Here is a 57671-nt window from a genome sequence, read left to right as displayed (position 1 = left end):
GCACCTGCGCCGTAAGTTCCTGCACGCCAAGGTGGCCGTCTCCGGCACCAACATGGGGGTGGCCGAGACCGGCACCGTCTCCATCTTCGAGTCCGAGGGCAACGGCCGCATGTGCCTGACCCTGCCGGACACGCTGATCACGCTGATGGGTATTGAGAAGCTGGTCCCCCGTTTCCAGGACGTGGAGATCTTCAGCCAGCTGCTGCCCCGCTCCGCCACCGGCGAGCGCATGAACCCCTACACCTCCATGTGGACCGGCGTCACCCCCGGCGACGGGCCGCAGGAGTTCCACCTGATCCTCATGGACAACGGCCGCACCAAGGTGCTCACCGACCCGATCGGACGGCAGGCGCTGGCCTGCATCCGCTGCGGCTCGTGCATGAACATCTGCCCCGTCTACCAGCACACCGGCGGGCACGCCTACGGTTCGGTCTACCCCGGTCCGATCGGCTCGATTCTCACCCCCCAGCTCACGCAGGGACTCGCCGACGACGATCCGGTCCACACCCTGCCCTTCGCCTCCTCCCTGTGCGGGGCCTGCGCGGAGGTCTGCCCGGTCAAGATCGACATCCCCACCATCCTGATTCACCTGCGGGCCCGCAGCGTGGACGTCAAGCGCCGCCTGGTGCCGGACATGTGGGACGTGGCCATGAACGCTACCGGGCCGGTCATGTCCAACGGTAAGGCTTGGCTGGCGGCCACCGAGGGGGTCAAGGCCACCCGGTTGCTCGGGCACGACGGGCGGATCGGTGCTCTGCCGTTCCCCGCCTCGCTGTGGACGCGCTCGCGCGACCTGCCCGTCGCCCCGAAGGAGTCGTTGCGGCACTGGTGGAAGCGCACCCACCCCGACGGCATCACCCCCGCGCGCCCGGCGCCCACCGCCGTTGACGACGCCGCCGCCCAGCCCGCCCCCGAGGAGAACCGCTGATGGATGCCAAGACCGCCATTCTCGCCCGTGCCCGCGAGGCCATCTCCCGCTCTCAGCAGGGCCGCCCGGTGCGGGAGATCCCCCGTGAATACATTCGCGTCGGCGCCGACGCCCCCGGCTCGGAGCCGGTGGTGGCGGACATGGTGGAGAAGCTCGAGGACTACTCCGCCAAGGTGGTGCAGGCCCCGAAGGACGCCGCCATCCTAGACGGCATCGATGAGCTGCTCGGAGACGCGAAGAGCGTCGTCGTCCCCGCCGGGCTGCCCGCCGCATACAAGGAGGCGGCCGCCCGCAACGGACGCAAGGTGGTCGAGGACTCCCGCGAGCAGCAGATCCCCACGCTCGAGCTCAACGACATCGACGCGGTGGTCACCTGCTCCCGGGTGGGCGTGTCCCTGTCCGGGACGATCTGCCTGGACGGCGAGCCCGACCAGGGGCGGCGCGCCATCACCCTGGTGCCGGACAAGCACGTGATCGTGCTGGAGCGCGAGATGATCATGCCGACGGTGCCGCAGGCCGTCGATGTGCTCGGCCAGCATCCCACGCGCCCGATGACCTGGATCGCCGGTCCTTCGGCAACATCCGACATCGAGCTGGTGCGCGTCAACGGCGTGCACGGCCCGCGCAACCTCGGCGTCGTCATTGCGCACTGAGTCCACTGTCCCGCGCCGCGGGACAGTACGGCAAGGGCGGTCATGACGGCCAGTACCCCGGATCCGCTCCCGGCGCGCGCGGATACCCGTGCGCGCCGGGAGGCGCTCATCCGCGAGCTGCGTGAACGCGGCGAGATGGAGGTATCCGAGCTTTCTGCGCGCTTCGGGGTGTCCGTAGAAACCATCCGCCGCGACCTGCGCCAGCTGGAGTCGAGCGGCCGCATCATCCGCTCCTATGGTCGGGTGGCGGCCGCGGAGTCGGCCGCCTACGAGACCAGTCAGGCCTTCCGCTCCAGCCACAATGCCGCGGAGAAGGACCGCATTGCCCGGGCGGCCGCCGCCTGCCTGGGGCACGCAGAAACGGTGTTCCTCGACGAGGGCAACCAGCCGCTGTTGGTCGGGCGATCGCTTCCCGTCGACCGCCCCCTCACCGTGGTGACCACCTCCCTGCCCACGGCGCTCGAGCTGGCCGAGCGACCGCGCTACACCGTGATCACCGTCGGCGGCCGGATCCGGCCCACCACCCTGGGCGCCGTCGATAGCTGGGCCACCGCCATGCTGGAGCGGATGGAGCCGGATCTCGCCTTCATCGGCGCCAACGGCGTCACCGACGCGGGCTGGCTGACCACCCCGGACCCGGCGGTGGCCGCGGTCAAGGAGACGGCGCTGGGCGTCTCCCGGCGGGCAATCTTCGTCGGCAACCACACGAAGTTCGGCCATTCCACCTTCGTGCGCTTCGGGCACGTGCGCGCCCTGGAGCGGATCATTACCGGCCGGGAGCTGCGTTCCACGACGGCGCGCAGACTCGGCGCCCTGGGCCCACAGGTCGACCGAGTCTGAACTGGAGCGGAGTGTCTGACTCAGGAGCGCGGTGGCCGACTGCCGCCGACACTCGACATGGCATCGACGACCGCTCGCAAGCCTGCCCCGCTCTGGTCGTGACTCGGGGTGAACATTGTCGGAAACGGTCACAAACGCTGGTTTCTCCTGATCGTCAGAATCGAGCAACCGCATGATTTCAACGTTTTGCAAGTAACGGATTGGCGCCGCGAGCGCGTTTGTAACCGTTTGCGACAATGCGGGACCGGTGGGGCTTCGGCAAGGCGGGACGGATGAGCCGGACAGGGGCACCGGCGCCGCCGGATAGCCGCCGTCAACGCTCTCCGGGGTAGCCGCGCGGGCTACCCCACGTCCTCAACCCGCCCAACTCACATCCCCAGCCAGGAAACGGTCACCAGCGCGTCCGGATTCGGTAAACTCCGGCCCTGTTCGGTCGCCTTGAGCCGCGTCATCCGGGCATTTCCGGAGTCGGACACCGGCAAACTGCACGCCCGCAACCAGTCACCGAGGCGGTCACCGCTCGGTCCCACACTTGATGCCACCGGCGAAGGACGCCGGCCCCTGAAACAGCGACCAAAGGTGATCGAGCAACGATGCCCTCCTCCAACAGGCTCATAGCAGCCATACAGAAGACTGGATTCCCCACCAACCTCGCCACCGGATTCCTGGCGGTCATCATCTTCGTGATCGGTGACGGCATCGAGGCGGTGTGGATCACCAACTACCTGTCCAGCAGTTCGGTCGGCTTCGCCGTCTCCCAGGCCTCAATGATCGTCACCTCCTACGGGGTGGTCGTCGCCATTGCGGCCTTCCTGTCCGGCGCCCTGTGCGATGCAATCGGCTGCCGGCGGGTAATGCTGATCGGCCTGGTGTCATTCCTGGTGTTCGACGCACTGTTCATCGCCGTCGGCCTGCCCAGCCACAATCTGCCGCTGCTACTCCTGTTCTATGGCATGCGCGGCTTCGGCTACCCCATGTTCGCGTACGGGTTCCTCACCTGGACCATGATGGTGACCCCGCCCGCCCGCCAGTCCTCGGTCTCCGGCTGGTTCTGGTTCGCCTTCAGCCTGGGCATGCAGCTGCTCGGCTCCTACCTCTCCAGCCTGCTGCTGCCGCACATCGGTCACATCGCCACCCTCTGGCTCGGTTGGGCGCTGGCCGCCGTGGGCGGCGTGATCGGCATGCTGTTCCTGCGGCTGCACCCCTCCTCGGCGCAGACCCGCGGCAAGTCCGTGGTGGAGTCCGTCGGCTCAGCCGTATCCGTGCTGTGGCGCTACCCCAGGGTGTCCATTGGCGGCATCGTAAAGGTCATCAACCTCTCCGGCCAGTACGGCATGCAGGCCTACTACGTGGTCTACCTGCACAAGGTCTACGGCATGCCCGAGTCCCAGGCGATCCTGGAGTTCTCCATCTTCGGCTTCGTGGCCATCCTCGGCGACGTCTTCTGGGGCGTGGTCGGCGACAAGCTCGGCTGGCGCAACACCCTGCAGTGGTTCGCCACCCCGATCACGGCCGCGGCGCTGGCGTACATCTACCTGATCCCGATCGTCGCCGGGCCGAACTTCTTCCTCATCGCCCTGGGCACCTCCGCCGTCGGCATCGGCCTGAGCGCCCACGTGCCGACCACACCGCTGATCACCGCCCACGCCCACGGGGAGACCGGCAACGCACTGGCCATCCTCAACCTCGGCGCCGGCCTTGGTGCCTTCGTGGGTCCGGCCATCGTCACCCTGCTCATGGGCGATGAGACCACCGCCGGCGGCTACCTGTGGGTGGCCATGGCGCTGGCCGGAATCTACGTCGTCTCCTTCTTCCTGTGTTTCGCCCTCAAGCTCCCCGGCAACGCCGCATCCTGGAGAACTTCACCGACGACGTCGATACCCGTAAGGAGCCGGTCAAGGCCTGACCCGCACGCAGCCCGCCACACCAAAGTCACCCTGCAAGCCCACGCACCGACAAGATACTGGTTCACCATCAAAGACAAGGATGTCCATCATGACCACCACACTCGCCGCCTCCCCGCTCGCCCCCACCTACGACCGCTCCGCCCTGACCACCGGGATCGTGCACATGGGCGTGGGCGGCTTCCATCGCGCCCACCAGGCCATGTACCTCGACCGCCTCATGCGGGCGGGCAAGGCCCTGGACTGGGGCATCTGCGGGGTGGGCCTGCTGCCCCAGGACGCGCGCATGCGGGACGCCCTGACCGGCCAGGACTTCCTGTACAGCCTGACCCTCAAGCACCCCGACGGCCACCACGAGCCGGCCATCATCGGCTCCATCTGCGACTACCGCTTCGCCCCCGAGGACCGCGCCGGGGTGCTGGAGGTGATGACGGCGCCGACCACCCGGATCGTCTCCCTGACCGTCACCGAGGGCGGCTACAACATCGACGACGCCACCGGCGCCTTCCGCGCCGAGGCGCCCGGGGCCGCTCACGACGCCGCCCACCCCCACGAGCCGGAGACCTCCTTCGGCTACATCGTTCAGGCGCTGCGCCTGCGCCGCGAGGCCGGCGTCGCCCCGTTCACGGTGATGAGCTGCGACAACCTCCCCGGCAACGGAGGATCGCCCGCACCGCCGTCGTCGCCCAGGCGCGCCTGTCCGACCCGGAGCTGGCCGACTGGATCGACGGCAACGTCGCCTTCCCCAACTGCATGGTCGACCGGATCACCCCGCAGACCACCCCCGCCGACATCGAGGAGGTGCGCGCCGAGCTGGGCGTCGAGGACGCCTGGCCGGTGGTGGCCGAGCCCTTCACCCAGTGGGTGCTGGAGGACGACTTCCCTGCGGGGCGGCCGCCGTACGAGGAGGTCGGGGTGCAAATGGTCGACGATGTCGTCCCCTACGAGCTGATGAAGCTGCGGTTGCTGAACGCCTCCCACCAGGGCCTGGCGCACTGGGGGCGGCTGCTGGGCATGGAGTTCGCCCACACGGCCGCCGCCGACGCGACATCGCCGCCTGGGTGCGCGCCTACCTGGAGCGGGAGGCGCGGCCGCGGCTGCTGCCGGTGCCGGGCATCGACCTGGACGAGTACATCGACACGCTCTTCGAGCGCTTCACCAATGAGGCGATCGCGGACACGCTGCTGCGACTGGCGCAGTTCGGGCCGTCAGGCATGCCGAAGTTCGTGCTGCCGACCGTGCGCGACAACCTGGCCGCGGGCGGGCCGGTGCGTCTGGGGGCCGCAATGTGCGCCGCCTGGTCGCTGGGGGTGCTCGGCACCGACGAGAACGGAGAGGCGATCCCGGTGGCCGACGACCTGCGGCCCTTCGCCGAGCAGCAGGAGGCGGGTGACGCGCTCGGCTTCATCGGCAACCGGGAGATCTTCGGCGACCTGGCCGACGACGAGCGCTTCCGCTCCGCCTACGCCGAGGAGCTGGCGGCATTGAAGCGCGACGGAGCGCGTGCCCGCATGCGCGCTCTGCTCGCCTGAGTGCTCGCCCGATCCTCTTCACCGAGACCGGCACAAGTAACACCACGAGACCGGCAGTAATGACGGGCCCGGCGACTTAAGAGTCGCCGGGCCCGTCGGGTGCGTCGAGTTCGGGCGGCCGCCGTCGGTCAGCCGGCCGTCGCCGTCGCCTTGTCCTTCTGTAGTGCCGCCCGCTCACCAGCGGGGAGCCATCCGGAGTTGACCAGCCGGACCTGATACCACCAGGCCGCCGCGAACAGAAGCCCGCCGAAGGCGAGTGCGGTCAGCGAACCGCCGACAGCTCCCAGACGGCTGAGCAACCCCACGATTGACCCGAACCAGCCGAAGTCGGCGTCACCGAAGGTGGAATTGGCCAGGCCGAGGGTGCCCATGACCGTCAACAGGGCCGCAGGCAGGAAGGTAATGAGCACACCATTGACGAATCCGCCCAGGATCGCGCCGCGGCGCCCGCCGGTGGAGTTGCCGAATACGCCGGCACCGCCGCCGTCGAAGAAGTGCGGAACCATGCCCGGCAGGATCAATGCCATGCCCCAGGCCGGCCCGAACCAGACGGCGATCAGTGCCAGGGATGCCAATCCGCCCACGAAGGAGGCGATGAAGCCGATCAGGGAGGCGTTGGGGCCAAAGGGGAAGACGATCGGAATATCGAGCGCGGGCTTGGCACCTGGTACTACCCGGTTGGCGATCCCCTGGAAGGCCGGCACCAACTCACCAAGAATGATGCGCACCCCGTACAGGATGATGCTGACGCCGATTCCGAACTGTAGTGCCTGGGCGAAGGCCGCCATGATGTAGGAGCCGTAGGTGGCGTTCGTCTGTGTGCCTTCGAAGACGGCCATGAGTTCGTCGCGGGGCACGGCGATGATGCCCCACACGGCGAATACCAGGTACAGGACCAGCATGAGCAGGGTGGTAGACACCATGGAGTCGCGCAGGAAGCGCAGTCCCTGCGGGAACTTCATGTCCTCGGTGGAGCGCGAGCGCTTGCCTACTGCGCTGCCCAGCGCACCCGCCAGCACGTAGCCGACCGTGTTGAAGTGCCCGACGGCCAGCTTGTCATCGCCGGTAACCCGGTTCATGTAGGGCTGGGCGAAGGCAGGCATCACCACCATGATGATGCCCATGAGCACCGAGCCGACCGCCACCACGAGAACGGAGTGCCCGGGGCCGAATCCCACCGACAGGACGACGGCCAGCAGCGTGGCCATGAACACCATGTGGTGCCCGGTCAGGAATACGTACTTCAGCGGCGTGAATCTGGCCAGCAGCAGCATGATCAGGAAGCTGAGCACAATGAGGTAGGCCGAGGTGGCGCCGTACTCGCTCGCCGCCTGGGCGGTGATGACCTCGTTGGTGGGAACAACGCCGTGGGCCCCGGTCACCATGAAGATGAGATCGCCGAACGGTGTCAGGGAATTGGTCACCACCGTGGCACCGGCGCCGAGAATCAGGTATCCCATTGCCGCCTTGAGGCCTCCCCCGATGACCTGTCCGGCAGACTTGCGCAGGGCGACGAGTCCGACGGCGGCGACGATGCCGATCAGGTAGGCGGGAACGTTGAGGATCTCCTGGCTGATGAAGTCGAGTACCGCGACCAGCGCGTTCATTGGATCTTCTCCCTCAAGGCGGTCTCGATCTCGGAGATGTCGGTGAAGTTGCGGACCACGGCGACCGGGGTGGACAGGCCCGTCAGCTCCTCGGCCAGCTCTGCGGAGGTGATGATCAGGTCGGCACTCTGCGCGGCTCCCTTTGCGGTACCGATGTCAGAAGTGCTGACGTCCGCATCAATGCCGAGTGAGGCCGCGGCCTGCTCGACGTTCATCTTCAGCAGCATCGAGGTGCCGATGCCCATGCCGCAGACGCAGGTGATGTTCATTGTTCTTCCAATCCGGTAGAGGTGGCGGTATCGGTAGAGGCGGGGTCGAGCAGCGCACGTAGCGCCGCAGGGGTGGGCACGCGGTCCAGCTCGGCACGCGAGGCGGGGTCAGACAGGGCGCGGGCAAGCGCGGCCATGACGTCCAGGTGCTCTCGCTCGTCCTTGGCTGCCAGGCCGACGACGTGACGCACCGGATCATTTGGGCTGCCGAATTCCACGGGATGCGCCAGCCGCACCCAACTCATGCCGGTGTGCAGCACCGCGGGCGAGGGGCGCGAGTGCGCCAGAGCGAGCCCGGGGGCAATGACGATGTAGGGACCGTGCTCCTCCACGGCCGCGATCATCTCCTCGGTGTACTCGGGCGTAGCCGCCCCCGAAGCGGTAAGTCCTTCCCCCGCAAGCCTAAGCGCTTCGCGCCAGTCGGCCGCGTCTGCATCAAGTCGGAAAGAGGCGTCCGGTAAAGCGGTGGACAGAGTGAGAACAGCCATCGTTGCCTCTTCTCGTCATGTGGGCCAGTGGGTTCCGGCGGGAACGACGATACCGGCCGTAGACCTGTTATGTAAAGAGCTTTACAAAACTGTCCTCATGCGGGTGCCTTGAGGCCACCCGGGCCAATAGTGCGTCCAAATGTGCGGGGGCTGTCAGCAGATCCTGAGCCAGCAGCGCCGAGCCGACCACACCAGCGTCAGCCCCCAGCCGCGCCAACGCAACGACGAGTTGCCGGGTCGTCTCCTGCGGCCCGGCGGCTTCCAAGGCGGCGCGCAGCGGTTCCAGGAACACCGCTCCGCCGTCGGCGAGGGCACCGGCCACCACCACGGCTGAGGGATTGAGCACCGCAACGACCGGGGCAAGTGCGCGGCCCACGAGTCGCGCCGAGCGTTCCAGCAGCTCGATGCTCAGCGAGTCCCCGCGCAAAGCGAGTCCGGACAGATCCTCACTGCTGTCCACGGTCCAGCCGGCCTCGCTCAGGCGCTCCCGCAGGGCCCAGCCGCCGGCAACCGACTCCAGGCAACCGAATCTCCCACAGCGGCACTGCCGCCCCTCTGGAATCTGCAGATGCCCGATCTCTCCGGCCGCTCCGGTGGCACCCGTGCGCACGACGCCGCTGATCACTGCGGCTGCGGCAATCCCCTCTCCCGCCTTGACCAGGATGATGCCGTCGGGGTTGGCCCAGTGCATCCGGTACTCGCCGAGTGCGGCCACCTGCACGTCACTGCCCACGGCCACCGGGATGCCGTCGAATTCTCCCGCCAGCTCCGCGGCGACGTCGACGCCGTGCCAGCCGGGCATGAGCGCCGGGTGGGCCAGGCGGCCCGAGAGCGGGTCGACCGGAGCAGGGACGCAGACTCCCCCACCCAGGACACTGTCCGTGGCACCGATCTCCTGGAGCATTGCCCTCAAACGGCGCCGCACCCAGGGGAGCACCGTGCCGGGACCGCCGGAGAGGTCCAGCAGCCGGTCGTCGCGCGCGAGAATCGTCCCGGCGAAGTCCGTCACCGCCAAGTTGGTGCGTGAACTACCGATATCGACGGCCAGCAGCACGCCACAGCCGGGGCGAATCCGGAATACCGTGCGCGGTCTGCCGCCGGTTGAGGCGTCCTGCCCCGCTTCATCCACAAGCCCCGAACGCAGCAACACATCGAGGCGCTTGCCGAGCGTAACCCGCGACAGTTGTAGACGATCCTGAAGCTCGGGCCTGGTGGTCGCCTCTCCGCGACGGATCAGCCCGAGGAGTTCACTCGCCTCAGCCTCTCGCACGTTACCCATGACGCCGCCTCATGCTTGCCCCTTTCAGCGATAGTACCCAATTCGCCGCTTTCGATGGCAGCCCCGGGCAGGCCAGGACACCCGCGCATCTCGCTCCACACCCTCCGCCTCGCTATTTGCAGCTCCCGACACCGCCGCCATGTCCGCCTACACCCGCCCGGCAGGATAGCCTTGGGATCCGTGAGCACCCGCGTCATCCTGCTTGCCGGCCCGTCCGGCTCCGGTAAGACGTCCCTGCTGCGCCGCTGCGGCGCACACCGTCTCAAACTCGACGACTTCTATCGCGACGGCGACGAGCCGGGCATGCCTCTACTGGACGGCACTTTCTCGGGCGCGGACGGCGTCACCCGGGCCAAGGCTCAGAGCGCCATCGACTGGGACAACCCCGCCTCCTGGGACGCAGACCGCGCCATGGCTGCGATTCTGGAATTGTGCGCGGAGGGCTCCACGACGGTGCCCGTTTACTCGATCCGGGACAACGCCACCGTCGACTACACCACCCTCGATGTTGACTCCCCGCCGGTGTACGTCGCGGAGGGCGTGTTCGCCGCGGAACTCGTCGACCGCTGCCGGGAGGCCGGTGTGTTGGCCGACGCGCTCGTACTGCGGCGTCCGCGCCTGCAGACCTGGTGGTTCCGGCTGCGCCGGGACCTGGCCGAGCACCGTAAGCCGGTACACGTGTTGCTGCGTCGCGGGCTGCGGCTCGCGCGGGAGGAGCCCGCCAAGATCGCCGGCTGGGTGGCGAAGGGCTGCCGTCCGGTCGATCGCGCCGAGTGCGAAGCCATCATCACTCGACACCTCAGCGCTGACATTCAGCGCTCCCGGGCCGACGACGCGGCCTGAGTCCTGTGTCCCGCGTTCCTCTTCCCCGCCCGCCCCGCGCCAAGTCAATCCGGCCGCGGGATCTTGCGCCCGTAGCCGCCGTCGCCCTGCGTGCGGGAGGATACGCCGATCTGGCGTGGTTCAGAGGCATCGACGTATCCGGGGTGGACCTGCGAGGTCTCGAGCTGGTCGAGTGCGTCATGGAGGACGTGCGGGCGGACCGCACCCGTCTGGAGGACTTCCGCCTGGCGGAGTCACGCGTGGACCGGTTGGCGGCATCGGAACTGCATGCACAGCGGTCGGTATGGCGTGAGGTCTCCTGGGAGTCCTCGCGGGTCGGGGCCTTCGAATGCCACGACGCACAGTGGCGCAGCGTACTGATTGAGGGCTGTCGCATCGGCTTTCTAGGGCTGGGGCGGTCCAATCTGCTGGATGTCCGCCTGCGCGACTGCACGCTGGACGCGCTCGATCTGACTGCTGCCACGCTCAACCGGGTAGCTTTCGACGACTGCCGCATTGGCGAGTTGCGGATCCGGGAAAGTCGGCTCCAAGACGTGGATCTGCGGGGCCTCACACTTAACCAGGTCGACGACGCCGCAAGCCTGCGCGGCGCCTGGGTGAGTGCCGATCAGCTTGTGGAACTCGCGCCCGCGCTCGCCGCACATGTGGGCCTACGGATCGTCTAGCTCCTACTCCTGTTACTCCTTGCTCTTCCCCTTCGTCGAGGCCGGTACCAGTGACGTGTGGGGCCGCCTGGCGTTTTACGACCTTGGGGTGCATTCCACGACCCCGGGGTGGTCGTGCAACGTACCCCAAGGTCGTAAAACGTCAACAGACCATCCCTCCGGCCCCACCAAGCAACCCCACCCGCCCCCCTCCGGGTTTTCCACAGGGGGCCGCGGGCCGGGTGGCGACGACGGCGAGGGTCACGGTACGGTTGCGGAACACCGGCACACCGCCCCCGTCCGGGTCCTCAACGAGGAGGCCACCCACAACATGCCCACACACACCAACACACGCCGCGGCCACCGCGCCGCCGCGCTGGCCGCCTGCCTGACAGGCCTCGCGCTGCTGGCCACCGGCTGCTCAAATGCCAGCAGCCGCGCCACCTACACCCCCACCTGGGCCCCAACACCCACCGCCGCTGCTTCCCCCACCCCGACGCTGTCCCCAGAGGACGCCGCCGCCCGGGCCACCGCCCTAGCCATGGAGCCCCCGGAGGCCTACGCCCCAGAATTCACCCCCGAAGGCGCCGCCGCCGCAGCCGCATACTTCCTAGAGCTAGTCCCCTACGTGTACGCCACCGGCGACCTGGAGGCCTGGCAGAACATGAGCGACGACAACTGCGAATTCTGCACTGGAGTAGGAAACGAAGCATCCGAGATGCACGACGCAGGAGGCTGGATCGACCGGTGGGAGCAGGAGATCATGCCTTTGGAAGGGTGGGTAGATGACACAGACCCCAACCGCTACGTCGTACGAGCCAAGTAACCTCAGACGGCTATACCGAGCATTCGACATCCTACGGCTCAGCGCAGCAGACCGAGGCTTACGATCATAGACTCCTAATTCAGATGCATTGGAGTGGCAATGACTGGACCGTTGAAGCCGTTCAGACCGACGATGACGGAGACGAAGAATGATGCGCGGTCGCATCACCTCCCGCATAGCGTCACTAATCGCCCTACTAACATTGTTCGCTCCTGCACATGCTGCGATGTTACCCGGTCAATCAACCGACAAATATGACGCTCATGCCTATGGCAGTTCGGTGACGGTTACTGGTAGCACGTCTCGTCAGGTGTTCTCGTTCGCGCCAGGCGGGCCGGCCGCGGCAACCACCAGCAACAACAGCCGGGCCGTGTACGACGAGGCCGCGATACGCAAGGCACAGGAACGCTACCGGCTATGCTTCCAATCGCTAGCCACGGCCGCATTAACCATCGGAGGCAACAGATCCATCTCGGAATGCACCACCGACACCACAACCACCCAGACCACCAACAACACCACCGACACCACCACAACCATCACCATCACCGCCACCGACGCCGCCACCCTCCTAGCCAACGGCTCCGGCATCACCCGCCAACCCCCAGGCCCAGAAATACTGCTAACCAAGGACTTCATCGTCTACACCAACCCCAACACCCAAACCCTCACCACCACCATCGCCGGCACCGAAGTCACCATCCACGCCACCCCCACCAACTACACCTGGGACTGGGGCGACGGCACCACCACAACCACCACCGACCCCGGAGCCCCCTGGCCCAACCAAACCATCACCCACCACTACACCCACACCGCCACAAACATCACCACCACCCTCACCACCACCTGGCAAGCCACCTACACCCCCAACGGCGGCACCACCCAACCCATCACCGGCACCATCACCACAACCAACACCACCACCCCCTACAACATCCTCCGCACCACCACCTACCTCACCGACCAAGCCGAAACCACCCAGCAACACTAAAACCACAATCCAACGCACACGCAGCGACTTCCGCCATAACTCAGCTGGAGGATCACCCTATGTCCGGGGCAGTCATCGTTTTCGATGTCGACGGGACACTCATGGACCACAGGAGAGCTGCAGACGAGGGCCTGGGCAGCTTTCTCCGCCTGATGGGGACCGATCCCACGCCGTCGCTGCGCGACGTCTGGTTTCAGGCAGAGCAAGAGCACTTCACGGCATGGCGACAGGGGCAGATTAGCTTCACCGAGCAGCGACGTCTCCGCATGGCGGACCTGCTCAAGACGCTAGGCAATACCGTCAGCGGTGATACCCAACTTGACCGGCTCTTCGACACCTACCTGACCGAGTACGAACGCGCCTGGCGGCCATACCCCGACGCGTCGCCATGCTTGGAGGAACTGCTCAATCATGGCTTTGAGCTGGCAGTGTTCAGCAACGGAGACAACAGGCAGCAAAACAAGAAACTCGAGCGGATCGGTGTCCGCAAATACTTCTCCTGCGTACTCACCTCGGATTCCTTGGGAGCCGCCAAACCTCACCGGGAGGCATTCGACCGGGCAGCCGAAGCACTCAATGCACCAGGCACGGAACTCACCTATATCGGCGACGACGTCGAAGTCGACGTGCTAGGTGCACGCGCCGCTGGTTGGCACGCCATCCTCCTGGACCGGTTCGACGCCAACCACATCCAAGGGCGTATCAAGTCGCTAAGTGAGCTGCCTGCACTCCTTAAGCGGTGACGCCAACGGAACTACCCCCCTCCCGGACAAGGCCCTGAACGGCTCCCGCTACCCCCTGCCGGACTTGACAATGGCTTTCTTTCCCCTAAACCATCACCGCCATCCTCGGGAAGGAGTTGACCGGGCATACTGAGGCCGTATTCACCCAGTCCGACAGTAGCTACGGGTACCCGAGGATGACCGTGCCCTTGAACCGGCTGGGCGTGTCGAGAGGACACGGTCAGGTAGATCATGCGCCAACTGCGCCTGCACTAGTTATCCCACCACGATCCGCGACTTTCGCGGGCAGCACCTGGATGAGGCACCGAGCCCCTTCCGCGAACACCAGGCTTGAGTCTCGTCAATTCCTCGACGCGACAACGGTAGCGAGATACGCCGGCCATCCTGCATACGTTGGCAGCCCTACTGTGCTCCCGCTATCTGAGTAACACGCTCCGACGCGTGCGAGGCGATGATCGACATGGACTGGACACTCAACATCGCCAGTGTTACCGATCTTGCACATGTGGCCCGGATTGATCTCCTGGAAATAGGTGCCAGGCCTGGCGATATTAAGCACGAGCCGTCCGCCTTGGGCTAGCGTCGTGCAAGGAGACTCCAGTTAACGCGACGAGGGCTGCGGGGCGTGAGTCTCCACCGCCCCCCGCCCCCAGTCTCCCGGCCGCCTCACGATGTTGCGTGCCACCGGCACAGACCCACTGATGCGCATCTCGAAGGTCGACGGGCCCAGCAGGGCCGCTCCGGATCGCATCAACGACATCTACACACCACAGGTATACATCGTGTGTATAGTTCCGCACATGGACACACGCCTCACCCTCCTCGGGCTCCTCGGCACCGGTCCCGGCTACGGCTACGACCTCAAGACGCACTGGGACCGCTGGTTCGCCGACACCAAGCCGCTCGCCTTCGGCCAGGTCTACGCCACGCTCGCCCGCCTGCTACGCGACGGCCTGATTGTCCAGACCGGGGCCGAAGCGGGCGCCGGCCCGGACCGCAAGCGCTACGAGATCACCGCGCGCGGGCGCAGTGCCGTCGAGGAGTGGATCCGCAGCCCCGAGGTCCCCTCCGACTCCATCCAGGCTGACCTGTTCGCCAAGACCATCATCGCCCTCCTGCTCGACGACGACGCCGAGCGCCTCCTGGACCTGCAGCGCGCCGCCCATACCTCCCGCATGCGCGAGATCACCCGCCGCAAGGAGGGGGCCGACCTACATACGATCCTCATCGCCGACCATGCCCTGTACCACCTGGAGGCCGACCTGCGCTGGATCGACCTGACCGCCGCCCGCCTCAACGAATTGCGCCGGGAGGTCCGGGCATGAGCACCGCATTAACCACCACCTCCCCGGGCTCAATATCCGCACCCGACGTAGTCCTGCGGGCACGCGGCCTGGAACTCGCCTTCGGCACCACCCGCGCCCTGCGCGGCGTCGACATCGACATCGCCGCGGGCGAGGTCCTGGCCGTCACCGGCCCTTCCGGCTCGGGCAAGTCCACCCTCCTGCACGTGCTGGCGGGCGTGCTGACACCGGACGCCGGCAGCGTGCAATACGGCGATCGCAACGTCGTCTCCCTGGGAGAGGCCGACCGCGCCCGCCTGCGCCTGGCCGAGTTCGGCTTCATCTTCCAGTTCGGCCAGCTTCTACCGGACCTGTCGGCGCTGGACAACGTGACCCTGCCGCTCCTGCTGGCGGGCGTCTCACGTCGCCGGGCACTGGAGCGCGCCCACGCCCAACTGGATGCCCTCGGCCTGAGCGAGCACGAGCGCAAACTACCCACCCAGCTCTCGGGCGGGCAGGCCCAACGGGTCGCCGTCGCCCGTGCCCTAGTCACCTCGCCGCGCATCCTGTTCGCCGATGAGCCGACCGGTTCCCTGGACTCCCTGGCCGCCGAGCAGACGATGGGCACGCTGCTCGAAGCCGCCCGCACCGCCCACTCCACGCTGGTGGTCGTCACCCACGATGCCCGCATCGCCGCCTACGCCGACCGCGAGGTGATCATCCGTGACGGCCGCGTCAGCCTCTCCAGGGCGCCCGGTCCGACGGCGAGGAGCGGACACGATGAACACACTTCCCCTGACCCGTCTGGTGGTTGCCGGCGACCGTTCCTCCCGACGTCGTCTTGCGGGAATCACGGCAGGCGTCATGATCGGCGTCGCGCTCTTCCTGTTGCTGGTCGCCGCCGGGCAGGCCTTCGGGGTGCGCTCCGAGCGCTCCACCTGGACCGATCTACAGCCGATACGGCCGGGGGCGATGCAGGAGATGGAGGAGGACACCGTACTGACACCGGAGACGGCCGCCGCCGTTTCGGCCTTCGATCATTATGAGGGCCAGGTCATCACCGTGCTGATGGTCGCCACCACACCGGACACCCGCGTGCGCATTCCCGGCTCCGACGTCGTCCCCCACCCCGGTCAGTACCTCGCCTCCCCGGCGCTCGCCACGCTCATCGACGCCGTTCCGGCCGACCAGTTGGGTGAGCGCTATGGGCAGCAGATCGGCGTCCTGGCCGACGACGCCGTCGAGGGGCCGGACTCCCTGGTGCTCGTTCTCGGTGCCGAGCAGGCCCAGGTGCTTCGATGGCAGGGTTCGAGCACGCCCCAGGTGGTCACCGAGTTCATCGGCTACGACTACGCCTCCCAGAGCTACCGAATCGTCGCGATCATAGGCGCTATCGCCGTGCTCGTGCCGGTGCTGTTGCTGATTGCCATCGTCACCGGCCTCGGTGCCGCGCAGCGTGCCGAGCGCTTCGCCACGCTGCGGCTGATCGGTGCCACCCCCGGACGGGTGGCGCGGATCGCCGCTACGGAGACCGGCGTGACGACCCTTGTGGGAGCGCTGTTCGGCGTCGTCCTCTATCTCGTCCTCATCCCGCTGGCGGCACGCATCGAGATCGGCTCCTCGACCTTCTTCCCACGCGATCTGCTGACCTCGCCTACAGTCATCGGCATAACCATCGTCGCCGTCCCCCTGGTGGCGGCGGCGGTGACCTGGTGGACCACGCTGCGGGCCGACGTCGGCCCCCTGGGCGCCTCCCGCGAGCGCCGCGAGCACCCGCCCCGACTGCTCTCTCTCCTGCCCCTGCTGCTGGGGTTGGCGGGGCTGACGGTCGTGCGCGTTCTCACCGGCGAGACCGAAGCCGGCTCCGGGATCGCCGACAGTATTCCCGTGGTTCCCCTGCTGGTGGCTTCATTCGTGCTGACCATGCTGGGGCTGCTGTGGGCAGGTCCGCTACTGACCTGGTGGTGCGCCCGCCTGGTGCAGGGCCGGGCCCGCGGGGCGGCGCAGGTGATCGGCCTGAGCAGGCTCATCCAACATCCCCGGGCGACCTTCCGCGCGGTCGGCGGCCTGGTGGTCGCCGTGTACGCGGTGACACTGTTCGCCGTCGCCATCACCGCTGCGTCCGGCACTCCGGAACTACACCAGGGCCCCGGGTATCTGGCGCCGACAACGCTGTACACGCTGCACGATCTCGGCGGCGCGGACGCAGTCGAGCAGGCGACCACCCGGATCGCACAGGTTGAGGGCGTAACCGCCGTCGCCGTCGCCCGGAACGCACCGGGAGACGCGTCAATGCGGCTGGCGCTGCGGAACGAGGATGCCCGCGCCCTGGGCGCCCTACCGGACACGTCCGCGGACTCGGAGTGGGTTAGTGTCAGCTGGGACTGGCTCCTCAATGAGGTTGCCGACCCGCGGCCGCTCGCCGCGCCCCCGGACGAGGCCGCGGCCACGCTGCTGGTGGCCACCGACGGCCAAGCCGCCTCGGTGGAGCGGGCGCGCACCGCCGTGGTGAATTCGGGCTCGGGAGTGATCAACCAGTATCCGATCTCGCGGGTCGACAACGTTGCCACCTCGGCCACCGCCCCGGAGAACCAGTTCGCGGCCCTGGGCTACATCGGCATACTCATCGCCGCAGGAGTATCGACGGCGGCGCTGGCGGTATCCACCGTCTCCTCGCTGCTGGCACGGCGGCGGGTACTGTCCCTGCTGCGCCTGGTGGGTATGCCCCGGCAGACACTGCGGCAGGCGGTCGCCTGGGAGATGCTGCTGCCCGTGGCCACGGTGCTGGCGCTGAGCATCGGCGCGGCGGTGTACACGGCGTGGATCCTCATCGCCGGTGTCTCCTCGCGCGGAGTCGGTTGGCCCGCGGCCTCCTACTACATGGTTCTCAGTGGGTGCTTGGCGATGGTCGGGGTGGCGGTTGCGGCGAGTACGCGGGCAGCAGCCCGTATGGTCGTCTCCGCGACGGTCCGCTTCGAATGACCGAGCGCCGCTGTCTCCAGGCGGAACCACGTGACGGTGAGTAAGGCGCGGCGCATTCGGCACGCCTCGGGGTGTCCGCCCGGCCACCTGTGCGGCCGAGCGGACACCCCGGTGGGATGGACGCCCTCAGTTCGGCTGTTCCTCCCCGGTCCCAAGCAGCCACGCGGCGACGAAGGCGACCACCACCGAGAACACGGCCACGCCGATTGCCCCGTAGAAGTTCGACATCGAGCCGTCAGCGGGGATGTAGGCGGGGAGCGAGGCGAAGCTCGGGCTGGCGATGACGTACTGGGTGGTGCCGAGTACACCGGCCAGCAGTCCCCCCGCACCGCCACCGATGACCGCGGCGATCAGGGGTCTGCGCAGCGGGAACAGCACACCGTAGACACCGGGCTCGGTGATGCCCAGCAGGCCGGTGACGCCGGCGGAGATCGCCACCGACTTGGTCTTGGCCTCCCGGGATCGGAGGCCCACGGCGAGGCAGGCGGCACCGACCGACACGTTGGCGGCCAGCATGCCGGCCATCACCAGCGGATCGCCGCCAACCGACGCCAGCAGGGCGAAGACAACCGGGTAGAGGCATTGTTCATGCCGAAGAACACCAGGAACGGCGTCGTCGCCCCGATGATCAGCACGGCCAGCGGTGGCGCGGCGTTATAGATGGCGGTCACGCCGGTGGCCAGCCAACCGCCGACGACGTTACCGACCGGCCCCAGGACGATCAGGGTGACGGGTACGGTCACCAGCATGGTCGCCAGCGGCAGGAACACCGCGCGCAGCGCCCCCGGCAGGATTCGCGCGAAGAACCGGTAGACCACGCTCATGAACAAGGTGCCCAGAATGATCGGGAACACCGTGGTGTTGTAGGTGACCTGGGCGACCGGGAGCCCCGCGAAGGTCAGTCCCTCCGCCCCGTTGATCGTCTCATACAGCAGCACCGTACCGAGGAAGGCCCCAAGGTAGCCGTCCACGTTGAGCTTGCGGGCGGCACTGAATCCGATGAAGACCGGCAGGAAGTAGAAGGCGGCCTGGTTGACGGCGTAGAAGACCTGGTAGGTGCCGGAGGTGTCGGAGACGTGGAAGAAGTTCGTCAGCACCGTCAGCACGGCCCCGGTCAGTCCGCCGGCGATCAGCACGGGAATTACCGGCGAGAAGGTCCCGCCGATGAAATCGAGGACGACGGTCACCCAGCCGCGCCGGCCCGGCGCCGCGTGCCCGGTGGCCTTTGCGCCCTCGGTTGCGCGTTCGGCGTCCTCCGCCGCGGCCTGCTCGTCGACGATGCCGCCGGCCGACTCGAAGTCACCGAGTTGCACGAACTCGTGGTACAGGTCAGTCGCCTCCGGGCCGACCACGATCTGGTACTGGCCATTGCGCTTCACCAGGCCGAGCACGCCGTCTCTTTTCTGGATGGCCTCCTCATCTATCTTGGACGGGTCGTTAGCCGTCAGACGCAGGCGGGTGTAGCAGTGCGCCGCCGCCGCAATGTTCGCCTCTCCGCCCATGTATTCGATCAGGTCGCGGCTCAGCGCGATGCGCTCTTCCTTGACACCCATCAGTCGCTCATCTCCTTGCCCCACTGAGTCGCCCCGGAGGCGATGAAGGACTGGTACCAGTAGTAGGAGTCCTTGGGAATACGGGTCAGGGCCAGCGTCGAGACGTCGTCGGTCGCCTTCTGCTCCTCGTCGGTCGTGTCGATGAAGACGAAGCCGTAGCGCTTCGCCATGCCATTGCCGGTGGACAGCAGGTCGGTGAAGGTCCAGGCGTTGTAGCCGAAGACGTCGACGCCGTCCTCAATGGCCAGGCCGATCTGGTAGAGGTTGTCCCGGATGTAGTCCAGGCGCCGCGGATCGTGAACCTTGCCGTCGGGGCTCTTGGACTCGTGCGCGCCGAGGCCGTTCTCGGTAATCACCATCGGCAGCCGGTAGTGATCCCACAGGTAGCGCAGGGCGTAACGCATCGCCACCGGGTCTATTTCCCAGTCCCAGTCCGTGTACTCAACGTACGGGTTGCGGGTGAGCGCGTACTGGCCGGGAACCACCGGAAAGGTGAGCTCGCCCTTCTTCCCAGACGCGTTCAGCAGGTACTCCTGCGCCTCGGCGTCGGCGGGGGCGTGCCTGGCAGTGTTCGACCGGTAGCAGTTGACGGCGAGGAAGTCGCTCTTCGCCCGTTTCATCGTCTCAATGTCGCCGGGCCGGATATCCGGATCGATGTCGTGGTTGCGCCAATAGTTGTAGAGGAAGGGCGAGTAGTCGCCGTAGGCGTAGGTGTCGCACCAGATCTTCTCGGTGAACTCCTCGGCGTTCATCGCCGCGATCTGGTCCTCGGGCCGGCAGGTCTCGGGGTAAATGGGCACGTAGCCGGGCACCGGTCCGATCTTGCCTCCGTCGACGACTTCGTGGCACAGGTTGACGGCGGTGGCGTGGCAGAGGTTCATGATGTGGTTGATCTTCCACTTGTCGCGGAACCAGTCCTCCACGCCCTTGGAGACGCCGAGCCAGTCGCCATAGCAGATCTGCATGTTCTGCTCATTGATGCTGAGCCAGTACTTGACGCGGTCGCCGAAGGCCTCGAAGCAGGTGCGCACGTAGTGCGCGAAGGCAGGAATGATCTCCCGTGAGCGCCATCCGCCCAGTTTCTCCTGAGCCCACACCGGCATGTCGTAGTGGTACAGGGTGACGATCGGGGTGATGCCGGCCGCAAGCAGCTCGTCGATCAAGTTGTTGTAGAAGGCGATGCCCGCAGGGTTCACCGCACCGTCGGCGGCCGGGATGATTCGGGGCCAGGCGATCGAGAAGCGATAGCTGGTCAGCCCGCACTCCTTCATGAGGGCGACGTCCTCCGCATAGCGGTGGTAGTGGTCCGCGGTGAACTTATTGTCCACGAACGGGGCCTTCTTCTGCGAGTTGAGGTCGATGATCGCCGGCGTGCGGCCGTCCTCGGTGGTGGCGCCCTCAACCTGCCAGGCGGCGCTGGAAGCGCCGAATAGGAAGCCCTTAGGAAAGCGGGGATTCCAGTCGTAGTGCATGTGCCATCTCCTTTGAAGTGCACCAGCGTGGTGGTCCTTCAAAGCTAGGAGCGGCCAACCCCACCGCGGGGTTCACATTCTGAACCCCGCCGCCATAGCGTCCCTGCCGCGCCCGGCCGACCTTTCTTCGCCCACCACGGCACTCCTCTTGCCCGCCGCCGTTTCTCCTCGCCCGCAACCATCGTGAGGTGAGCATCCACGTTCAGTCGAGGACGCCGTCGTCGGGATGCCATCCCGGTTCGAGCGAGCGCCGTACCGCCTCCGAGGCGAGATAGCGGCGCGTGTACTGGCTGTAGACCAGGTCGAAGAAGACGCTCACCCCGTACTTGGAGTAAACGCTCCTGCGCCCCTCCAGGTCCTCCTGACTGAGGTAGATGACCCGGTCGAACAAACGGTCCAATCCCGCCGACCGGTTGGTGGTCAGCACCACGCGGAGCGCGCGCAACGTCCGCATCTGTTTAAAGGCCGCCCTGGCGTAGTTGCCAGTCACCGACACGACCACAATCAGGTCCTCCGAGGTGACTCCGTCGAGCACCGCCGGATCCCCGGAGCCCTCCGTCAGGATGTGGACGAGCTTGCCCCCATAGAGCATGGCCTGCTGGAACTCGCGCACACTCATGGAGGAGAAGTCGGAGGCGAGGCAGACCACTTCGCGTGCCCGGTGCAGCTCCTCCACGAACTCGTGCACCCTACGGGAGGCCGCGACGTCGCGAATGTCGGAGAGCATGCGGATGATACGGGCCGACAGGTAGGCGTCGAATCCGGGCTCATTGGCGTAGTCGACGAAATACCGCCAATGCAGCTGCCACTCGTAGGCCGCCGCCTTGACTCCGGTGAAGGTCTCGAAGCCGATCGCCTGACAGAACCGGCGAATGCTCGACCGCGAGATGGCGCATTCCTCTGCCACCTCGTACACGTTCAATCGAGGCAGCTCATCGAAGTGCTCCAGCAGGTATTTGGACAGCACATAGCCGGGCGAGCCGACCTCGGCGGCGTTGAATGCGCCGAGCAGCGCGTTGAGCAGGCTGAAATGCTTGAGTGAGAAGTGATCCCCGTACTCGGGTCGATCGATCGTCAGCACACCACCATTGTGCGGCCCGGCAGCAAGACAAATGGTATCCAGTCCGCATCGTCGGGCGGGCCGCCCCGACCCGCCCTGCCGACTCAGCCGCGGCGCACCAGGGGGAAGGTGATGGTCTCGCGAATGCCCTGGCCGGTCAGGGCCATCAGCAGCCGGTCCACACCCATGCCCATGCCGCCGCAGGGCGGGAAGCCCTGCTCCATAGCCACCAGGAAGTCCTCGTCCAGCACCATGGCCTCGGGGTCCCCCTTAGCGGCGGCCAGCGCCTGCGCCTCGAAGCGCTCGCGCTGGATCACCGGGTCAGCCAGTTCCGAGTAGGCGGTGGCGGTCTCGGTGCCGCGGATGTACAGGTCCCACTTCTCGGTCAGTCCCGGCCGGGAGCGGTGGTAGCGGGTCAGCGGGGAGGTGTCCTCGGGGAAGTCGAAGACGAAGGTCGGCTCCCACAGGTCGTTGCCGACCGTTTCCTCGAAGATGTCCTCCACGATCTTGCCGGCCACGGCGTAGTCGTCGACCTCCAGGCCGAGCCGCTCCGCAATCCCGACCAGCACCTCACGCGGGGTCTGAACGGTGATCTCCTCCCCCACCGCCTCGGACACCGAGGTGTACAGGTCGAGCCTGCGCCACTGGCCTGACAGGTCATACTCGGTGCCGTCGGCCAGGTGCACGATCTCCTCGCCCTCGCTCAGGTCGAAGGCGTCGCGCGCGGCCTGCTGCACCAGGTTCTGGGTCAACTCGGCCATGCGTGGTAGTCGGAGTAGGCCTCGTACGCCTCCAGCGCGGCGAACTCCGGGGAGTGGGAGGAGTCCATACCCTCGTTGCGGAAGATCCGGCCGATCTCGAACACCCGGTCCACGCCGCCGACCACGGCCCGCTTGAGGTAGATCTCGGTGGCGATGCGCAGGTACAGATCCATGTCGAGCGCGTTCATGTGCGTGATAAACGGCCGGGCGGCGGCGCCACCGTGAATCGCCTGCAGCACCGGCGTCTCCAGCTCGACGTAGTCGCGCCCGTAGAAGTTCTCCCGCAGACTGCGCACTACGGCGGCCCGGGTACGTACCATGTCGCGCGCCGCCGGACGGGTGAGCAGGTCGAGCTCCCGACGACGCACCCGCTGCTCCTCCGAGAGGGTCACCGCCTCTCCGGCCTCATTCGTCCAGGTCTTGGGCAGCGGCCGCAGCGCCTTGGAGGCAATGCGCCAGGCGGGGGTAGCGACGGAGTCGTCGCCCAGCTCGGCCAGGTCCGCGGCGTCGGCACCCTCGCGCAACCCCGGCTCGGCAAAGACGGACAACTCGCCGCGGCGGGAGGCGCCCACGTGTCCGTGAACGAACAGGTGGTCGCCAAGATCGACGTCGGTCTTGAACGCGGCAAGGCTCGAGTGGCCCGCGCCCGGCAGCGACTTGGCCGACAGCATCGCCTGGAGAGTCGCACCGGCGCCGTCCTGCAGGGTGACGAAGCACAGGCGTCCGGTGTTGCGCAGGAAGACGACGCGCCCCGCGACGCCGACGACGTCCTCCGTCTCCTCACCGGCCTGGAGATGACCGTAGCGCTCCCGCACGGCCGCGATGGTGGTGGTCAGCGGTACGGAGACCGGGTAGGGGTCCCAGCCCTCCTGGCGCAGGCGCTCGCGCTTGTCGGACCTGATCCGGAACTGGTCGCCCGATGACGGGGCGGTCTGCCGGGGTTCGGGCCGGGATGCGCCGGGCTCGGCGGCGGCCTGAGGCGCGGAAGTCTGCTGGTTCTCGGGGGCTTCACTCACGCGCGCGAGTGTAACCGCTGGCTCCGCGGGGCTCACATCCGGCCGGCTGCCGGTCTCCACCAGCGTTGACCGGGCGCAGTCCTAGATCGTTCCCGACCCTGAGCCAGACACTCACCGACCTAACCCCACGGGTTGCCACGGCGTCACACCCGCGCACGAGTTATCCACAGGCAGGCAGTTGGGGCTACACGAGTCGACAGGTACGAGGCCATCATTCGCTCATGGACCTCGAGCTCGAGCTATTGCTGGAACGCGTCGCGAAGCTACACGGCGCGGCGTACGACGATGAGGTCGTCCGTGGGGCGGAGGACAAGCGCGTCATCGGAGCCGCCCTCGCAGCGGAGCTGCTCTACCGCCCCATACCGCGATTCCTTGCGATCCCAGGTACGGATCCACGCATCGTCAAGTGCAGACAGTTTCGAGCCCGCCTGACCTGCGCGAGCGCCGCTGAGGTACTCGGTTACCCCATGTGGAGCAAGCCGGATTCCTTGCATCTCGCGATTCCGAGAAACCGGGGCGTGCGTTCCAGCGCACACCGCGACCTGACCGACGTGGTGCTGCACCGAAAGCACCGGGTCACACCTATGACGGTCGACGATTACCCCGTTGTAGACCCGACCGAGGTAGTCGCATGTTGCCTAGAGTGTCTTGATGAACTTGATGCGGTATGCGTCGCCGATGCGGCACTGAACCGCGGCGATACCTCGGTGGAGGCCGTCGCCGAGCTATTGACCGGCCGCTACCAGGCGGAAGCCCGGAAACGCTTGGAGCGCACGGATCCCGCCGCACGGTCCCCCCTGGAGACACGCACTCGGCTAGCACTAGGTGACCTCGGTTTGTCGATGGAAACCGGCGCAGCAATCGAGGATGTCGGAGAAGTAGACATGCTCGTAGAGGGCTGGCTGATCGTCGAGACGGACGGATGGGAGTTTCACTCATCCAACGAGCAGTTTGCGCTGGACCGCCGCCGTGACCAGGCTGCGCTGGCTCATGGGTACGTGCCCGTACGGCTAACCGGGCAAGACGTAGCCGCCGGTGAGGACCACATTCGGGAGATCGTGGCACGTGCGTTCCTAGGCGCCGCACACTCAAACCGTGTAGCCCTCCCAAGAAACCCTGTAATCACGCGGAATCTTCGCAAGGCCGCACTGACATGACACCCCTCCCGTGTGCGGTGAGGGTCCGGGCGCACACGGGAGACACATCAGACAACTGTGTCAACCTCGGAAGGAACATGACCTTTCGCACCTATTCCGCCGTTTCGTAGATTGTGCAAGGCAAACGGGCAGGCCCTCCCGTGTGCGGCGATGCCTTACATCTCTTAGGCCGCGTCGCTCAGCTCTCCGCAGGCATGCACCGATGCGCCTTGCCGTGGCTGAATAACTGAAGATAGGCGGATCACCGGGTCTCAGCCGCGGGCCGCGGCGAAGGAAAGACCGGAGGGGCGCAGTCCCTGCATGCGGGCCACGTCGGAATCTGCGGGGACCTGTCCGGGCTCAGTGCCGCGCTCCACGATGTGGTTGTCCGCGTCGACGAACACCACGTGCGGCAGGTATGTGCGGGCCTCCTCATCGGAGAGCTGGGAATAGCCGATGAGAATCACGATGTCGCCAGGACTCACCAGGTGGGCAGCGGCACCGTTGATGCAGATCTCGCCCGCGCCGCGCTGGCCGGGGATGACGTAGGTGGAAAGACGGTTGCCGTTGGTGCAATCGCAGATGTCCACCCGCTCGCCAGGCAGCAGATCCGCAGCGTCAAGCAGGTCCGCGTCCACGGTGATGGAGCCGACGTAGTCGAGGTCGGCCTGCGTCACGGTGGCGCGGTGAATCTTGGACGTCATCATCGTCCGGATGCGAGTGCTCATCAGCATCCAGCGTAGACGGCCCGGGCCTCCCCACCGGGGCGTCGTGACAGAGGAGACAGCGTGAGGAGGACAACGGCCCCTGGACAACCCGCAACAACGCAGCCAAGTGCCGCCACCACTTCTACCGACCTCGGCACGTACCTTCAACCGATCTCGGCGGTTATATCTACCGATCTCGGCGAGGGGTTTAGGGGGTCTCGGCGGCGCGCTGGAGCCAGCGGTCCAGGCGCTCCTCCTGCCGGCGCCGCAGCGCCCGCTCGGAGATGACACGCTCAATGGCGGCGGCATCGCTCAGGTCCAGGTTGCTCAGGGAACGGCCGATCTCGGCATCCACCATGTCCAGATGCAGCGCCACCAGTCCGCGCCGCCGCGCAAAGGGCCCCTGCACCAGCCGCAGCGACTGAATGCGCTCGTAGGGGATCACGCTGACGCGCCGCCGCAAACGTCCGAGCCGCAGCACCACACAGGTATCGGTCAGGGCGATCGCCTCCCGCCGCCAAGCCAGCGGCGAGAACATCCGCCCGCGCGGGCTGATGCGGATAAAGCCCCGCCCCGGATCGTCGACCGGCAGGCGCTGGTCACCCACCCCGTCCTGGTCCTGCCCCGTCAGGGCCGATTCCAGGAATGCATCCGGGTCGCAACGCCCAGATCCGGGGCAACGAGCCACAGCGCCCGTAGGGCCGTGTCGCGTCGCCCGACGGGCAGCAGCACATTCGCGCCGGTGTTCTCCACCGCCCCGGAGGACTTGGCCTCGGCGGCGCTGCGCCCGGCCACGCTCACCTCAACCCGCCACCAGTCCGGGCCCCGCCATAGCAGTCCCTGCTCGAGCTGCACGCCGTGGACCCGACCGGGAGGGAGCGTGGAGGAGGTCTCCGCGGTCAGTCCGAAACGCGTCCGGATCCCGGCGGGCGTGGCCGCGGCGCGAAAACGCCAGCCCTTGTCGAAGCGGCTCCATACGTAGCCACCGAAAACAAGCGGGATGGGCAGCATGGGCAGCACAGTCAAGAACACTGCCAACGCCCCGTTACCCTCACGAGCGCTGATATTCAGCCACTCCACCGCCATCACCAGGAAGGCCAGCAGTAGGGCGGCGGTGGTCAGGGTCGCACCCGAGCGCAGCAGCGAGCCGATCAGGACGCGGGTGTCGACCTCGTAAAGATCGTGCTCACCGCTTCCCACGCGCCCGCCCGTGATCGGCTGCGCAGCCACGGCATCCTCGATGCCCAACGGCACCGGCGCCGACGCCGCCGGATTGGCACCCGGTCCACTCGCCCCGCGCGGATCGGCAGCATCGCCGCGCACTTGCGCGCCCGCAGCCAGCGACAGTATCCGATCGCGCAGGGTCTCCAGCTCACGGGTGCGCAGGAAACCGATGGTGACGTTCGAGTCGCCGCCGCCGGCGACCTCCACCTTCAGCCGTCCCAGCCCGAAGATGCGGCCGAGCAGCGGGTGAATGATGTCTACGGACTGGATGCGCGGCAGGCGGGCGGTGCGCAGCTGTCGGTTGAGGATGCCGGTGCGCAGGTAGACGGCGTCGCGGTCGACGGCGTAGGACCGCATCCGCCACGACAGCCACAGAACCAGACCAACCGCCACCAGCACGCCAAGCACGCCCAGCCCCGCGGTCAGGACCACCTGTGCTGTCACATGCCCCTGGTAGTCCTGAATGGCCGAGTACGCGTCCATGACGTATTCCACGTTCTGCCAGAGCAGGAAGGCCAGCACTGCGGTGATGCCCTTCCACCCCTCCAGCAGCGGAGTAATGGGGTGGACGCGCCGCCACTGCACGTCTGGGGGCAGGGTGATGCCCCGGTCCGGGGCGGGTGAGCGGCGGGAGCCCCTGCCCGGCCTCCCGGTGCTGGCCGGGGCCACAGCGCCGCCCGGCCTCCCGGTGTCTGCCGACGGCCGACCAGCACCGCGCTGCGGGACCGAAGGCACGCTCATAGCCCGGCCATCCTCTGCTCGCCGCGCTCGGACAGCACTCTCCGCAGGGTCTCGGCCTCGGCTACGGGCAGCCCGTTGATGGTCGCGTCCGTGGAGGCCGACGCCGTGTGCAGCTTGACCTCGGCGATGCCCAGGTGACGGCCCAACGGGCCCTGGGAGGTGTCCACGAACTGCATGCGTCCGTAGGGGACCACACTGATCCGGCGGAACATAATGCCCTTGCGCCACAGGAGGTGGTCCTCGGCCATGGCGTACCCCATGGCCCGCACCTGCCGGGGAATCAGCCACAGCTCCCACAGCATGCATATCACCATCACCACAGCGCCGATGTGGAGCCACGGGCTCACCCACACCCCCGCCGCCACGAAGGCGATCAGACACACGACGTCGACAATCAGGTTGGGTACCAAACGCGCGGTCACCAACCGCGGGGAGACGGGACGGAAGTCGACTCCGTCGGGGGCGAAGGGATCGGCCGCCGATCGAGGGGATTGCTCGAGCGCATGCGGGAGGGCCATAGGTTCTCCTTACGGTGGGGGCACCGACAATCGCAGAACCGCGGCCCTCCTGCATCCTCCTGTGGGAGGAGCCTCAGGCGCGACGGCGCCCTCGGCCGGCCGCATGCCCCATGTCCCGCACCGGGGTGCCTCGGGCCCAGCGGGCTCAGGCCAGGTCGATGAGCGTGTTGTCAATCAGGCGGGTGGTGCCCACGCGGGCGGCGACGGCGAGCAGTCCCCGGGCCGGCCGGACGGCACCGTCCGACTCACGCCCCCGGCCGTGCGCCACCTGGGATTCCAGGCCGAGCCCCGCCCCGGCCAGATCCCAGAAGGAGTCCGGGTCCACGAGGGCCACGTAGTCGACCTCCACGCCCGTCTCGGCCGCGAGCACCTGCTCGGCCGCCGCACGGATCGCAGCCGGGTCGGCACCCGCACGGGCGGCGGCACGCCCCGCTTCCAGCGCCCGGGACAGGGCCAGGGCACGCCCGCGCTCGGCGTCGGACAGGTAGGAGTTGCGCGAGCTCATGGCCAGGCCGTCGGCCTCGCGGCGGATGTCGACGGGGACGATCTCCACCGGAACCGCGAGGTCGCGCACCATCGCCTTCACGATCGCGAGCTGTTGGGCGTCCTTGCGGCCGAACATGGCCCAGCGCGGCCCGGTCAGGTGCAGCAGGGAGAGCACCACCTGGCACACGCCGGCGAAGTGGGTGGGGCGGGTGCGCCCCTCCAGGACGGTGGCCAGGGGGCCGGGGTCGATGCGCACCTGCGGCTCGCCGTGGGGGTACATGACCTCCGGGGTGGGGGCGAAGACCACCAGGCGCCCCACCGCGAGCGCGCCGTCAGCGCCCGTCAGGACGGCGGCCAGTCCGTCCAGGTCGGCCTCCAAGGTGCGGGGGTAGCGTCCAGGTCCTCCCCCGGCGCGAACTGGAGCGGGTTGACGAAGATAGTGACCACGACCGTGCCATCTGCCCCGACACGGCGGGCGGCCTCACGCACGAGGTCGAAGTGGCCCTCGTGGAGCGCCCCCATGGTCATGACGACGGCGCGCGGGGCGTCATCACCGGCCAGGGCGGAGGCGAGTTCCGCGCGGGTGCGTGCCAGGGTGGTGGGGGTGGGAATGTCGGTCGAAACGGTCATGGGACCAACGCTAGGTGATCCGTTTCGCTGGTACGACATTGGTCCCCGCCTATTCGACCGACCTCGGCGAAGGGGTGGGACTACTCGGCGTCCCGGCCGAGCACCTCGCGCAGCGCCCGCACCTGCTGCTCGCCTAGCGCCCCGGTGGCCTCGCAGCGCTGCACCGTCGCCTCCGCCAGCGCCCGGTAGGTGGCGACAACGTCTTCCAGCGGCTGGTCATCCGCGTCGCGCAGCTCGGCCAACGCCTCCAGGTGGGCGTGCACCGTGCCGGCGTCGCCGCGCGCGACCGGCCCGGTCAGCCCGGACTCGCCCTCCCGCAGCGCGGTCGAGTGCGGTGGACAACAGCGGGGCGAGGGTGGTGGCCCCATCCTCGACACCGGCGGCGGCCAGAATGCGCACGGCCTGGTTGACCAGCGTTACCAGGTGGTTGGCGCCGTGGGCGAGGGCCGCGTGGTAGGCGGAGCGGGACTGTTCCGGCAGCACGAAGGGCTCCCCGCCCAGTTCAACGGCCAGTGCCTGCCCGATCGGCAGCACCGCCGCGGGGGCGGTCACGGCCATGGGGCAGCCGACCAGGCGGGCGACGTCGGTGGAGAAACCGCCGAAGGTCATGGCCGGGTGGATGGCCAGTGGGATGGCACCGCAGCGGCGGGCGGGCTCAAGCACCCCGGTGCCGTAGGCGCCCGAGGTGTGAACCACCAGCTGGCCGGGCTGCCACCGGTTCAGGTCGGCCAGGCCCTTGACCAGTCCGGCCAGGGCGTCGTCGGGAACCGCCAGCAGTACGAGCTCGGCCCGCTCGACGATGTCCTCCACCTCCAGCAGGGGCACACCGGGCAGGAGCAACTCGGCACGTTCGCGCGAGGCCTCGGACACGGCGTGCACGCCGATGATTTGATGGTCGACCGAGCGCAGCGCGGAACCGAGTACGGCACCGACTCGTCCGGCGCTGATGATGCCAACTCCCAGCCTGCCGGGGCGCGGCGGTCGGGTCGATGGGTTAGGGGTCGGTTCGGGGTCGGCGGGCGCGCCAGGGGTGGTGGACATGACGCGATGCTCTCACGACGCGCCCAAGCACCGGCCTAGGCGGCGCTGCCGCTTGGAGTAGAGCCGGAGTGCAGGTCATCGTCGTCATCCTCGCCGATGGCGCACCAGTGCTCGACGAGCAGGCCGACGCCGGCCCACAGCACGCATGCGGCCAGGCAGGCGGCGGCCGACCAGGCAAGGGACGTCATGGCCGGCGAATCCAGGTGCATCAGCGCGACGACGAGTCCGCCGCCGTAGACTCCGCCAACCACCGCCCCGACCCGGGACGACGCCTGTGCGGCCGCCGCGGTCAGGGCAGCGCCGGTGGGGGTCATCCAGGTGGCTCATGCGCGCGCAGGCGGCGCACCGCCAGGCCGGCGAGCAACACAATTGCCGCGATCACGACGGCGATGGCGGCTCCCCATGGCGTCAACGACGCGGCCCAGCCGCGGTGACGCAGCATGAGGTCGGAGGCCGCCCAGGCGAGGACCGCCGGGCCGGCGAAGCACGCGAGGACGGTCGTCCAGCGCGTGCGCCGCATCACAGCTCCCGGCCGTTGCGGCCGATGACGTCGTTCCAGGCCGGTGGGGCCGCCCATTCACCCGCGTCGGCGCCGGCATCACTCCCGCCCGAGAACCGGGGGGAGGAGGGCGACACGGACTCCTGGTCTGGCTGCGGGGGCACAACCGGCTCCGCCCGGGCGGGCGCAACCGGGGCCGGCTCCGCCGCGCGACGGGCATCACCGGCTGCTGCTGGACAGCCGCTTCCGGCTCAGCCGGAACTGGCCGGGCGGGTTCCGCCGGAGCCGCATCCGCGGCCGCCGGCGCCACCGCTTCGGGCTCGGCCGACGCCGCGGGTTCCACCGGTGCTGCGCTTGCGGCTACAGCCTGCGCCTCAGGCTCCACCGCCGCCTCAGGCTCAGGCTCGGCTTCCGGCTCCGGCGGGGCAACGTACTGCCCGGTGGGCAGGGCCGGCAGGTGGTCGGAGTCGAGCCAGTCAAGGGCGAGCCAGCGCACGCCGCCGCGATCGGGGGCGGACTCGGCCAGTGCGGCCACGGACTGGTCGCCGATCTCGGCGAAGGGGTCGGCCTGCGCCCAGGGCACCAGAACAAACGCACGCTGCGCGGCACGCGGGTGCGGCAGGGTGAGTTCGGGGTCGGCGGAGGTGACGCCCTCGTAGGTAATGATGTCGGCGTCGAGGGTGCGGGGCCCTGGGGCCGGGTGCGCACACGCCCGGCAGCGGCCTCCAGATCCTGGCAGACGGCCAGCACCTCGCGCGGAGAGAGGGTGGTGGTCGCCAGCACCACGGTGTTGAGGTAGTCGGGCTGCTCCACGCCGTCGGTGACGACCGCCGCCGTACGGGCCAGTGGGGCGATGGTGCTGACGGTAATGCCGTCGGTCTGACGCAGCGTGTTCACCGCGGTGCGCAGCGAAGGTACGACACCGCCGACGTTACCGCCCAGGGCGATGACCAGTTGCGCGGGTGCCTGTGGGCGCACGGTGAGTGGGTCGACCGGGGGCTGCGGGGCCGACGGAGCCCCTCGGTACCGGGCCGCCACGACGGCGGGCGCTCCGGGGTGTCGGTCGGCGCCACCGCCGGCGGCTGGGCGACGGCGGCCTCCGGCTGCACAGCCGCCTCACCTACCGGTGCGGCAAGGGGAGCTGCGGGCATGGGGGGCAGCGACGCCCCGGCGGCGAGGTCGGGCACCTCGGGCAACTCGGGGGCGACGGGCGCCTCCGCCTGCACGGCGGCCGGGGCGACGGGCTCCGCAACCGGGGGCACGACGGGTTCGGGGACCATCTCACCGCCATCGGCGACGACCGGCTCCGCAGTCGGGGCGGCCTCCGGCGGCGAGGCCACGTCCGCGGCCGGGATCGCAGCGAATGCGGCCGCGGCATGCTCCCCCACCGGTGCCGCCGTGGCCGAGTCGGCGTCGCGGGTAATGCTCACGGACACGTCGTCGAAGGCGACGTCCAGGGGCGCCTGGGGCTTGTGGACGGTGACCGCCACGGAGCTCACGCGCGGGAGGGTGAGCACGGCGTCGCTGATGCGCTCGGCGAGCGTCTCCAGCAGCCCGACCGGCTCCCCCTCGATGACGCCGACGACGGCGCGGGCGATGTCCACATAGTTGACGGCGTCGTCGAGCGAGTCGGTGACGGCGGCTACCGCCGTGCCGCGCTCCCCCAGGAAGACGGTGACGTCGGCGGTGAACAGCTGCCCCTCGGTGCGCTCGAAGGGAAGGAGCCCGTGGTAGCCGCGGGCGGACAGGCCCGTCAGCACGATCCTGTCGGGGGTGGCTTGGTTGGTGCTCATCGGTTTTCCTTCCAGAGGGAAGCAGTGCGGACGGCGTCCCGGTTGGCCGGGACCTCGTGGACTCTGACGGCCCAGGCGCCGGCGGCGGCGGCCAGGGCGGTGGTGGCGACGGTGGCGGCGTCGCGCGCCAGCGGGTCGGGGGCGGCCTCGGGTACGGTGGCGGCGGCCAGGAAGCGCTTGCGGGAAGTGCCGATCAGGACCGGGTGGCCCAGGTCGGCCACGAGCCGCCCGGTCGCGGACAACAGCTCCCAGGACTGTGAGTGAGTCTTGGCGAAGCCCAGGCCCGGGTCAAGCACGATCTGCTCCGAGCGCACCCCGGCGGCGGCGAGTTCGTCCAGCCGTGCACGCAGTTCCGCCTCCACCCCGACGACGACGCCGTCCGGCCCGTAGTCGGTCAGGGTGTCCATCGTCTCGGGGGTGCCGCGCCAGTGCTGGCAGATATAGACGACGCCCGCCGCGGCGACGACGCGATGCATGTCGGGGTCGGCGAGCCCGCCGGAGACGTCGTTAATGATGTGCGCTCCGGCCCCGACGGCGGCGGCAGCGGTTTCGGCGTGCAGGGTATCGACGGAGACAACGGCGCCGGCGGCCACGAGCGCGCGGATGACCGGCAGTACCCGGTCCTGCTCCTGCGCCACCGTTACCGGGACGGCGCCGGGTCGGGTGGACTCGCCGCCGATGTCAAGGATGTCGGCGCCCTGGGCCAGCAGCTGACGGCCGTGGGCGACGGCGAGCTCGGTGGTGTCCCAGCGGCCGCCGTCGGAGAAGGAGTCCGGCGTGACGTTGATAATGCCCATCACCAGGGTCCGGCCGGCGGCGGAGGCGGCCGTGAGCGGCTGCGGTAGCGGCGCCGGGGCCGTGATGGGGATCGCGTTCACGCCCCCAGCTATCGGACGCCGCCCGTTTCCCCAGGATTTCGCGGGCACAACCCCGCCACGGCCCGCACGTCTCACCCCGGTGGGGCGCTGTGTCGGGGTCAGGCGCGACGGCCCAGCACCAGGCTCATGGCCTCGGAGCGGGTTGCGGCATTGTGCATGACGCCGCGCACCGCGCTGGTGACGGTGTTGGCACCGGGCTTGTGCACGCCGCGCATGGACATGCACAGGTGCTCGGCCTCGATCACCACGATCACGCCGCGCACCCCCAGCCGCTCCACCATGGCGTCGGCAATCTGGGAGGTGAGCCGCTCCTGCACCTGTGGACGGCGGGCGTAACCCTCCACCAGGCGGGCGAGTTTGCTCAATCCGGTCACGCGACCGTCCTCGCCGGGGATGTAACCGACGTGAGCCACCCCGTGGAAGGGCAGCAGGTGGTGCTCGCACACCGAGTACAGGGGGATGTCCCGCACCAGCACCATTTCCTGATGGTCGGCGTCGAAGACCGTCTCCAGGTGACGGGCCGGGTCCTCTTCCAGGCCCGAGAACATCTCCGCCAGGGCGCGCGCGATCCGGTCGGGGGTATCGCGCAGCCCGTCGCGGTCCGGGTCCTCCCCGACGGCGGTCAGCAGGTCGCGGATGGCGCGGCGCACGCCGTCGGCGTCGTAGCTCACCACTGCCTCCAGTCATCGTGCCGGTCGGAGGAGTCGTGGCCGGGGTCGGCGTCGGAACGCGGCTCGGGTGCAGAATCGGCGGGTACGGGCGTGGCGGTGCCCGAGTCGGGGGCGCCGACGGCGGCATCTCCGGCCCCGGTGGCGGAGCCGAGCGCCGCGGCGGCCTTGGCGGCGTGACGGCTGGGGGCCTGGGCGGCGGCCACAAAGGTGGTGGAGACGTCGTCGGTCAGGACCAGGGCGTCGTCGGAGTGCCACAGTGGGCGCTGCGGCTGCTTGATCACGGGGGCGAAGATCCGCTCCAGGTCCTTCTCCAGCAGCGTCTCCTTCTCCAGCAGTTGAGCGGCCAATTCCTCCAGGATGTCCCGGTTGCGCACCAGAATCTCCCAGGCCTCGCGGTGGGCGGCGTCCATCAGGGCGCGCACCTCGGCGTCGACGGTGGCGGCGACGTCCTCCGAGAAGTCGCGGCTGGTGGCGTTCAGGCCCAGCACGGTCTCGTTCTCCGTGGTACCCAGGCGGACGGCGCCCACGGAACGGGTCATGCCGTAGTCGGTGACCATCTTGCGGGCCGTCTCGGTGGCCTTCTCAATGTCGTTGGAGGCGCCGGTTGTGGGGTCGCGGAAGACGATCTCCTCCGCGGCGCGCCCACCCATGGCGTAGACCAGCTGGTCCAGCAGCTCGTTGCGAGTGGTGGAGTACTTGTCGTCCGCGGGCATGACCATGGTGTAACCCAGGGCCTTGCCGCGCGGGAGGATGGTGACCTTGGTAACCGGGTCGGAGTAGGCGCTGGCCGCCGCACACAGGGCGTGGCCGGCCTCGTGGTAGGCGGTGATGGCCTTCTCGTGGTCATTCATGACGCGGGTGCGCTTCTGCGGGCCGGCGATGACGCGGTCGATGGCCTCGTCCAGGGCCCGGTTGTCGATCAGCTGCGCGTTGGAACGGGCCGTCAGCAGCGCCGCCTCGTTGAGCACGTTGGCCAGGTCGGCGCCGGTGAAGCCGGGGGTGCGCTTGGCCACCTGGTCGAGGTCGACGTCGCGGGTCATGGGCTTGCCCTTGGCGTGTACCCGCAAAATGGCGGCACGGCCGGCCATGTCTGGAGCCTCCACGGACACCTGCCGGTCGAAGCGGCCCGGGCGCAGCAGGGCGGGGTCGAGCACGTCGGGCCGGTTGGTGGCCGCGATGAGGATGACGTTGGTGGTGGCGTCGAAGCCGTCCATCTCCACCAGCAGCTGGTTGAGGGTCTGCTCGCGCTCGTCGTGTCCGCCGCCCATACCGGACCCGCGGTGGCGGCCGACGGCGTCGATCTCATCGACGAAGATGATGGCGGGGGCATTCTCCTTGGCCTGGTCGAACAGGTCGCGTACCCGAGAGGCGCCCACGCCGACGAACATCTCCACGAACTCCGAGCCGGACATGGAGAAGAAGGGCACGCCGGCCTCGCCGGCCACGGCTCGGGCCAGCAGCGTCTTGCCGGTGCCGGGAGGGCCGTACAGCAGCACGCCCTTGGGGATCTTGGCGCCGACGGCCTGGAACTTCTCCGGCTCGGACAGGAATTCGCGGATCTCCTCCAGCTCCTCGACGGCCTCGTCCTCCCCGGCGACGTCGTCGAAGGTGACGTCGGGCATCTCCTTGCTGCCCACCTTCGCCTTGGAGCGGCCGAAGCCCATGGCGCCGTTGCGACCGGCGCCCATGCGGCCGATGAACCACCACATGAAGGCCACGAAGATCACCATAGGCAGCAGCAACTGCAGCATGGAGGACCACCAGGTAGTGGTGGGCACGACCGAGTTGTAGCCGCCGGAGGGGTTAGCGGCCTGGACGAGTCGGTTGACCTGCCCGGCCTGCGCCTCGGTGTAGGTGAACTGGACCCGGCGGCCCAGGTTCTGGGAGCTCTCGCCCTGCCGGTTGGCCTGGCTGGTGTAGTCCTCGGTGAGGTCGAGCTCCACGCGCTGAGTGCCGTCGATCACGGTGACGGATTCGACGGTGTCGGCGCTGTCCTGGAGGATCGCCAGCCCTTCGGAGGTGTCGATGGAGCGGTATCCGCTGGCGGAGCTGAACAGGGCCCATCCCAGCAGGATGAGCAACACAAAGGGAGCGATCCACAGCAGGGGGTTGCCCAGCGCCGCTCGGCGCCGCCCGTTCCCCGGCTTGGAGCCGCCCTTGTCACCGCCGCGGCCGCTCGGCTTACTGGAGCGCTCGGCCACGCGGATCTGACCGGAATCGTTCATCGGCGTTTGGTCCCTTCGCACGTCTAACCCCTCCGACGCTAGCGGAAACCGCCGCCGGGTTTCGCCCCGGGCCGCCTCCTGTTCGCGCCGGGCGTGGGCGGGAAGCGGCGGATGCCGCGCACGGGGAACAACCTGTGTGTTGTCAATGTGTCCGAGTCGTCGTCGGCGCGCACCGTACCCACTTGACGCAGGCCGGGCCATTTCAACTAACGTGTCGGTAACGTGCGCGCCGGCGCTCATCCCTGAGACCGGTTGCGCGCGTTCCCGAGTTGCCTCGGTTCGGTCCCTGACTCTCAAGGAATGGCCCGCACCGCAGCACCGCCCCTCGCTAAACGAGCACAGGAGACCCTGACTTGTCGATCAAATCTATGCGCCGATGTGCATCCACCGCCGTACGAGCAGCCGCGGCCGCCGCCCTGGCCGTCGCCCTGCCCGCCGCCGCGGCGCAAGCCACCCCCGCCACTTCAGGCACCGAGTTCGCCACCACCGCTGAGCTCATGGCCGCATCCAACCTGTCCGGCACCGTTTACACCACGGGCGATGAGACCGCCGACGACGGCGCAGGCATGAGCTACACCATCACAGACACCCTTCCGGACGGCATTGAGGGCAACATCGCCGTGCCGCTGGCGGATGGCACCTGGGCGGTGCCACAGGGTCTGCCCACCGCCCCGACGCGCGCATCCAATTCCACCCAGGTCGAGGACCTCATCGCCCGGGGCGAGAGCTTCTATGACGCCGGCACCGCCCTGGTGTGGGACTCCAGCCGGCCCACACCGCTGACCGGCACCGTGTACACAGTGCCACGACGGCGCCCTACGGGGTCACCTGCTCCACCTTCGTGAGCATGGTGCTGCTGGGCTGGGACTACGCGCACACCACCTACACGGCCGATACCAACACCCAGGTGGGATACGCCGTCGACTTCGGGGTGGATCCCAGCACCTCCAAGATCTGGCGGGCGAACAACCTGGCCAGCTGGTTCTACGCCCACGGCGACCTGTGGCTGGAGACGAACGACAACTACGAACGCGGGGACATCCTGTTCTTCTCGGCGCAGAACCCCGAGGGACGCATCGACGAGGTGCGCAGCGGCGAAGAGGCCACCTACTTCGCAACGTCTACCACGCCGCCATCTACCTGGGAGACGGCTTGCTGCTGCACTCCACAGGCACCGGCACCGGCGTAAACATCACCACGCTCAACCCCCTGCTGAAGGCGGACCTGTCCTTTGTCGCCCGCCCGGAGTTGACCGCCACCACCGTCAACAACAGCCAGTCCGCCCCCGCCGGCACGGGCAGTGCGGGCGCCCCCGCCGCCACGACCGGCGATACCACCGGCGCATCCGGGGATGACGCCAACCCCGGCATATCTGCAGACACGTCCGGCGCGCAGCAGGCGCAGGACGGTCAGCAGCAGGCCGGTACCGAGACGCTCCTGTACACCTGGTTCCAACGGCACTCCCCCGGGAACTACACCACTGTGACGGCGACTGCCACTGCGACGACGAAGTTCCGCAGCTGGGTCTTCTACGGGTGATGACGCCAGTAGTAGATAGCGCCCTTGGATAGTGCCCGGTTCTGCGGCGCCCGGCCGAGTGTTCGGTCGGGCGCCGCAGGTCTTACGGACTCACCACACACCGTACGCGCGTGGTTCATGGGCTCGAACCCCGAGCTCGGGAACGACTCCCCCGCGGAGGCGCTGTCGGAGGACCGCTTCAAGGAGGTCTTCGCCGCAGCTCGCTCCTTCCAGGCATAGTGGCTTCGTAGATGGCCATGCTGTGCAAGCCGACGGGACCGCTGTACCGAATCGGCCGAGATCAGTGCCCCGGGACTGGCGCGAACGGCGTCGGCTCGCACGGTTAACACTGGAGGAACCGAGCCCGTTCATCGACGTAGAGAGTGCCGACGCCTGGCCGGTACTTGAAGACGCGCTGGCTCCTGAGTTGAGCCTGCTCGGCGTGTCACATATTGACGTCAGCACCGTCCGAGGCTCCAACCGACTGGTGACTCGCCTGCTGGCGCGTTGGCATATCTCGCCTCATCGGCGTCCGGTGAGCCGGCGTACGGCGGCGTTCGGTACATGTCGAAGCTCGGCCCCTTCGAGTGCTGGGCCATCTTCGACGGCGTTCAGTGGAACCCTGCTGGTCAGACCCGGATTACCAAGCAGGACGCCGCCTCTCGGGAGGCCTGTGCTCTGCTTGAGTTGGTAGCACACTGAGCGGCATGCAGCAGGGGCGGAGCATCCGAGCGGCTCGTCTAGTCTGTGGGTGCGGCGGTTCGGGCTGCGACTGTTACGCGGGTGGCGGTGCCCGGTCGAGTCTCTAGGCGCAGTCTCCTCGCGCGGCAGGCCGAGGCAGTCTGCTGCGCCGGTTAGACGTTAACAACGCTACTTAACGTTCTGCTGTATACCTTCGGGCCCTTCAGTAGACCGTTAACCGGCGTTGTTAACCCCGAAGTGGCGTAGCAGACAGCCCCGCTTCCGGTCCCGAAGATAGCGGCAGTCAAGTCCGGCGTGGTGAACCGGCAGGCTCACCGGGTCCCTCACCCCGCGACACGCAAGCCGCCACACTTCCCGCGCACGAAGAGCCAGCAAATGCTCGGCAGACGGTGCCGCCGAAGCCGCATTAATGCGCCTAAAGGTGCGAGGTGCTTCCTGACCTTTCAGGCACCTCCACCACCGAGGCAGCCGGTCGCGCACCCGCCCACCAATACCGCACGCACACCCCGGACCTACGAGCGCGCCTCGACCTCTCGCAGCAATTGCGCGAACCTAGCGGCCCAGGACGCACCGATGTCCAGCGTGCCGAAGCTGTCCTTACTCTCGCCGCAGCTCTTCTTCCCCCTCTCGTCGCCACTCTTCGCCTTCCCCTTGGCGTCACATTCCAAGCGCGCGATAAGCGCATCCAGCAACTCAGCGAAGGTGAATCCCTCGGAAGCGTCCACCCGCAGCTCATCCAAAGCACGATCCAACGCTTCCTGAACGGTGGAACGCCCATGGGTGATCACCAGCCTGTCGCGCACCTCGTAGGGAAGACGCAAGAGATCTCCCCGTTTTAGACATGCCACCGCGGCTTTAGTGTTCGTATTCTTCCGCTCGGCTACCTCCTCTTTATTCAGCAGCGTGTCGGGCTCCTGAAGCAGGCTCTGGCCCCTCTTAGAAAGCCACCGCGTATGCACGGCCTCTGCCACAGCCACCACCAGCCGCGCCTGCGTCAGCCAGTCCGCTCCGTCGAATAGGAGGCGTACCGTGCGCAGCACATCCACAATCACTCCAGCGTGGTCGTCGAGCCTTTCCGCCTGCCGCGCCTCGGCGTATGCCCGGCGCAGCTCCTCGCAGCGATCCGCCAGCTCGTCCATGCCCCGGTCACCGGCGGCCAGCACCCGCACGGCGCTGAGCAGGTTGAGGCTGCGCAGGCTGATGGCCGCGGCGCGCCGCAAGGCCTCCTCGGCGTCGTCGCGCAGGGCGATCCGGTGAAACTGCGATGCCGGCTCTTTGTTGTCCTGGGTCTCATCGACGAAAGTCTGGAGAAACAACGGCACAGCGTTGACCGCGCACCACTCTTGCGCTGCCTCGAGCGCGCCATAGGCCGCAGACTTCTCTCCGGTTCCCACAATCACCACCGCGGATGGCATCCGCTGCTCCAGAACTGCGCTTACACGCTTGCGAACTCTTCGCATCGCCTCGGGCACCGCCCGATGCCCAGAGTCCCCCTCGCCGTAGTCCAGGAGACTCCAGCCAGGATCGGTCAGTTCCCATTCCTGGTTTGCACCGTCGGCAACGACGGTCTGCCAGTTGAGTTCGGCTGTGTTCTTGGAGTCGGGGTGGGCGGAGTGCAGGATGACGAACTCGACCGGCAGGGCGGGGTGTTCGGCCGGTCCCGCAGTCGGCGCGCCCCGATCCAACAAGGCCCCGGGAACCGCCCGCCGTAGCTCGCGATCGGGCTCGGCATGCAGCACACGCTCCGGGATGGCTGGCCGATGGAAGCGCGTTCCGCAACCGAACACGTACAAGACCGGGCGTCGGCTCGGCCGTGTTACCCACTCCGGCAGCACCTGACTGAGCTCCGGCTGGCCCTTAACCACATCCCAGTCCTCGGCGCGTGGCGCCTCACCGTCGTGAACGGTGCGCTTAGCCAGGTCGTTGAGCGGCCCGGCGGAGGCGAGCCATACAGTCGACCCGGGGCAGCCGTCGCCTAAGAGGGCTAGATCGCTCTCAGCATCGTCTATGACCTCACCGAGCTTCTTCGACCGACCGTCCTCCTTCACGAAACACAACGGAGATCGCGGCTGGCGTCCATGCGTCTTGGCGTGATCCCTTTCGTCCTCATACAGACTCCAGTAGCGCCGTTCCGCCCACGCCCGCAGCGCCAGACCGGCACCGTGGTCGGCGCGCGCCATGTCGGTGACCACCAATGCGGCAAGTGCTCCCGGCTCCCTGTCATCCCCGTTTCGGGCGCGATCCAGAGCGGCGGCGAACGTCTCCGTCGCCTGTTGCTCCCCCTCCGGCACCGCGGACGCCGCCCCCGCGGTCTCGGCCCAGTCCGAGGCCTGCTTGGGGTATCCGAGGGATCGCAGCCAGTAGAACGGGGCGACCCGGTTGGCGGCGCGGTCCAGGAACACGGCCCGCTTCTCTCCCTCCTCCGGGGCGACGGCGAGTCGCCAGTCCAACCCCATCTGGTCGGCCATCCCCATGGCGGCAAACACGATCGTGCTTGCCCCAGCAATCCCAGAGACGATGACCTTCCCATTCTTGAGCCCGTCATCGGCGTCCAGCCACCCACGCAGTCCGTCGACGCACTCCCGCTCGAGGAGATTGCCATTCTGATAGGCCTCGACCTGTAGCGCCAGCCCGAAATGCTCCTCAAGTCTGGCCTTCACGTCAGGGCGGTTGTAGGCCTGCTCCAGCAACATGGCCACGACGTCGGTCTCGGTGCCCTCACTGCCACTGGCCGTGCCCAGGAGAATCACCCGCACGGCAGTGCCCTCACCGCGCAGCGCCTCCAGCACCAGCGCTAGCGGGGTGCGTTCGAAGCGGCCCGGGCGCCCGCGGTCATCCGGGGGAATGTTCAACAGCCTATTGAACAACACCTCGGCGTCAGCTTCAGTCAGCTGCCGCTGCAGCTCCTTCTGTCGAGCCGCCTGCGCATTCAGACGTTCCTCTTTTTGCATTTCGACGATGTCGTTACCGAGGTCTCCCTGCCCCACCGGGTGGATGACGGTTATCGTTGTCATCTTGCGATTCCTTTCGGTTAGTACCTAAACGCAGCGAATACAACAGGCACACACGCAATTCCCACGCTAGAGCCGACTCGTGCTCGCGGCACCGCTCTACTGCAAAGCTGTGCGCGGCCGGTGGCTTGTACGCACCCGACGGACTTCGCTTCACCAGCAAGATGCACGGGCAGGGTCATGTCAGGTCCTCTCCAGACAGTGAGCAGGGCGGTCGCGCGAGCCGGGCGGATCGACACGCTCGCGACGCCGGTCGCCTGTCCCGTGTGGTGGGACGCTACCACCAAGCGCGTGGCACCGCTCACGATCGAGTGGCAGACTACACACGTCCCGACGCCAGTCCCGTCCCGCTCCGAGAGGATCCCCATGCAGCTCGTCATGATCGAGACCAACGGGAACCAGAACTACATCTTCTCCTCACCCCGCCTGCGGGAGAACATCGGGGCATCGGCACAGCTGGTACGGCTCAAGGAGTGGACGGACACCGCTCTGCAGTCCGCAGGGATCACGGATGCCTGGACCAAGGCACATGACTCCGCGAATCAAGTAATGCAGAGGACCACGCCCACCCCGGATGACCTCAGTCCCACCCGGTTCAGCGCTCTGTGGGTCTCCCGCGCTTCAGGCAAGGTCATTTTCATGGTCGACACACCCGACCAGGCGAAAGACGTCATCGGCCGCGTAACCCGCACTGCACTCGCCCAGGCACCCGGGATCGATGTCTCTGGAGTCTTCGTCGACATGGGCGATGCGCAGCAGGTTACCGAGGAGTTGCTCAAGGCCGTCCATGCCAAGGCCAGTGAGTATGCGCTTGGGCGCACGCCGGCGAATTCCCGCTTCTCCCAGCTGCCTTTTCTCGCCCGCTCGCAGGACTCGGTGCTACCGGCTGCGCCTCCCCTGGGCAACTTCCTCCCAGACGGGCTCAAAGATGAAGCCAAGGACGATCTCGCTACGGCGCACTCGCTCCCCTCCCGGGTCAAGCGCTATGAGGCCTATTGGTCCCGTCGGGCGTTGATTGACCGCGCCGTCGGCGCCAACCGCGGGCTGAAACCTCACCAGGACGAAGGCCGTCTCGTCCGCGACCCCACCAAGCTTGCAGACAAGTACGACGACGAGGCTCAGATCCGGCAGGAACTCATGCAGGCGTTCCTGACCGGTACGGCAGACACACCGGACGCTGCTGTCGAACAGCGCGAAGGAGACGGCGAACTCGCGGAAGCGGAGAGGGCGCTGGACGCCGTCGAACAGGCCTTTCAAGACCGCCAGCTCACCGGGGGCACCGTGCAGGAACCGGGCGGGCTTCCTAAGGTCACCAGGCTCTCAAAGGTTGCGGTGATCCATATTGACGGCAACGGTGTCGGCGCCATCATGCGTTACCTGGATCTTGCCAAGGCATGTGTAAACGGCGATGACTTCCAAGCGGCGGTCGGCTGCCAACCTGACGACGCCGACGCCTTGCGCCGCTTCGTCCTTGCCGTGAGCACGCAGTTGGACTCTGTTGTCACCGACGCCTTCGCAGCCGCCTGGTACGACGTCGCCCGTTGGGCCCAGAAAGATCACCAGAGTCGACAGATCGACTTCACGGTCGTTCCGGTGGTTCCCGTGATTCTCGGCGGCGACGACGTCACGGTCATTACCAGCGGCGACTATGCGATCCCCTTCGCAGCCTCTTTCCTGAACCACTTCGAAGAGAAGACGGCCGCCGATCCGCTCCTGAAATACCTGCACGGAGTCCAGAAAGCTGCGACTTCGGGTGATGAACACCCAAACGTTACCCCCGGACCAATGACGGCGGCTGCTGGCGTCGCTGTCGTGCGGCGCAACTTCCCCTTCCACATCGCCTACGAGCTCGCCGAGCGGCTCGTAAGTCGCGCCAAGAACATTGGCAAGCACGAGGCCCCGCCGTGCTCCACCTTGGACTTCCACGTCTTATTCGACACCACCGTCCTCGATGCCGCCGAGGCTCTTAGCAGTTACGCCGCATTCACGACCCGCCCCTTCAGACTGGTCGGTCCTATGCCGCTGCACGCGGGCACCTCCAACCCCGAGACACCCGCCGTCGACGGCGACGACGATCGCGCGGCGGCCGACCCGCCTAAACATGAGCAGTGGGAAGCGACCTGTCGGCGTGTCGCGTGCTTCAAGGGATTCCGCGACTCTGGGGACGGCCGTGAGGCGGTTCCCTTCCCGCGCACTCGCGCCACCCGTATTCGCAAACTCCTGTCCGACGCAGCACAAGCGGATACTCCAGAACAGCGCTCCGCGCTACGCACGCAGGCCACCAAGCACTGGAATGACGCCCGTAAAGAGACCCGTTCCGACATCAGCGCTCTGCTCGGTGGACCAGAAGCCATGTTCGACCTGCTTGAGTTGGCGGAACTCCTACCCGACTCCTACTTGCGGGAGGTCACCGGCATGAATCAGCCGAAGCACAAGGAGGCCCGGCCATGAACGACACCACTCCCATCTCCTTACCCGTGACCGTCGACTTTTATTCTGACTGGGGCGTGGCGACCGGTGCGGGCGTAGCCGGCGGGGTGAACGCGGTCGTGGAGAAGGACGAGCGCGGACAGCCCGTGGTACGCGGCACCGTGCTCAGTGGCGTGGTACGAGAACAGGCAGCGCTGGTGGCGCGGGCGCTGGACCATGGCGACGGCGGGATATGGCATGCCTTCGTTGATGCTCTTTTCGGCACGGCGGAGCACCAGCGCCACGTCTTCTTCTCCGATGCCCGCACACCTGAAGGCACCGCGGTCCCAATTCATGAGGTCGTCTCGCTGTCCATAGATGACAAGACGGGAACCGCCCGCGAGGACTTCCTGCGGGTATTTGAGCGGGCCGGAGCCTGCCGCCTGATCGGAGAGGCCACGCTGGCGGACGTTGACACCGAGGGGAGAGCGCTGGTCTGGAGCGAATCGCAGCAGACGGCAGCCCGGCTGGTGCTGGCTCTCTCCGGACTGTTGGTCAAGGGCATCGGCTCCAATCGGTCCGACGGCGACGGCGACTGTGACGTCCTGATTGGCGTCAGTCCTTCTGAGCACCAGGGCGACGAGACGCTCGAGTGCGCAGTGCGCAAGTGGTGCCTAAAGAACATGCCTGGCCCGAAACGAGATGACGGTCAGGAGATCGAACAAGAGGTTGAACTCGACCCTTCCGTGCCGCATGCCGGCGCCGATCATCCTTCACCGGCCCCCCGACTGCAGGGTTTCGGTCCGACGGACACCCCGCAGGCCGGTCCGACGGCACGGCTGCCCGAAGACGCACAGAGCTGGTACACGATGACTTTGACCATCGACCTGCTTACCCCCGTGGTCTCCTACGAAGTACCCATGTCTAACGAAGTTCGTTCCCTGGACTTCCTACGCGGCACCGTGCTGCTGCCCTGGGTACATAGGCTGCTGCGCCGGCACTGCGCCGGTGATCTTGTCCGCGACGCCGTCGTCAATGGTGACCTGTTGGTTTCCGACGCGCTTCCGGTAGTCGCCGGACACGTCGGCAAACCCATGCCGCTAGTGTTGTCCATACCGAAGAATCGTCCGCCGGACCAGTGGTGGAGTGACGTTACCAACCGTCTCCTGTGCGGGGAACCGGACAAAGTCCACTCGCCGTTGCGCGGCGGTTTCCTGTTCCATGGCCTGGCGGCGAACCCGCCCAGGTCGGAGGACGGTATAGAACCCTTAATGCCCGAAGACGGCAATGAACTGATTGGCGGCATGGGTGCGCCATCGCTCACCGGTCGTCAGGCGACCGCTCACGACGCCGCCACCGGCGCCGCCAAGGACGGGCAGCTGTTCCTTGTGCGTGCACTGCCCACGGGGCTCAGACTGCAGGCCACCGTAACGATGTCCGAAAGGCTGAGGAACGCCACTTCGGTGGCGGACTATCTAAACGAGTTGACGACCGCCACAGATCCGCTCGACGCCGGCTGGGAGCACGCCGTCTCAGCGGTACCTACGGCCGCGCCCATTGCCGGTTCTCATCGCTGCGAGAGGCGAAGACCGAGGCGGTTGCATCCGGGCGCACAACCCTGTGGTTCACCTCCGACGTCCTCGTGCGGTCGCGCGCACTCGGCCCGGGAGGGAGCCTGCAAGATCTAGTGAATGCGTTCAAACGGCATCACGTCGACCTAGAGCTACCCCTACCCACCGAGGGACGGTTCCAGGCGGGCATTCGGCATCGCCGGGTGGACTCTTGGTCCGCAGCCACCCGCCAACCCAGAGCCACGCGCACGGCCATTCAAGCCGGCTCCGTCCTCAACGTTGCAATCCCCGACGCGGCGTCCGGGAAAGCACTCAACCGACTTGCCGTAACGGGCATCGGTGATCTCACCGCACAGGGCTTTGGGCGTTTCGTCGTCGGGCATGAGCTCTTGAACATGTCAGAGTTCGCCCTCGGCTCGCTCAGTCAGCAGGACTTCATCGGCACCCACACCACACGGCTCGCAGGAGGGCACTCGTGACTGTGAAGCGCTATGAACTGAGCATCATGCTTAAAACCGATTCCCCATTGCACTCCGGCGGGGTGGACGAGGTCGTCGATCCGGAGCGAGCCGGGCTCGACCGTGAGGCGGTGGCCAGGAGGTTCGCCCGCGATGCCCACGACCGCCCAATCCTGACGGGACGCTCGATCAAAGGTGCCGTGCGTTCCGCCTGCAAGCGCTTCCTCCAGGAGCATGACGCCGAGCAGCTCGCTCCGGCGTTGAGCTGCCAGGCGCTGCAAAGCCTGTGGGGGGACCAGGGGGACGGACAGCAAGACGGTTCGCCCTTACGTGCCTCCGCACTTACCTTTCAGGCCATTCGCCTGCCCGCAGTGCGCGACGCCGATACCGGCAACGCAGAGCACACCGACGGCGAACGGGCCACAGATTCCGAGGAGAACACACTTCCCGAGGGACAGGCATCGCGGGATGGCGCCCTGCCACTGAGAGTCGGCAACGCCATCGACCGCTACTGGGGTGCCGTCGGCGACGGCGCGCTCTTCGAACACGAGTTCCTTCCCGCCGGGAACAGTCTGACACTCGTGATCAAGGCCGAGGGACGAGTTGCAGATGAGGACGCCACTCGCCCTGAATACACCGACACGCAAGTGCCTCCCTCTGACGCGGGTGGGTTGGAGACGCCAGAAGCCCCCACCCACCCGCGCAGGCAACCACCGCGCAGGTTGAGCAGCTCTTTTCTCTGATCCTCGGACTGTTCAGGAGCGGAGCCATCAGGCTCGGTGCCCGGCAGGGCGCCGGATGGGGCCGTGTAGTTCCCGATGGCGAGCACTTCTGGTCCCTGAAGTCCTTTGCGCCCGATGATGCGGCAGCCCTCAAGTCCTGGCTGGGCGAGGGGCAAGCCGATCAGGCGGATATCCAGCCTCTTGACTGCTCCGGATATGCCCCGACTCGTATCACGATTACTTGGAGCACCCCCACGGGTGTTTTTGTTGCCGAGCCGGGCCTGAGCAAGAAGCAGCAAGCTGAGCGGAACGCTCGGCGCAACTCGCCGGAGACAATTACGGAGGGCAAAGACCAGCAGTACACGCCGAGTGTCCCACTGCGCGCAGACGGCACCAAATGGCCTGAGGAAGCCAAAGAACGAGCAAACGCGTCCGCCCGCTCTCAGTTGGTCCTCCCCGGCAGCTCGGTGCGTGGCGCCCTACGCACACGTGCGTCCAGGATCGCACGAACCGTGCTGGTCGGAGCGCTGGGTCAAGAGCTTGAGGACTGGTCCGATCCGACGGTCGGCGTGCACGATCAACTCGCCAGCGATCCCTCCCTGGTCCGGGACCTGTTCGGCACCACCGAGCACCGCGGGGCCCTAACCGTGCTCGACACCGTAACCAGACGCGTTAGGAAGAACCCGCGTAGGGTCACCCACAACGCCGGGGACCGCTGGACCGGCGGTGCCGCTGAGGGGGCCCTATACGGAGAGGAGCTGTGGGATCAGGCATGGGAGCCGATCGTCATTGAACTGGATTCCAAACGCTTGCTCTCGACCGGTGCTCACTCGCCCGAACGCTCCCTCGACCGGGCGAAGGCCGCCTGGTGCCTACTCGGGCTGGTCCTGGCGGAACTCGCCACAGGCACCCTGCCGTTGGGAAGCCGGGGTACGCGCGGCCTCGGTCAGGTAGAGGTCAGCAAGATCCGGATCTCCGGCATCGACTGGCTTGGCACCGAGGATGGGCGGGGCGGACGGGAGTTCCGCAAGCGGAGTGACAGTCCTGCGTCGGGGCAGGCGGTTGCCCGCGACCTGCTGACCTGGCTACAAGAGGTCAACGCATCGATCACTGATAACGAAGCTGGCGGAGTCACTGACATAACCGGATGGTCGACCTATCTAGTCGAGTCGGTCAAGGAGGACGCCGATGCCTGAAGTGCTGAAAATGCCCGAGCTGCAGGGAGCCTTTTGGGCTGTGCGTACCCTGGAGAGCGCAACGCTCCCCGAGGTGTTGTCGCATGCACGCGCTCATCTCCGCAACGCTCAAGGAATCGCCTACACGACGTCGAAGGCGTACTCGGTCACGGGTCTCGGGGAGGACGCCGCGCTGCTTACTCTCGATGATGGCCAGCAGAGACGAGTTCCGCTCGAGACGGTCTACGAACTGCGATTGTGGACCGCTGTCCCGGCTGAACAATCCGACTCTGATTCCACAACCGCCGAGCGTGTCCTGGCTCACGAGATCAGGTGGGTGAACGGCTGCGGATCGGCGGAGGTACGGGTCTTCCACCCAGACGGCGCGCGAGCCGAAGGCTCCAAAGAGTGCTTGGTTCTGCACAACCAGTACCTCCAACACGGGGCGACGCTCCCGTCGCAAAAACCTCAAGTGATGACCTGTATCGAGGTGTTCGCCGAGGAACCGGTCTACGGCAACACAGTATTCACGGACGAGCTCTTCACAGGAAGGTGGGGAAACAATGGCAGAGTTTGAGCCTTTCCATTCCGCCGTCAACCGTATTCCAGTGCCACGTAAGTCGGCTCAACGCCTCGCGAAAGCTGGAAAGTTGCCGAACCTGTTCCGTGACGTCCGAGCGATTGGGCACGACCACCTCGCGCCCGATCTATGGTCGGGCTCGATCGACCTGGAGATGACGGCGCGCACCCCCTTGGTGTTCGGCGAGCAGAAGTGCTCCGTGGTCACGGTTCCGCTTGAGGACGACGGAAAGACGCTTCGGGTGCCGCCGACCATGGTCAAAGGCATGATCTCCCGCGCCTACGAAACGCTGACCTGTTCGCGTTTCCGCGTGTTCGGCGACATCCCCGACGAGGTCCCGGGCCAACGCCGCCGCAAGGCCGACACCAAGCCGCTGACATACCGGGGAGACGCCGCCAGCGCCCTGGGCCTGGTGCCCATCCGAATCACAGGTCAGGAGGGAGACCAACTGCTCGCTGAACTCATGTACGGCGACATTTATGACTACTGGAAATACAAAGGAGATGACTACCCAATGGTGCGACCTGCACGCCTTCGGGTCGCAAACATAGGCCAAGCAGACATACCACTAAACGAACTGAACCGCCTGACCACCCACAGCGAGAAGATTGTCTTCAACGCCACCCTCTGCCTACACGGAGATAAGCCGCTGACCAACGGCAAGCCAGACAAGAATAAGTACTGCTATTGGCAAGTGACACATATCCAGCATCAGGGACAGATGCGCGAAGTGTTCCATATACCCAGAGGTGTAGCCAAAGTGTCCCAGCTTGAGTCCGTCACCGGTTACGTATGCCGAACCGCCTCCGGAAATGATCCGACAAAACTGTTCGCCAGCAAGCATGATGAGCACGTGTTCTTTGATGTATCCGAAGGCGGCCCCACTCAGGTGAAGATCAGCGCCCCCATTCAAGACTCCTACCGCGTTGTCGTCGAAAGCTATGTGAGCAACCGCGATAACGACCAGCATGTCCCCAACCGGGCGACGGCGGCAGTGCAGAATGCCCGCAGAAACGGCGGTGATACTTTCGATGCAGCATCGTTGTCTGCCGAGACACTTGCCTTCGCAGTCGTTGACGAGACAAATGCCGGACCTGTTGTGCGCGAGGTTGTCCCGACTATGATCGGGCGACACGCCTACCGTACGAGTCCTTATCGACTTGCCCTTGAGCAAGGCGTCCTACCGGCGTCTGCCGCGGACGAGGCATCCGCGGCAGACAGGCTGTTCGGCTATGTCGTGCCCGACCCCCAGCCGGGCGCTGCGGGAGGCGATATTGCGTTGCGTGGACGCATCAGCGTGGGACACGTCGATACCTCCGGAGCTAACATCAGCCAGGCCCGCAAGATGCTCACACCGCTTCTTGAGCCCAAACCGAGCTCGGCACGCCGGTTCTTGACCGATGCCTCTGGTAAGACTCCCACCGGGCGGAACGGCACCGATCCGCTAAAGCGGTCCGAGTACTTCTCCCCCGGACAACTGCTGGGAACCGCTGCGTACCCGGTCCACAGAGCCGTGCTCGACTCGCGAGAATTCCCCAAACAGGCCACGAGACCGGCGGTAATGAGTGGTCGCGAGCAACACAATGCGGATGTGCGGCTGACGGCTAAGTCGTGGGTCAAACCTGGTAGCGTGCTGCGCTGTACGGTATCGTTCACTAACTTAAATCACGACGAGCTCGCCGCACTTATTTGGGTTCTTACCCCAGAGAACCTAGTTCCTGACGGAGGTTGTAAGCCCGACCAGAACTCCGTTCAACCCAGGTGCGGCTATCTACGGTTGGGCCTTGCTAAGCCTTTCGGTCTTGGTGTGCTTGAGGTGCGCATCGCCGATTACGGGCTACGTGCGCGCCGAGGCTCCGAGTTAGCGAATTCTTACGCGGCTCTTAGTGAGTGCCAGGGCCTGGATGAACCGATGGTTGACCCAGAAGACTTCAAGCTAGCGAGTCTGTCCGGTCTACTCAAAATGCCATGGGTGCAGGCCATGCAACGTGCCGCCTACGGATATCCCAAGGACGAGGTTCGATACATGACCCTCAAGGAGAACGGGGAGAACAACCAGACCGACGGCGCCACCGGCAACCCGCGCAAGAACAAGGGGGTCAGTCCCCGTGACATGTTTGGGGACAACCCGTGCGATCCGATCTGCATCGAGAAGCCGAAGCAGAACTCCGGGCGTAAGTGTCCGCAAAAGTCCCGGCGCGATCGGCGCAGGTAATACCTTGGCGTAGGAACACGGCCAGCCGTATCAAGCTGAAGCGGCCAAAGGCGGTGGAGGTGGTTGCGCCGTTTCTCGCGCACGACGACGCGTTATGGCCATTCGCCTCCGATGCTCACTGCCGACCACCGCGCTCGTTCTCACCACACCCCGCGGTATAGGCCGACGTCGTCGAGCGCTGCGGCCGTCCCGTAGACCTCGGATCGCTCCTGACAGGCGGCGCATAGCGGTAGATGTGCACGACGTCCTTGGCGTCGTTGATGATCCCGAGGATGTGCTGACGTACTTCGTCGAGGTCGTCGGCGCTGAGCCGCAGCTGGAAGACGGACTCCTGGATCCGGTATCCCCAGCCTTTAAGATAGGTGGCCAGCTTGTTGCGGCGTCGGTTGGAGGCGATGTCATAGGCGATGATGACCACTACCGCCATGAGACGCAACCCACTCGTAATCCGGCTCCATGATGGCGCGTGCCAGCAGCTGTGCCTCGTGATGGATGTGACGGCGCCATGTGCCCGCGAAGCCGGGGAGCGCGCCCTTGACGTGGCGTTGCAGGGTTTCTTCGTAGCCGTTCACCAGGATCTTCTTGCCTTCGCGGCTGAGCCATACGCCGTCGTTGTGCACGGCAGCGTGCGCGGGGCGCAGACGGCGGGTGCGCAGCAGGGCAACAACCGTGCGGTCAACCAGCAGCGGCCGGAACTCCTCCATGAGGTCCAGGGCGAGGCTGGGACGCTTGTCGGTGGAGGCGTGCAGTACGCCGAGCGCCGGTTCCAGACCCGCGGCAAGCAACGCGCCCACGGCCTCGCCCTGCAGGATTGCGTAGCCGTAGGACAGGGCCGCATTCGCCAGGTCCCTGGGTGGGCGACGACTGCGCCCGGGGAAGGAAACGTCGTCGGGAACCAGGCTGGACAGGCAGGCGAAGTACTCGTTGGAGGCCACGCCCTCCAGCCCCATGAGTTCGTCGGTCGTGAGCGCGTGGTCGAGCTCCCGGATGGTGGAACGCAGCCGGCGACATACGAAGGCGACTTCGTCATCGCGGGCGCGCCTGCCGGTTCGCCCCAGAACATGTATCTGGTTGCGGATCTTCGCCCGGACGATGGCACGCGCCAGCGGCAGTCGCAGCTGCTCGTCCTGGGCGTGCGCGGCTTGTGCGATCAGTCGTTGGGCACTCGTGGACGAGCTCGAGCCTGCCAGTTGTCCCAGGTAACTACCCCGCCACGACAGGAAGATCACTTCGACGCCGTTGGCCAGTGCCCAGGACCTCGCACCGGCCGAGAGGCTCACGTGCCCGGTTAGCACGAGCCGGCTAACTGCGCGTTGCGGGATGGACATCTGCGGGATGCCGTCGACGCTGTCCACGATCAGTCTGCCTTCACTCACATGGACGCGCGAGCCGTTGCGCCCCACGTAGACAACCTGATCCGCCACGGAGTCGTGGCTCTGCCGAAGTGAACCGTCCTCCGGCAGGCGGACGGTGAAGTCGGTCCCGAGGTAACAGAAGCCCTCGTCGAAGGTGATCATGGTGATGGCGTCCTGTTCGAGTTGAAGGCCTTGGTCGGTGAGCGAGCGGTTCAGCAGCGCGAGCGCGTCGCGCTGGTCGGACTCGCCTTCGGTGCAGACGACGACGTCTCCGGCGTACCTGACATAGCCGAAGCCGGCGTCGCACATCTCCCGGTCGATGGGAGTCAGCGCGAGGTTTATAAGCAGGTGCGCAAGGCACGGGCTCGACGGCGAATCCGTGCCGTCGGCGGCGGCTTGCAATGCGCCAGCACGCGCCAGTTCGCGGATCACGGCATGTGTGCGTGGACTGTTGACCGACTCCGACAGCACGGTAAGAGCGGCGTCGACGAGTTCACCCGGCGCAGGAACCTTGATGCGCGCTAGCATCACGTGCACGGCTCCCGCGTCGCGCATGGCTACGACCTGTTCAACCGCGTCCTCAACGCCGAGGCCGGGCCGATTGGCGAAGGAACATGACGTTTGAACTGCATCCGCTCGATGCGCGACGGCGGTGACTACGGCCCGCTCAACCACGCGATCGCGCAGACCCACCTCCGTCAGGGACGCAGCTCCTGAACTTCCGGACTCTCGTCCCGCGTAGCACATTGGCCGGTATCTGCCGGAGATAAGATCGTCGCGAAGCGCGTGCAGGAACTCGTCCGTAAAGCCGGTCATCTCCGTGTCCTGCGCGCGGAGCGTGGTTGGCTTGTCACGGGCCACCGCCTTCCAGGCCGAGCGGAGAGACTCGATGGAAACGATCGATTCAAACACATCTACATCGGCATATGTGTCGACGTTATCGAAAGCAACGGAGCGTGCACGTGGACGCTTGTAGCGCCCCGAGCGGAGAGTCATTCTGAACCTCTCTTCAGATTTGCTGCCGCGATCGAGTATGGCGCCGAGTTCTCGACCGCGCAAGCAAAACTGCGGGAAAAGCAAGTCCAACCCTGGAACTTGCATAATGAGCAACATAACTCAACGAACCTGGCCGTGCGCGTGTAGCCTGAGGGTTTGATCACTCAGCTGTTCTGACACCGTGTGCTGTCCTGTGTACGTCACCGCGCGGCGCGCTCGAATCCTGCAGCAGCCGCAATGGGCAGGGATCGAGTCGTAGCACGCTGAGAGCGATGCCCAATCGATTCCCCGGAGGGCCATGCAGGGATACCGAGGACCCCGGACAGCGAGGTATCGCCGAGGCGACGACCGAGGCGCGGGAGTTCCGGCAGCGCTGACAACCTCAGACGCTAGCACCTTGACCCGCGATGCCTGGCACCTCGCTGCTGGACCGTCCATGCACCTTCAGGTGCGAGGTGCTTTCTGACGAGGCCCTGACATACTGGCACGCGCCGCTACTGGTCTTAATGCACCTTCAGGTGCGAGGTGCTTTCTGACGCGGACGTTACCCGCAACGAGATGCGGCGTCATCGTCTTAATGCACCTTCAGGTGCGAGGTGCTTTCTGACTCGACGTGGAGAAGACCTGCCTCGCGACCTGGCCCGCGTCTTAATGCACCTTCAGGTGCGAGGTGCTTTCTGACTTGAACCGATTCAGCCCATTCTGGCGTCATTCACCGCGTCTTAATGCACCTTCAGGTGCGAGGTGCTTTCTGACCTGCGGGACTCGCACTGGAAGAAGAAGCACTCTCAACGTCTTAATGCACCTTCAGGTGCGAGGTGCTTTCTGACGATCAATGCCGAGATCGTAGCCGACGAGTGCGAGGGTCTTAATGCACCTTCAGGTGCGAGGTGCTTTCTGACCTGACCACGCTGTACTAGTCGGTGTCCGCTCGTTCTGGTCTTAATGCACCTTCAGGTGCGAGGTGCTTTCTGACCATCGACTGGACCGACACAGGCACCCGCATCGGGTCTTAATGCACCTTCAGGTGCGAGGTGCTTTCTGACAGACAACCGGTATCACAGCGAACCGCAGAACCGGTCTTAATGCACCTTCAGGTGCGAGGTGCTTTCTGACTTGAGGGGTTGCAGAAGGGCGACATTATTGCTTTCGTCTTAATGCACCTTCAGGTGCGAGGTGCTTTCTGACCGTGGATAGGGAGATGAGCGAGCAAGAGGCCGAGGGTCTTAATGCACCTTCAGGTGCGAGGTGCTTTCTGACCTCCACGAGGCCCCGACGATCCGTCACGACCGCTTCGAGGTCTTAATGCACCTTCAGGTGCGAGGTGCTTTCTGACCCGGTTCTGCCAGTACCAGATCCGCCCCTATACGTCTTAATGCACCTTCAGGTGCGAGGTGCTTTCTGACTTGGAGATCAGGAAGACGTCCTCGGGCTCGATGGGGTCTTAATGCACCTTCAGGTGCGAGGTGCTTTCTGACACGAGGAGCTGCAGTGGGAATGCGCGGAGCGTACGGTCTTAATGCACCTTCAGGTGCGAGGTGCTTTCTGACCTGGTACAAGATGGTTGATGCGGCGGCCTCCAAGTCTTAATGCACCTTCAGGTGCGAGGTGCTTTCTGACGCTGAAGCGTCCCGGCGGCAAGCCACGCCCGGACGTCTTAATGCACCTTCAGGTGCGAGGTGCTTTCTGACGCTCGACCGGGTTCGCAGTCACGGCCTCGCGCAGGAGTCTTAATGCACCTTCAGGTGCGAGGTGCTTTCTGACCACAGCCGCTTCGGTACTCACACTGGAAAAAACAATCCGTCTTAATGCACCTTCAGGTGCGAGGTGCTTTCTGACGAACGGCAATCTGACCAGTGCGGACGGTGAGACCAGTCTTAATGCACCTTCAGGTGCGAGGTGCTTTCTGACCCTGGCGCTGAGAGCCGCGTGATGACGCCACTTCCAGGCCCTGGATCGCCACCGGCTCCGCAAGCACCCCACGTCGTCGGCTGGCACCGGCTGCAAAGTACCACATTTCGCCGCGATACCGCCATTCGCCGCCGATTCCCATTACCGGCTCCTGCCCGTGCGGCCGCCAACGCGTTTAAGCCGATTTCTCGCCCCGCCCCGAGCACGTGTGACACAGTTGAACCCGTGGCGGCGCCACCCGCCCCGCCACCAACCCATCCCACCCGCACACCCCGAGGAGCGAGGCATGCCCAGCACCGTCTTCCTCCAATTCGACGCCCCCGATGGGTTCTCCTTGACGCCGCGCCGCCTGCACGCCGCCTGGGGCCGCGTGCTCGAACTCCCCGAGGGCATCTCCTCCGAACGCGCGGCCCAACTCCCCTCCCTCGCGGCCAGGCCACCGCACAATCTGCACGGCCCCAAGCCTACAGCGTCGGCCAGATGACCGAGCAACCCGGCATGTTCGGCGCGGAACTGCGCCTGCTCGACGACCGTCTGCTGGACAACCTCGACGGCTGGCTGGCCTGGGGCGGCGTCCTCCCACTCGGCGACGGCAGCCCGGAGGGCACCACACTGGTCGTCGCCACCGAGGCGCAGATCCTGGAGCGCGTCTCCTGGGCAGAACTGGCCGCGGACGACGCCTCCACCACCTGGAACATCACTCTGCTGAGCCCCACCGTGTTCACCTCTCACGGCCGCCACATCCCCGGAGTCACTCCCGCACAGCTCGCCACGAGCCTGCACGCCCGCTGGCACGCCTGGTCCCCCGAGACCCAGCCGCCGCAGCTCCGCCGAGACGACCTCGGCGTGCTCACCATGCAGGACCACACCGAGTCGGTGCGGGTGAGCCTCGGCATGCCGCGTGCCGACCGGCGCGGACGCCTGACCAGCCGCTCCATCCTCGCCACGGAGGGTTCACTGCGCATCAGCGGCGTCGCCGGCGCTGCCACTACCCGTGTCTTCTCCCGGCTGATGTCGCTGGCCCGCTTCACCAACGTCGGCTCCCACGCCGCCTACGGCATGGGCACGCTCGACGTCGTCGCCGAGTCCTGAACCGCGCCCCGCCCTCGGCGCGACTCAATCAGCCGCCGTAGACCTCGGGGCGCAGGGTGCCGATGAAGGGCAGGTTACGGTAGCGCTCGGCGTAGTCCAGCCCGTAGCCGACCACGAACTCGGTGGGGATGTCGAAGCCGACGTACTTGACGTCCACCTCCACCTTCGCAGCCTCCGGCTTGCGCAGCAGGGTGGCAATCTCCACGCTGGCGGCGCCGCGGCTGGACAGGTTCCCCAACAGCCAGGACAGGGTCAGGCCGGAGTCGATGATGTCCTCCACCACCAGCACGTGCCGGCCGGTCACGTCCGCGTCCAGGTCCTTCAGGATGCGCACCACCCCGCTGGACTTGGTGCCCGACCCGTAGGAGGACACCGCCATCCAGTCCATGGGCACCGAGCGGTGCAGCCGCCGGGACAGGTCCGCCATCACGTAGACGGCGCCCTTGAGCACGCCCACCAGCAGCAGGTCGCGGCCGGCATAGTCGGCGTCTATCTGGGCGGCCATCTCGTCCAGCCGCTGGTTGATCTCCTCCTCGGTGATGAGAACCTGCTGCAGGTCCTGTCCCATGTCCGCGGCGTCCATGAATGAGCTCCTGTTTCGCGGTGAGTGTCCGGCAAGCACTTGGCGGCTGGGGCGACGTCGGGGAAGGCGCACGCTCCGGTCCCACCTGGATCCTTTCACACCCGCGGGGGCCCGACGCGGGCCGTCGGCCCTGGTTCTGCACGTTGCACCCCGTCGTCCCGAGCACCACCGCGCCCGCCAGGCTCGCGCTACAGCCCCATGCGGTCGATCCACGCCTCCGGCCTGCCGATCTCCTCGGGGCGAGGCAGGTTCGCCGGCTCCCGCCACACCGCGTTCAGCCCCGCATGCCCCACCCGGCCGACGACGCCGCGCACGAAGGCCGCGCCGTCGACGTACTGCGTTTGCTTGGCTTCCACGCCCAGCAGACGCTCCAACAGTGTGCCGGCGGCCCCGCCGCGGGAGTGCCCCAGCACCGCGCGTAGCCGGTGCACCGAGGGCATGTGGCTGGGCTCGACGGCGTCGAGAACCGCCTCGGCATGCCCCTCCAGCAGCGCCATGGTGGCGGTGATGGCCGCCAGCTGCGCGCGCTCGGCCGGACCGAGGCGGTCGGTCAACAGTGGGGAGGGCGCGCCCGGGTGCGCCGTCGTTCCCTCGCGCACGGCCCGGGCCAGGCGGGTCAGCCCGGCCGGCTCACCGGGTGCGGGTGGACGCATGAGGGCGGTGGCCACCTGCTCCACCTGCCCGGTCAGATGCGCGGTCAGCCAGGGGGCGGCGGCGAGCTGCAGCACGTGGGTGGCCTCATGCAGCGCCACCCAGGCGGACAGGTCGATCCGGTCCAGATCTCGGTACCGCTGCAGCTGCACGACATTGGGGGCTACCAACAACATGCGGGCACCCCGGTCTCCGGCACCGGCGGGCAGTATCTGGCCGAGCACGCGGGTGGAGATCACACCGAGCAGACCGGCAATGGCCGAGGACACCGCGGCACGGCCGGCGGCCGCGGACGGTCCGGGGCGCGCCGCGGACGGTCGGGCACTCGCTCCATGAGGGCGCGCAGGAAGGCGGCGTTGGCCCGTTGCAAGCCGATCCGGTCCACCACCAGCACCTCGGTGGTGTCGGCGGCCGCCGGGCCGGCGCCGTCAGGCCGGTCGAGCTGCGCCGCCCAGGGGATGGCCGGTCGGCGGCGCGTGCGGGCCGCAGCAGGGCG

46 protein-coding genes, 10 pseudogenes and 1 CRISPR repeat array (1 of these 57 running past the window's edge) are annotated in these 57671 nt (G+C 66.9%); of the genes and pseudogenes, 26 read left to right on the top strand and 30 right to left on the bottom strand.

What is annotated here, in order from left to right; all coding sequences use genetic code 11:
* From BW737_RS06410 to BW737_RS06390, 5 genes and pseudogenes are all read left to right on the top strand, one after another.
* A pseudogene (locus BW737_RS06410) lies at window positions 1-928 on the top strand (LutB/LldF family L-lactate oxidation iron-sulfur protein) (it extends 673 nt beyond the left edge of the window).
* A complete protein-coding gene (locus BW737_RS06405) occupies window positions 928-1581 on the top strand; it encodes a LutC/YkgG family protein (protein WP_086614738.1) in 654 nt (217 codons plus the stop codon). The pseudogene BW737_RS06410 and the gene BW737_RS06405 overlap by 1 nt, the downstream one beginning before the upstream one ends.
* A gap of 42 nt (window positions 1582-1623) precedes the next feature.
* Window positions 1624-2421, top strand: a complete 798-nt coding sequence (locus BW737_RS06400; RefSeq protein WP_086614737.1) for a DeoR/GlpR family DNA-binding transcription regulator — start codon at window positions 1624-1626, stop codon at window positions 2419-2421.
* A gap of 593 nt (window positions 2422-3014) precedes the next feature.
* Window positions 3015-4193: pseudogene (locus tag BW737_RS06395) on the top strand (RbtT/DalT/CsbX family MFS transporter); the annotation flags it as partial.
* A gap of 223 nt (window positions 4194-4416) precedes the next feature.
* A pseudogene (locus tag BW737_RS06390) lies at window positions 4417-5857 on the top strand (mannitol dehydrogenase family protein).
* A gap of 128 nt (window positions 5858-5985) precedes the next feature.
* Here the strand turns inward: BW737_RS06390 and BW737_RS06385 are convergent.
* The 4 genes from BW737_RS06385 to BW737_RS06375 all read right to left on the bottom strand — a co-directional run bounded on the left by BW737_RS06385 (window position 5986) and on the right by BW737_RS06375 (window position 9500).
* Complete coding sequence (locus BW737_RS06385) at window positions 5986-7464, bottom strand: PTS ascorbate transporter subunit IIC (protein WP_086614736.1); 1479 nt, start codon at window positions 7462-7464, stop codon at window positions 5986-5988.
* Window positions 7461-7733, bottom strand: coding sequence for a PTS sugar transporter subunit IIB (locus BW737_RS16170; RefSeq protein ID WP_180272100.1), 273 nt, complete (start codon window positions 7731-7733; stop codon window positions 7461-7463). Before BW737_RS16170 ends, BW737_RS06385 begins: the two co-directional genes overlap by 4 nt.
* Window positions 7730-8221, bottom strand: a complete 492-nt coding sequence (locus BW737_RS16165; RefSeq protein WP_180272099.1) for a PTS sugar transporter subunit IIA — start codon at window positions 8219-8221, stop codon at window positions 7730-7732. Before BW737_RS16165 ends, BW737_RS16170 begins: the two co-directional genes overlap by 4 nt.
* Window positions 8222-8288: 67 nt before the next feature.
* Window positions 8289-9500: an ROK family protein gene (locus tag BW737_RS06375; RefSeq protein ID WP_086614735.1), complete on the bottom strand. Its 1212-nt coding sequence runs from the start codon at window positions 9498-9500 to the stop codon at window positions 8289-8291.
* 180 nt (window positions 9501-9680) lie between these two features.
* On the opposite strand from BW737_RS06375, the gene BW737_RS06370 reads away from it, so the two are divergent.
* The 8 genes and pseudogenes from BW737_RS06370 (at window position 9681) to BW737_RS06335 (ending at window position 17815) form a co-directional block, all read left to right on the top strand.
* The gene (locus BW737_RS06370) at window positions 9681-10343 is read left to right on the top strand and encodes an ATP-binding protein (RefSeq protein ID WP_086614734.1); all 663 of its coding nucleotides are present in this window, start codon (window positions 9681-9683) and stop codon (window positions 10341-10343) included.
* Window positions 10344-10348: 5 nt separating this feature from the next.
* A complete protein-coding gene (locus BW737_RS06365; RefSeq protein ID WP_257210554.1) occupies window positions 10349-11008 on the top strand; it encodes a pentapeptide repeat-containing protein in 660 nt (219 codons plus the stop codon).
* A 310-nt stretch (window positions 11009-11318) separates the two neighbouring features.
* Window positions 11319-11813 (top strand): DUF6318 family protein, encoded by a 495-nt coding sequence (locus BW737_RS15650; RefSeq protein WP_086614732.1) that lies wholly within the window; start codon window positions 11319-11321, stop codon window positions 11811-11813.
* Window positions 11814-12123: 310 nt separating this feature from the next.
* The gene (locus tag BW737_RS06355; RefSeq protein WP_086614731.1) at window positions 12124-12807 is read left to right on the top strand and encodes a hypothetical protein; all 684 of its coding nucleotides are present in this window, start codon (window positions 12124-12126) and stop codon (window positions 12805-12807) included.
* Between the two features lie 59 nt (window positions 12808-12866).
* On the top strand, window positions 12867-13550 hold the full coding sequence (locus BW737_RS06350) for an HAD family hydrolase (protein WP_086614730.1): 684 nt from the start codon (window positions 12867-12869) through the stop codon (window positions 13548-13550).
* A gap of 800 nt (window positions 13551-14350) precedes the next feature.
* Window positions 14351-14875, top strand: a complete 525-nt coding sequence (locus BW737_RS06345) for a PadR family transcriptional regulator (RefSeq protein WP_086614782.1) — start codon at window positions 14351-14353, stop codon at window positions 14873-14875.
* Window positions 14872-15597 (top strand): annotated as a pseudogene (locus BW737_RS06340) (ABC transporter ATP-binding protein); the annotation flags it as partial. The gene BW737_RS06345 and the pseudogene BW737_RS06340, both read left to right, overlap by 4 nt.
* Window positions 15598-15697: 100 nt before the next feature.
* The gene (locus tag BW737_RS06335; RefSeq protein ID WP_257210553.1) at window positions 15698-17815 is read left to right on the top strand and encodes an ABC transporter permease; all 2118 of its coding nucleotides are present in this window, start codon (window positions 15698-15700) and stop codon (window positions 17813-17815) included.
* Window positions 17816-17941: 126 nt separating this feature from the next.
* On the opposite strand, the gene BW737_RS16730 is transcribed toward BW737_RS06335, so the two are convergent.
* The 5 genes and pseudogenes from BW737_RS16730 to BW737_RS06315 form a co-directional block, all read right to left on the bottom strand.
* Window positions 17942-18340: a PTS transporter subunit EIIC gene (locus BW737_RS16730; protein WP_338063877.1), complete on the bottom strand. Its 399-nt coding sequence runs from the start codon at window positions 18338-18340 to the stop codon at window positions 17942-17944.
* A complete protein-coding gene (locus BW737_RS06330; protein WP_218961805.1) occupies window positions 18340-19368 on the bottom strand; it encodes a PTS transporter subunit EIIC in 1029 nt (342 codons plus the stop codon). Before BW737_RS06330 ends, BW737_RS16730 begins: the two co-directional genes overlap by 1 nt.
* Complete coding sequence (locus BW737_RS06325; protein WP_086614728.1) at window positions 19368-20840, bottom strand: glycoside hydrolase family 1 protein; 1473 nt, start codon at window positions 20838-20840, stop codon at window positions 19368-19370. The genes BW737_RS06330 and BW737_RS06325 overlap by 1 nt, the downstream gene beginning before the upstream one ends.
* 202 nt (window positions 20841-21042) lie before the next feature.
* Window positions 21043-21921 carry a MurR/RpiR family transcriptional regulator gene (locus BW737_RS06320; protein ID WP_180272098.1) on the bottom strand — a complete coding sequence of 293 codons (879 nt, stop codon included), beginning with the start codon at window positions 21919-21921 and terminating at the stop codon, window positions 21043-21045.
* 83 nt (window positions 21922-22004) lie between these two features.
* A pseudogene (locus BW737_RS06315) lies at window positions 22005-23563 on the bottom strand (lysine--tRNA ligase).
* A 335-nt stretch (window positions 23564-23898) separates the two neighbouring features.
* Between BW737_RS06315 and BW737_RS17960 the strand changes: the two are divergent.
* A complete protein-coding gene (locus BW737_RS17960; protein WP_257210552.1) occupies window positions 23899-24834 on the top strand; it encodes a hypothetical protein in 936 nt (311 codons plus the stop codon).
* 251 nt (window positions 24835-25085) lie between these two features.
* On the opposite strand, the gene panD is transcribed toward BW737_RS17960, so the two are convergent.
* The 15 genes and pseudogenes from panD to ftsH all read right to left on the bottom strand — a co-directional run bounded on the left by panD (window position 25086) and on the right by ftsH (window position 36226).
* Window positions 25086-25541: an aspartate 1-decarboxylase gene (gene panD / locus BW737_RS06305; protein WP_086614726.1), complete on the bottom strand. Its 456-nt coding sequence runs from the start codon at window positions 25539-25541 to the stop codon at window positions 25086-25088.
* Between the two features lie 187 nt (window positions 25542-25728).
* Entirely contained in the window at window positions 25729-26127 is a 399-nt protein-coding gene (locus BW737_RS06300) for a PH domain-containing protein (protein WP_086614725.1), read from the bottom strand.
* A 20-nt stretch (window positions 26128-26147) separates the two neighbouring features.
* Window positions 26148-27485, bottom strand: coding sequence for a PH domain-containing protein (locus tag BW737_RS06295; protein ID WP_086614724.1), 1338 nt, complete (start codon window positions 27483-27485; stop codon window positions 26148-26150).
* Window positions 27482-28003, bottom strand: a complete 522-nt coding sequence (locus tag BW737_RS06290) for a PH domain-containing protein (protein ID WP_086614723.1) — start codon at window positions 28001-28003, stop codon at window positions 27482-27484. The genes BW737_RS06295 and BW737_RS06290 overlap by 4 nt, the downstream gene beginning before the upstream one ends.
* 145 nt (window positions 28004-28148) lie before the next feature.
* Window positions 28149-29119, bottom strand: a pseudogene (gene panC, locus BW737_RS06285) (pantoate--beta-alanine ligase).
* A gap of 80 nt (window positions 29120-29199) precedes the next feature.
* A pseudogene (locus BW737_RS06280) lies at window positions 29200-30160 on the bottom strand (Rossmann-like and DUF2520 domain-containing protein).
* A gap of 35 nt (window positions 30161-30195) precedes the next feature.
* Window positions 30196-30474: a DUF3180 family protein gene (locus BW737_RS17955; RefSeq protein WP_257210551.1), complete on the bottom strand. Its 279-nt coding sequence runs from the start codon at window positions 30472-30474 to the stop codon at window positions 30196-30198.
* Complete coding sequence (locus BW737_RS17950) at window positions 30471-30680, bottom strand: hypothetical protein (protein ID WP_257210550.1); 210 nt, start codon at window positions 30678-30680, stop codon at window positions 30471-30473. The genes BW737_RS17955 and BW737_RS17950 overlap by 4 nt, the downstream gene beginning before the upstream one ends.
* Complete coding sequence (locus BW737_RS16160; RefSeq protein ID WP_180272097.1) at window positions 30680-30823, bottom strand: hypothetical protein; 144 nt, start codon at window positions 30821-30823, stop codon at window positions 30680-30682. Before BW737_RS16160 ends, BW737_RS17950 begins: the two co-directional genes overlap by 1 nt.
* A gap of 449 nt (window positions 30824-31272) precedes the next feature.
* Window positions 31273-31323 (bottom strand): annotated as a pseudogene (locus BW737_RS17945) (hypothetical protein); the annotation flags it as partial.
* Window positions 31324-31403: 80 nt separating this feature from the next.
* Window positions 31404-31556 (bottom strand): annotated as a pseudogene (locus BW737_RS17940) (hypothetical protein); the annotation flags it as partial.
* Window positions 31553-32452 (bottom strand): dihydroneopterin aldolase, encoded by a 900-nt coding sequence (gene folB / locus BW737_RS06265; RefSeq protein ID WP_086614722.1) that lies wholly within the window; start codon window positions 32450-32452, stop codon window positions 31553-31555. The gene folB and the pseudogene BW737_RS17940, both read right to left, overlap by 4 nt.
* Entirely contained in the window at window positions 32449-33330 is an 882-nt protein-coding gene (gene folP, locus BW737_RS06260; RefSeq protein WP_420835711.1) for a dihydropteroate synthase, read from the bottom strand. The genes folB and folP overlap by 4 nt, the downstream gene beginning before the upstream one ends.
* Window positions 33331-33428: 98 nt before the next feature.
* A complete protein-coding gene (gene folE, locus BW737_RS06255) occupies window positions 33429-34001 on the bottom strand; it encodes a GTP cyclohydrolase I FolE (protein WP_086614721.1) in 573 nt (190 codons plus the stop codon).
* Window positions 33998-36226, bottom strand: coding sequence for an ATP-dependent zinc metalloprotease FtsH (gene ftsH, locus BW737_RS06250; RefSeq protein WP_086614720.1), 2229 nt, complete (start codon window positions 36224-36226; stop codon window positions 33998-34000). Before ftsH ends, folE begins: the two co-directional genes overlap by 4 nt.
* Window positions 36227-36579: 353 nt before the next feature.
* Between ftsH and BW737_RS06245 the strand changes: the two genes are divergently transcribed.
* The 4 genes from BW737_RS06245 (at window position 36580) to BW737_RS16155 (ending at window position 38446) form a co-directional block, all read left to right on the top strand.
* Window positions 36580-37071, top strand: coding sequence for a hypothetical protein (locus tag BW737_RS06245; RefSeq protein WP_143233305.1), 492 nt, complete (start codon window positions 36580-36582; stop codon window positions 37069-37071).
* Between the two features lie 2 nt (window positions 37072-37073).
* Window positions 37074-37415: a hypothetical protein gene (locus BW737_RS06240; protein ID WP_086614718.1), complete on the top strand. Its 342-nt coding sequence runs from the start codon at window positions 37074-37076 to the stop codon at window positions 37413-37415.
* Window positions 37379-37765, top strand: a complete 387-nt coding sequence (locus BW737_RS06235; protein WP_086614717.1) for a hypothetical protein — start codon at window positions 37379-37381, stop codon at window positions 37763-37765. The genes BW737_RS06240 and BW737_RS06235 overlap by 37 nt, the downstream gene beginning before the upstream one ends.
* A gap of 543 nt (window positions 37766-38308) precedes the next feature.
* Window positions 38309-38446, top strand: a complete 138-nt coding sequence (locus BW737_RS16155; protein ID WP_180272096.1) for a hypothetical protein — start codon at window positions 38309-38311, stop codon at window positions 38444-38446.
* A gap of 512 nt (window positions 38447-38958) precedes the next feature.
* Here the strand turns inward: BW737_RS16155 and BW737_RS06230 are convergent.
* Window positions 38959-41433, bottom strand: a complete 2475-nt coding sequence (locus BW737_RS06230; RefSeq protein ID WP_143233304.1) for a hypothetical protein — start codon at window positions 41431-41433, stop codon at window positions 38959-38961.
* Window positions 41434-41823: 390 nt separating this feature from the next.
* Between BW737_RS06230 and BW737_RS06225 the strand changes: the two genes are divergently transcribed.
* From BW737_RS06225 to BW737_RS16145, 6 genes are all read left to right on the top strand, one after another.
* Window positions 41824-43908: a hypothetical protein gene (locus BW737_RS06225; protein ID WP_086614715.1), complete on the top strand. Its 2085-nt coding sequence runs from the start codon at window positions 41824-41826 to the stop codon at window positions 43906-43908.
* Window positions 43905-45554 (top strand): RAMP superfamily CRISPR-associated protein, encoded by a 1650-nt coding sequence (locus BW737_RS06220; RefSeq protein ID WP_086614714.1) that lies wholly within the window; start codon window positions 43905-43907, stop codon window positions 45552-45554. The genes BW737_RS06225 and BW737_RS06220 overlap by 4 nt, the downstream gene beginning before the upstream one ends.
* A gap of 358 nt (window positions 45555-45912) precedes the next feature.
* Complete coding sequence (locus BW737_RS06210) at window positions 45913-46638, top strand: RAMP superfamily CRISPR-associated protein (RefSeq protein ID WP_086614712.1); 726 nt, start codon at window positions 45913-45915, stop codon at window positions 46636-46638.
* Between the two features lie 446 nt (window positions 46639-47084).
* On the top strand, window positions 47085-47813 hold the full coding sequence (locus BW737_RS16150; RefSeq protein ID WP_420835714.1) for an RAMP superfamily CRISPR-associated protein: 729 nt from the start codon (window positions 47085-47087) through the stop codon (window positions 47811-47813).
* On the top strand, window positions 47806-48369 hold the full coding sequence (locus BW737_RS06200) for a hypothetical protein (RefSeq protein WP_086614710.1): 564 nt from the start codon (window positions 47806-47808) through the stop codon (window positions 48367-48369). Before BW737_RS16150 ends, BW737_RS06200 begins: the two co-directional genes overlap by 8 nt.
* Entirely contained in the window at window positions 48356-50587 is a 2232-nt protein-coding gene (locus tag BW737_RS16145; RefSeq protein WP_180272093.1) for a hypothetical protein, read from the top strand. The genes BW737_RS06200 and BW737_RS16145 overlap by 14 nt, the downstream gene beginning before the upstream one ends.
* 115 nt (window positions 50588-50702) lie before the next feature.
* Here BW737_RS16145 and cas2 read toward each other — a convergent pair whose 3' ends face one another.
* A complete protein-coding gene (gene cas2, locus BW737_RS06190; protein WP_257210549.1) occupies window positions 50703-51005 on the bottom strand; it encodes a CRISPR-associated endonuclease Cas2 in 303 nt (100 codons plus the stop codon).
* Complete coding sequence (cas1, locus tag BW737_RS06185; RefSeq protein ID WP_180272092.1) at window positions 50986-52854, bottom strand: CRISPR-associated endonuclease Cas1; 1869 nt, start codon at window positions 52852-52854, stop codon at window positions 50986-50988. Before cas1 ends, cas2 begins: the two co-directional genes overlap by 20 nt.
* Before the next feature lie 514 nt (window positions 52855-53368).
* A CRISPR array of direct repeats spans window positions 53369-54849; the repeat unit is 37 nt; unit sequence GTCTTAATGCACCTTCAGGTGCGAGGTGCTTTCTGAC.
* Between the two features lie 286 nt (window positions 54850-55135).
* Between cas1 and BW737_RS17935 the strand changes: the two genes are divergently transcribed.
* Together BW737_RS17935 and cas6 are read left to right on the top strand one after the other, a co-directional pair.
* Window positions 55136-55333: a hypothetical protein gene (locus BW737_RS17935; protein ID WP_257210548.1), complete on the top strand. Its 198-nt coding sequence runs from the start codon at window positions 55136-55138 to the stop codon at window positions 55331-55333.
* Entirely contained in the window at window positions 55330-55941 is a 612-nt protein-coding gene (gene cas6 / locus BW737_RS06180) for a CRISPR system precrRNA processing endoribonuclease RAMP protein Cas6 (protein WP_257210547.1), read from the top strand. Before BW737_RS17935 ends, cas6 begins: the two co-directional genes overlap by 4 nt.
* 28 nt (window positions 55942-55969) lie before the next feature.
* Here cas6 and hpt read toward each other — a convergent pair whose 3' ends face one another.
* The 3 genes and pseudogenes from hpt to BW737_RS16140 form a co-directional block, all read right to left on the bottom strand.
* Entirely contained in the window at window positions 55970-56524 is a 555-nt protein-coding gene (gene hpt / locus BW737_RS06175) for a hypoxanthine phosphoribosyltransferase (RefSeq protein ID WP_073330202.1), read from the bottom strand.
* A 188-nt stretch (window positions 56525-56712) separates the two neighbouring features.
* Entirely contained in the window at window positions 56713-57444 is a 732-nt protein-coding gene (locus tag BW737_RS06170; RefSeq protein WP_086614707.1) for a zinc-dependent metalloprotease, read from the bottom strand.
* Window positions 57411-57671 (bottom strand): annotated as a pseudogene (locus BW737_RS16140) (hypothetical protein); the annotation flags it as partial. The pseudogene BW737_RS16140 and the gene BW737_RS06170, both read right to left, overlap by 34 nt.

It is taken from the genome of Actinomyces ruminis (assembly GCF_002154335.2).
GTDB lineage: Bacteria > Actinomycetota > Actinomycetes > Actinomycetales > Actinomycetaceae > Actinomyces > Actinomyces ruminis.
This window is presented reverse-complemented; position numbering and strand designations above follow the sequence as displayed.

Excerpts from the sequence above, each read along its gene's own strand:
- BW737_RS06405 (WP_086614738.1), top strand. The coding sequence starts at position 928 with ATGGATGCCAAGACCGCCATTCTCGCCCGTGCCCGCGAGGCCATCTCC.
- BW737_RS06400 (WP_086614737.1), top strand. The coding sequence starts at position 1,624 with ATGACGGCCAGTACCCCGGATCCGCTCCCGGCGCGCGCGGATACCCGT.
- BW737_RS06385 (WP_086614736.1), bottom strand. The coding sequence starts at position 7,464 with ATGAACGCGCTGGTCGCGGTACTCGACTTCATCAGCCAGGAGATCCTC.
- BW737_RS16170 (WP_180272100.1), bottom strand. The coding sequence starts at position 7,733 with ATGAACATCACCTGCGTCTGCGGCATGGGCATCGGCACCTCGATGCTG.
- BW737_RS16165 (WP_180272099.1), bottom strand. The coding sequence starts at position 8,221 with ATGGCTGTTCTCACTCTGTCCACCGCTTTACCGGACGCCTCTTTCCGA.
- BW737_RS06375 (WP_086614735.1), bottom strand. The coding sequence starts at position 9,500 with ATGGGTAACGTGCGAGAGGCTGAGGCGAGTGAACTCCTCGGGCTGATC.
- BW737_RS15650 (WP_086614732.1), top strand. The coding sequence starts at position 11,319 with ATGCCCACACACACCAACACACGCCGCGGCCACCGCGCCGCCGCGCTG.
- BW737_RS06350 (WP_086614730.1), top strand. The coding sequence starts at position 12,867 with ATGTCCGGGGCAGTCATCGTTTTCGATGTCGACGGGACACTCATGGAC.
- BW737_RS06345 (WP_086614782.1), top strand. The coding sequence starts at position 14,351 with ATGGACACACGCCTCACCCTCCTCGGGCTCCTCGGCACCGGTCCCGGC.
- BW737_RS06335 (WP_257210553.1), top strand. The coding sequence starts at position 15,698 with ATGATCGGCGTCGCGCTCTTCCTGTTGCTGGTCGCCGCCGGGCAGGCC.
- BW737_RS16730 (WP_338063877.1), bottom strand. The coding sequence starts at position 18,340 with ATGGCCGGCATGCTGGCCGCCAACGTGTCGGTCGGTGCCGCCTGCCTC.
- BW737_RS06330 (WP_218961805.1), bottom strand. The coding sequence starts at position 19,368 with ATGGGTGTCAAGGAAGAGCGCATCGCGCTGAGCCGCGACCTGATCGAA.
- BW737_RS06325 (WP_086614728.1), bottom strand. The coding sequence starts at position 20,840 with ATGCACTACGACTGGAATCCCCGCTTTCCTAAGGGCTTCCTATTCGGC.
- BW737_RS17960 (WP_257210552.1), top strand. The coding sequence starts at position 23,899 with ATGGACCTCGAGCTCGAGCTATTGCTGGAACGCGTCGCGAAGCTACAC.
- panD (WP_086614726.1), bottom strand. The coding sequence starts at position 25,541 with ATGAGCACTCGCATCCGGACGATGATGACGTCCAAGATTCACCGCGCC.
- BW737_RS06295 (WP_086614724.1), bottom strand. The coding sequence starts at position 27,485 with ATGAGCGTGCCTTCGGTCCCGCAGCGCGGTGCTGGTCGGCCGTCGGCA.
- BW737_RS06290 (WP_086614723.1), bottom strand. The coding sequence starts at position 28,003 with ATGGCCCTCCCGCATGCGCTCGAGCAATCCCCTCGATCGGCGGCCGAT.
- BW737_RS17955 (WP_257210551.1), bottom strand. The coding sequence starts at position 30,474 with ATGACCCCCACCGGCGCTGCCCTGACCGCGGCGGCCGCACAGGCGTCG.
- BW737_RS17950 (WP_257210550.1), bottom strand. The coding sequence starts at position 30,680 with ATGCGGCGCACGCGCTGGACGACCGTCCTCGCGTGCTTCGCCGGCCCG.
- folB (WP_086614722.1), bottom strand. The coding sequence starts at position 32,452 with ATGAGCACCAACCAAGCCACCCCCGACAGGATCGTGCTGACGGGCCTG.
- ftsH (WP_086614720.1), bottom strand. The coding sequence starts at position 36,226 with ATGAACGATTCCGGTCAGATCCGCGTGGCCGAGCGCTCCAGTAAGCCG.
- BW737_RS06240 (WP_086614718.1), top strand. The coding sequence starts at position 37,074 with ATGGTGCTGCTGGGCTGGGACTACGCGCACACCACCTACACGGCCGAT.
- BW737_RS16155 (WP_180272096.1), top strand. The coding sequence starts at position 38,309 with ATGTCGAAGCTCGGCCCCTTCGAGTGCTGGGCCATCTTCGACGGCGTT.
- BW737_RS06225 (WP_086614715.1), top strand. The coding sequence starts at position 41,824 with ATGCAGCTCGTCATGATCGAGACCAACGGGAACCAGAACTACATCTTC.
- BW737_RS06220 (WP_086614714.1), top strand. The coding sequence starts at position 43,905 with ATGAACGACACCACTCCCATCTCCTTACCCGTGACCGTCGACTTTTAT.
- BW737_RS06200 (WP_086614710.1), top strand. The coding sequence starts at position 47,806 with ATGCCTGAAGTGCTGAAAATGCCCGAGCTGCAGGGAGCCTTTTGGGCT.
- BW737_RS16145 (WP_180272093.1), top strand. The coding sequence starts at position 48,356 with ATGGCAGAGTTTGAGCCTTTCCATTCCGCCGTCAACCGTATTCCAGTG.
- BW737_RS17935 (WP_257210548.1), top strand. The coding sequence starts at position 55,136 with ATGCCCAGCACCGTCTTCCTCCAATTCGACGCCCCCGATGGGTTCTCC.
- cas6 (WP_257210547.1), top strand. The coding sequence starts at position 55,330 with ATGACCGAGCAACCCGGCATGTTCGGCGCGGAACTGCGCCTGCTCGAC.
- hpt (WP_073330202.1), bottom strand. The coding sequence starts at position 56,524 with ATGGACGCCGCGGACATGGGACAGGACCTGCAGCAGGTTCTCATCACC.